The sequence below is a fragment of the Patescibacteria group bacterium genome, assembly GCA_041661505.1.
Taxonomy (GTDB): domain Bacteria; phylum Patescibacteriota; class Patescibacteriia; order Patescibacteriales; family JBAZCA01; genus JBAZCA01.
This window is the reverse complement of the sequence record JBAZUF010000006.1, coordinates 1-57,286: the sequence shown is the minus strand read 5'-3', so window position 1 is coordinate 57,286 and position 57,286 is coordinate 1. Positions and strand designations below refer to the sequence as shown.

Sequence of the window (57,286 nt, the reverse complement as noted above, 5' to 3'; positions counted from 1 at the left end):
CCGCCTCTTTAGCCGTATCATAAGCGATTTGGGACGCTTTCAGGCTTTCTTCAATTGTTAGGTTAGTATTGCCGGTTCCGGTCCTTGCCTGGTCGCGGGCGATTCGGGCCTGGGCCAAATCTTTTTGGGAAGAATTTAGGGTGTTCTGATAATTAGTCCTGGCCATCTCGTAAGAGGCGTAGGCCTGCGAGGCGGAAATTTGGGCTTGCTTGACCTGGGCTGAATTAAAACCCTGGCCCGAAACATTAGCCCCCGGCTCGTCAATCCTTACCAACAGCGCGCCCATCTTAACTTTATCCCCAACCTTGAAATTAACCTCTTTGGCGTTGCCCGAGGTCTTGGCGAAAATTTTCGCTTCCTGGTCGCCCGATACAATGGCTGAATACTCCAGGTTTTCTTTTAGGCTGTCAGATTCTTTTATCGTCTGGGCGGTTACAGCCAGCGGTGCGTTTGCTTCCTTTACGCCCTCGTCGGCAACGGTTTTACCAAAAAAAGATACGGCGGCAAAACCCGCGCCTAAAAGTAAAATCAAGGCGGCTATTTTTATGTATTTGTTGTTTAATTTTTTCATATATGTTTTTTTATTAGTTTAAAAAATTTCGGCAGTTTTTTTGTTTAAGCCCGCAGATCTCTTTTAGTAAATCATCAGAGCGGCAATTTCTTGGGTTTAATTTCAGGTATTCCTTTTCAACGTTATAAATAAGTAAATTGGTTTTAACTAAGTATTCGTAGAAAAGCCGGCATTCGGCTTTGGTAAAACTTTTTTCCAAATCCAGGCTTTTGTCATTCACCAATTCGTAAGCCAAGACAAGTTTTCTTTTTCCTCCGCCAGTAAGTTCAATCATTTTTTTTCTTTTATCATCTGCCGTTTTTTTTCGTGGAGCCTGGCGCTTAATAAATCCGCTCTTTTCTAAGAAATTAAGGCGCTGGGTAACGTTGGACTTTGTCCCGCCGATTAACTTGAGAATATCGGTCGGGGTAAGGGGGCCGCGGTAATACAAAATCCCCATGATTTTAATCGCCGTGGTAGTAAGGCCCATCGGTTTTAATACATAAGTATTGGCGAATTGTTCCAGCCGGGTAGCGGTAAATACCACCAGCTTAGCTATTGATTTGTCTTTTAAGGGGTGCATAAAGGGAGATTTCTTCATACCTAGCCGGGCTTTTTGTAAATGACCCGAGTTCGCAGTTTTTTATAAAGATTAAAATAGTTTATCAATTAACTAATCCGCGTGTCAAGCCCGTTAGTCGTCCCTGCTTTCGTCCTCATTTGCATTAAAATAATTAAATAGATAAGATATATCCATGACTTTCTAGAACATGCTATCAATTATTTTATGGACAAAAAATTAAGCCTGGCTTTAGTGAGCGCGTCAGCTTATACCTCCGCGCAAATTATCGCTAATGTTTTATCAACCAAAATTACGGTTTTGCCCCTCGTCCACTTATCGATGGACGCTGGTACTATTATATATCCGATAACTTTTACTTTAAGGGATCTTGTCCATAAAACCTGCGGGAAAAAGAATTCTCGGGTGGTCGTCGTATCCGCCGCCGCCTTCAGCCTTTTGGCCTTCTTGTTTTTTTGGCTGGCAGGGAAGATGGCTCCGGATCCGGCCTGGCTTTATCAAAATGATTACCAAAATATTTTGATGCCGGTTTTCCGTATTTCCATCGCCAGCGTAATCGCCCAGGTATTATCAGAATTGGCCGATACGGAAATTTTTAGCATGGTTTATCGCCGGCTAAACGATATATTAGCAGTGCTCATTTCAAATACGGTTGCGCTGGTAATCGACAGCGCGATCTTCAGCCTAATCGCTTTTTTAGGAGTCTTGCCGATCTCGACTGTTATGGAAATAATGGTTGCCAATATATTAGTGAAAGCCGTTATCAGTTTAGTTTCGTCGCCCGCCATCAAATTCATGCCCAAACAGGTTGAAACAGAAGAAATCTAACGCTCGCGAAGGAGGGGAAAAATGAAAATCCTGGTGATCGAAGACGAAGCCGCAATTCGGGAATTGATTATCGAAATGCTCGAGATTTTCGGGTGGGAGTCTGTTGGATTCAGATCGGCGGAAGATGCTTTGCAAGAATTGAAAAAAGCCATTTTTCAGCTTGCAATTTGCGATTTGAATCTGCCGGGGATGAGGGGAACCGATTTCGTAAGATACTGCGCGGATAGGTATCCCGGTATCAAGCACATACTTACGAGCGGATCTAATTGTGATGAAGTGAAAATCCAATGCCTCGAGGCCGGAGCAGACGGTTTTTTACCCAAGCCGTATGACGTAAATCAGCTCAATGAAATGATATTGAGCATAACAAATGGAGAATCGCAATAAGTTACGTAGTCCGTAATTGAGCGAATGACTCATACAGCTCCATAAAACAAGCACTTTTAAGCCGCCAAACCTACCTGGCGGCTTTTCTTTGATTTTATTGGAATTTTAGAGTATTGGAGTATCGGATTATGGAATCAAGTAGTTGTAAATTCCTCGCAAAATGGTATTATTTTTACTGGGGTGAAATAAGCGGGAAAATATGAACTTGTCATCAGAAGATTTTGAAAAAATAGTAAAAGAAGAGCTGGATAGCCTGCCGGAGGAAGTTATCAGTAAAACGAATAATGTGGCTTTTTTAATTGAGGATTATCCGACTCCGGATCAAGAAAAAAAATTCCGGCTGGGGCGCGGTTATTTTTTGTTCGGCCTTTACGAAGGCTATCATCAATCGAGCCGCCGTAATTTAGGCGCGGTATTGCCCGACCGGATTACGCTTTTTAAATACGCGATACTGCATGAATCCAAAAACGAAAAAGAATTAAGAATGATGATTAGCAATACCATTAAGCATGAAATTGCCCATCACTTCGGCTCGGACGAAGCCGGAGCGCGCAAAGCCAGCCGATAAGGGCTGGTTTTTTAGTAAGTTAATTCTAAATTAATGAAACCGTTATAATGTTAAACTCGCCAGATGCCAATAATATTTATCAATATGAACCAATTTTTATCATCAGTTTTAGAGCAGGTTAAGGAAGCCGGAAAATTAATTAATATTCCGCCCAAGGTTTTGGAAATATTCGAATCGCCCCAGCGGATTATCGAGTTTTCCATCCCGCTAAAAAAGGATACAGGCGAAGTGGAAATTTTCCAAGGCTTCCGAATCCAGCATAACGACGCCCTCGGTCCTTTTAAGGGCGGCATCCGCTTCCACCCAAAGGTTGATTTGGATGAGGTTAAAGCCCTGTCCATGCTTATGACTTTAAAAAACGCGGCCATGGATCTGCCTTACGGCGGCGCCAAAGGAGGAATTAGAGTCGAGCCGCAAAAATTAAGTTTTGGCGAATTAGAAAAATTATCGCGCGCATATGTCGATGAGATTTACTACTATATCGGCCCGCAAAAAGACGTCCCGGCGCCGGACGTAAATACCAATCCCCAAATCATGGCCTGGATGTATGACCAATACAGTAAGATTAAGGGATTCTCGTCGCTCGCTTCATTTACCGGCAAGCCATTGATACTAGGCGGGAGTTATGGCCGGGAGATATCGACCGCTTTTGGCGGAGTAGTGGTTTTGGAAAAGTTTTTAGAACTTAATCCGATATTCAAGGCAAAGGAAAAAAAGGAGATATCCATCGCCATCCAGGGATTTGGAAATGTCGGAGGTAATATCGCGAAAATTCTTTTTGAGAGCGGATATAAAATTGTCGCGGTTTCGGACGCGAAAAACGCGCTTTATGACGCCAGCGGCCTGGATGTTGAAGAAATAATTAAAACCCGAAAGGAAAAAGGCCGTCTTATGTCAAAATCCTGCTATCCGGCCGAGTTAGGGGAGTTGGAAGTATCGTGCAGTGTTATTAGCAATGAAGAACTATTGAAGCTGCCGGTCGATATTCTTATTCCGGCGGCTATCGAAAATCAGATCCACGAAGATAACGCCGGCGAAGTAAAAGCCAAGATAATTCTAGAAATGGCCAATGGGCCGGTAACCCGCGAGGCGGTAGTAAAATTGAGGCCGAAAGATATTATTATTATTCCTGATATTCTCGCCAATGCCGGAGGGGTAATCGGTAGTTATTATGAATGGGTTCAAAATCTTACGGGGTTGAGATGGGAAGAGGAGGAGGTATTGGAGAAAGTCAAGAAAAAAATGGAAACGGCCTTTTACGATGTATACAAAATATCGCAGGAGTATAAAGTTGATTTGCGATGCGCCGCTTATATTAAAGTTTTAAAGAAGCTCGAAGAAGCTTTGCGTCTCCTTGGCCGGATATAAAAAGCGGCGGAAATCCAAATAGACTTCGCCGCGATTTTATATAGGACTTTAATAAGTGTTAGATATCCAAATTCTCCACCTTCTTCGCGTGGGTCTGGATAAAGTGTTTCCGGGGCGCGACGTCGCCGCCCATCAGCATATCAAAAGTTTCGTCGGCGCGCACCGCGTCTTCGATATTTACCTGGCGCATTACACGGCTTTTGGGATCCATAGTAGTTTCCCAAAGCTGGTTCGGGTTCATTTCTCCTAGACCTTTATAGCGCTGGATATTGATTTTTGCCGGGGCTTTGGCCTTTGCGGCAGCCGCTTCTGCCACCTCTTCTTCGGATACCCCGGTTTCATCCTGCGAGATTTCTTCCGCCCCTTGTTCGATTTCAGCGACTTCGCCTCCGCCCATTTCTTTTATAATTTTCATTTTTTCATCATCGGAAAAAGCGTACTTGGCGGTTGTGCCTTTTTTAATCTGGTATAAGGGCGGCTGGGCGATAAAGATATGGCCGCGGGTGACCAAATCCGGGAAGTGGCGGTAGAACAACGTGAGAAGCAAAGTGCGGATATGGGCGCCGTCAACGTCGGCGTCAGTCATAATAATAATCCGGCCGTAGCGGAGTTTTTCTATATCAAACTGTTCCTGGATATTGGTGCCCATGGCGATTACCAGGTTCTTGATTTCATTATTAGCGAGCATCTTATCTAATCTCGCGCGTTCGACATTCAAAATTTTTCCTCGCAGAGGAAGGATAGCCTGGAATTTTCGGTCGCGGCCTTGTTTAGCCGAGCCGCCGGCCGAATCGCCCTCGACTATGAATAATTCTGTTTCTTCGGCTTTTCTCGACGCGCAGTCAGCCAGTTTTCCGGGCAGGGTAATTCCTTCCAAAGCGCCCTTTCTTAAAATACTGGCGCGGGCCGTTCGGGCGGCAATCCGGGCCTGGGCCGACAGGATGCATTTGCCGACAATCGCTTCGGCTTCGCGCGGATGCTCTTCTAAGAATGAGGCAAAGGCTTCGCTAAAGACTGTTTCCACGTAGCCTTTCATTTCCGCGTTGCCTAGTTTTCCTTTAGTCTGGCCTTCAAACTGGGGATCAGTAAGCTTTACGCTGATAATCGCCGTTAAGCCTTCACGGACATCCTCGCCGGTAAGGTTTTCATCTTTTTCCTTTAACATGTTCTGGGTTCGGGCGTAATTATTCAGGGTGCGGGTTAAGGCCGCCCGGAATCCGGCCATATGCGTTCCGCCTTCGGGATTGTAGATGTTATTGGCAAAAGCCAAAACCGTTTCATTGTATTCGTCGTTATATTGCAAAGCGATTTCCACGAGCGAAGAATTAATCGGCTTTTCCACGTAAAAAATCGTTTCGTTTTTGACATTTTTCGAGCGGTTTAAAGAGTTAATATAAGCTTTGATGCCGCCTTCAAAATAGTAAACATAGGCTTTGGGACGGTGATTTTTTCTCTTGTCAAAAATTTTAATAGTTACGCCGCGATTTAAGTAGGCCTGCTGGCGAAAATGGTCGATCACCGTGCCCCAGCTGAATTCAGTCGTTTCGGTAAATATTTCCGCGTCCGGCTTAAAAGTAATCTGGGTGCCGGTTTTTTTTGTAGTTCCCGAGGGTTTTACTTTTTTTAAGGGTTTGCCTCTTTTATATTCCTGCATCCAAATTTTTCCGTTTTGGAAAACTTCAGCTTTTAAGTATTCGCTCAAAGCGTTAACGACCGAGACGCCGACGCCGTGCAGGCCGCCGGAAACTTTATAGCCGCCGCCGCCGAATTTTCCTCCGGCGTGTAATTTGGTAAGGACGGTTTCCAAGGCCGATACGCCCGTAACTTTATGGATGCCAACCGGGATGCCGCGCCCGTTATCGTAAACCGAAACCATGCCGTCAGCCGTTAAGGTAACGACAATTTCATTGGCATGGCCGGCCATAGCTTCGTCGATTCCGTTATCCACCACTTCCCAAATCAGATGGTGCAGGCCGGTCGTACCGGTTGATCCGATATACATTCCCGGCCGTTTTCTTACCGGCTCCAGTCCTTCTAAAACGGTAATGGAACTGGCGTCATAAACATTAGCTTTTGTTTTGTCTTTAGCCATAATAAACCTTTATATTAGAAGTATTTTTAATTAAAAACAACCCGAAATCAGGGTAATTATTCTACTTGCATTTTATCAAATTTAAGCCCCAAACGCAAGTCTTACAGGCCGTGTATTTTACCAGGGCAATATCTGCACATTCATCAATATTCAGTCTAGTTGATAGGTAAAAAATTGCCACTAACTCCTTAATTATGCTAAAATATGGTTATGGCAAGATATATAAAAAAGGAAAAAGTTGAGGTGGTAAAACCAGTGGCAGCCAAACCTCCGGTCTTCGAAGATTCTACGGGTTTGACAGAAAAAAAGCTTAATTTCGGGTTTTGGTATATCGAACATCTAAAACAGCTAAAAAAACTTTTTATTGCTTTTTTGGTGTTAATTTCCGTTATCGGCTGGGGGATTTTCTTTTATGGGTTTTTGCATTACATTTTCGTCGGCATGATTGAGGATCAGAAACTTGTCGATGATTTGACAAGGATTAATGTCGCCAGCCACGATTATTTTAAAAACACCCAGCCTTTGGAGTTAAAAATGGGCAATGTACAGGTTATAAATAACGGCACGGCCGGAAGCTATGATTTTATCGCCGTGGCCGAGAATCCTAATCCCCGGCACTGGGCCGAACTGGAGTTCGCTTTCGCGGGAAGCGGAGTGGAGACGCCGGTTGAAAAAAGCTTCATTTATCCGAGTGAAAAGAAAATTTTAATCTCAATGTCGCAGGAATTCGGCTCCTTTCCGGCTGACGCGGCGATCCGGATTAAAACGCTTAATTGGCATCCGATCAAATCTAAAGAAATCCCTGATTGGAATAAATTTTCGGAAGAGCACCTCAATTTTAAAATAACAGGCATTAAATTGAATTCCGAAGGGAAGACTGTTTTGTCAGATAAAGAGAGCTTAAATAAGGTTGACTTTGAAGTCTTGAACAGTTCGGCGTATAATTATTGGCGGGCCGACTTCCTGGTCCTTTTGTATCAAGGGGGGCAGGCAGTGAGCGCCTCTAAATACGGCTTGGAAAATTTTATGTCCGGAAAAAGCTACAATATCAGCCTAAGCTGGCCCAGCTCGGTATCGTATGCCTCGGAAGTCAAAGTTATCCCGGAAGTGAATATAATGGACAAGAAAAACTACATGGATTTTGTAGGGACAACGGGAGCCGGCGGGCAAAAGGATGAAATCAATACCAGGAACGGGAACTATTAACTTGATGAGGAAAGTTTTATTATATTTAAAAAATTTCGACTGGATTTTATTTAGTTCAGTTTTTTTATTGGTCATATACGGCCTGGTAGAGATTTACAGCGTATCCCTTTCCCAAGGCGACCAGAGCTTGGCCAACTTTAAAAAACAGCTCTTGTTCGCCGGAATCGGACTGGTTTTGCTTTTTGTTTTTGCTTTTCTTGATTTTAACGACCTTCGCGAAACCAGCGTTTACTTTTATGTTTTAGGAGTTATTCTTTTGGTGGCGGTCTTATTTTTCGGTTCAACTATCAGGGGAACCAAAGGCTGGTTTAATATTTTCGGTTTTAGCTTTCAGCCGGTCGAGCTTATTAAAATCATATTAATACTCTTTTTCTCTTATTATTATTCCCGGGCCAATTTCCGCTTCAATACCCTAAAGCACTTTTTACTGCCCTTGTTTTTTTTAGCAATTTTGGCCGGCCTGGTAATGGCCCAGCCGGATTTTGGTTCGGCGATGGTTTTGGTCCTTTTATGGCTCGCCATCATCGTTATGGCCGGTTTCAGCAAAAAATATTTAGCTATCTTGATCCTGGCCGGACTGCTTTTGGGCGGGGCGGGCTGGCTTTTTTACCTAAAGCCCTACCAGAAAGAAAGGATTATGACTTTTGCCAACCCTAAGTCAAGCCCGCTTGATCAAGGGTATAATGTTACCCAGGCCATGATCGCGGTCGGGTCAGGCCAGCTTATCGGCCGGGGCATTGGTTTTGGTTCGCAGTCGCAATTAAGGTTCTTGCCGGAAAGCCAAAATGACTTCATCTTCGCGGTAATTGCTGAAGAATTGGGCTTTTTAGGGGTTATTTTGGTATTGGCCTTTTTTATGGTATTTTTCCACCGGGCTATAAAAAGCCTCCGCCGCGTTAAAGAGGATTTTAGCACCTTTTTCATTTTAGGGGCCATAAGCTTGATTTTTATTGAAATGTTTATTAATATAGGTATGAACGTCGGGCTATTGCCGGTAGTCGGCATTTCATTGCCTTTGGTAAGCTACGGCGGCAGTGCGCTTGTTTCCACTCTAATATTAGTAGGAATAATGGAAAGCATAATAATCCGCAGTAAGATTAATTACTAAAAGGTATTTCAAAATATCTTTTTTTAAATCTTATCCAATATTTACTAAAAAAGGATTCAGTTTGCCGTTTAGGCGCAAATTTTATTCGGTAAAACCAATAAAAATATGGAAAAAGTCAATTTAAAAGCTTACACGAGAGAAGAAAACAACGGGAAGGCTAAACTGCTCCGGGCCAAAGGCTACTTGCCGGCCGTCCTTTATGGGAGCAATATTACCGGTTTAAGCCTCAAAGTAAAAAAAGGGGAATTCGAAAAAGTATATGAAAAAGCCGGAGAAAGCACGCTGGTCGAACTTCAAGTAGACGAGAAGACGCCGGTGAAGGTTCTTATTTACGATGTGCAAAAAGAGCCGATACACGACCGGATTAACCATATCGATTTCTTCCAGGTGGATATGAAAAAGAAAGTAACTACCGAAATTCCGCTGGAATTCATCGGCGAATCCAAAGCGATAAGAGAGCTGGGCGCCGCTCTGATTAAGCACGCGGACAACATTGAAGTCGAATGCTTGCCGGAAGATTTAGTGAGTGAAATAAAAGTTGACATCAGCCCGCTTTCCAATTTTGATGATTCCTTGAAAGTAAAAGACTTGGTACTGCCTAAAGGCGTTACGGCTTTGGCTGACGGGGAAAACATCATCGTTTCAGTTGTCGAGCCTAAAGCCGAAGAAGAGCCGGTAGCGGCAGTTAAGCCGGAAGATGTTGAAGTAATCGGAAAAGGCAAAGAAGAAAAGGAAGGGGCAGAAGGCGCGGCGGAAAAGGAAAAAACCGAAAAATAATTTAAGATTAATGGAGGAATTAAAAAATAAAGTTAAAGCGGTATTAGGCGGCCGAAGAATATTTATTTTTTTGGGAGTTATTATATTCTGCCTTATTCCCTGGCTGGGATATTATCTTCACGGCTATATTGACGGCTCGGAAAAAAGCCGGGAAGGCAGCGCGGCGATTGCCGGGAGCGGAGAAAAAAACGAGCCGAAAGTTGAAATGGCCCGGCGCTGGATCGACGGGGTGATGGTCGAAAAAGGAAAGGAGAATTTATTTCCAGCGGCAATAATGATTGAAAACCATGTTGACGCCCGGCCCCAGTCCGGATTGACAAAAGCCAATTTGGTTTATGAAGCCGAAGCCGAGGGCGGAATTACGAGATTTTTGGCAATTTACGCGTCTGGCGATGAAATAAAGAAAATCGGGCCGATAAGGAGCGCCCGGCCGTATTACATTGACTGGAGCGCCGATTTACATGCCCTCTATATTCATTGCGGCGGCAGTCCGGACGCGCTAGCTAAAATTGCCCGTGAAAATATTTTTGACTTGAATGAATTTTATAACACCGCCGCCTTTTGGAGGGAAAAATCCCGTCCGGCGCCGCATAACGTATATAGTTCAAGCGGGCTTATAAGCGCCTATCTTGATAAAAGTGAAGCCGACATAAGCCAAAAGAACGAAAGCGCCGTTTCCTGGAAATATAAAGATGATCTGGAACCTTTGGCTCGGCCGGAAGATTCGGCAATTACGGTATTTTACCGGGGAAATGATTTTACAGTCCAGTGGAAGTATGATAAAATAACGAACGATTACAGTAGATTTGAAGGCGGGCTGGCCCATGTTATGGAAGACGGAACGCCGATTAAGGCCAAAAATATCATAATCCAATCGGTCCAGTCGCGGGTGATTGATGAAGAAGGGCGGAGGCAGATTGAAACTATCGGGAGCGGAAAAGCCAAAATCTGCTTGGATGGTTCATGTGGCGACGGGTCATGGAAGAAAAAAAATAAGAGCGGGCGGACCTTTTATTATAACGCCGCCGGCGAAGAAATCGAGTTTAACGCTGGTACTACTTGGGTCGAAGTAATACCGAATGGCTATAAAGTTAACGCTGAATAATTTACCAGTAATACATACTGCCCGGACGGGCGAAACAATATGTCACAAGATAATCTTATAAAACTTGAATGCTCATCCTGCAAGCAAGTCAATTACTTTTCCCACAAAAATAAAAAAATTCTGAAAGAAAGGCTCCAAATAAAAAAACACTGCAAGCATTGCGGCAAACACACGCCTCACAAAGAAACTAAGTAGTTTTAGGGTTAGCTAATTAGGGGTTGGTTTATAGAAGCGGCTAAATTAAATTATAGGCCTCGCCCCTAAAAACATATGGACAAGTCCATGATCCCCAGGGCTTTCTTGCTTTTAATGCTCGCCGGCATATTGTATTTATGCTATCTGGTGTTTAGCCCTTTTCTAGCTGATATTATTGTGGCCGGCGTGCTGGCAACCATACTGCATCCTTTGTATATTAAACTCTCGGTTTTATTGAAAGGGAGAAAAAAAACCGCCGCGCTAATTATCTGCCTCGCGGTTATCCTTATCGCGGTAGCGATTATTTCCAACCTGATTATATATTCTGCCCAGAAGCTCATAGAAACCTACGGAAATATATCCAATTTTATCAGCCACGACGGCCTAGATCCGCTTCTTAACAACCGATATCTCCACCAGCTGGGAGTCAATCTAGACAACAACCTGCGCACCTATTTATTTGACGCTTTAGGCAAGGTCAATCAGTGGCTGATTACGGGCGCTACGTCTCTCATCGCCGGCACGACGAACTTCATATTCTCCCTGGCTTTGATAATCCTAAGCATGTTCTTTTTCCTGATCGACGGGGAAAATATGCTAAAAAGGATAATGCGCTGGACGCCGCTTCCCAATAAATACGACCAAAAGATTTTCCGCAAATTTAAAGATGTAAGCCAATCAGCCGTTTTATCCACGATTCTAAACGCGGCGGCGCAAGGCTTTTTTGCCGGCCTGGGATTTTGGGTAGTCGGCTTGCCGGCTTTCTTAGGCGGCATCTTAACCAGCGTTTTTTCGTTAGTGCCGTACGTCGGCGCCGGATTAGTCTGGTTTCCGGCCGCGGTTTATCTCCTCTTAGCCGGTAAAATCTGGCAGGGCATATTTATGATCGCCTGGGGAACCGGCGGCATTAGCATCATTGACAATGTAATCAGAGCCTATATTATAAAGGAAAAAGCCCAGGTTCACCCTTTGTTCATAATTTTTTCAATCCTGGGAGGCGTGGCTTTTTTCGGATTTTGGGGCATAATTTTCGGACCTTTGATAATTTCCCTGGCGGTAACAATTTTGCATATCTACGAGATTGAATACGAGAGCATACTCGAAAAATAAGGCTTTCGCTCGTTAAAACGGATAATCGCCAATATTTAGGCTGGGCTTATCGCTATTCTAAACGATCAGTATGCGGGTGTCGGTTAATGGTAAACCACAGCTCTCCAAAAGCTGAACTGGGGGTTCGATTCCCTCCACCCGTGCCAAATTCAATTTGACAGTTTCCGGCAAAAAGTTGTAAAACCCTTGTTAATATTCACATTTATTCGATTATAGTGTATAATGATAGTAGTTTAGCGTATTGTTCCTGGCTAAAAATTAAATATTAATATTAAATGGCTAAGCCAGCCAAACTTCTTTAAGCATATTTTTACCCAGGAATGCCTAAAGAATCTGCTGCGAAGCCATTAGACCATTATGGCAAAGATGACTAAGTCTCAAATTCTGGAGGCTTTGGCAAACCAAACTGGAATGTCAAAAAAGGATGTCGGCAATTTTTTGGACAAGCTGACTGAATTAGCCTACGGCGAAGTAAAAAAAAGCGGTGAATTCGTCGTTCCGGGCATCGGAAAGCTGGTAAAAGTTAAAAGAGCCGCCCGGGTTGGCAGAAACCCAGCCACCGGCGAATCAATTAACATTCCGGCTAAAACCGTAGTTAAATTCAGAGTCGCCAAAGCCGCCAAAGAAGCAGTTTTATAACTTCCATAAAAATTCCTCCCGCTAATCTTCGCGGGGGGAATTTTTTTCCCAGCTGTTTCGGTGCGAAGCGGCCGGCAGTAAGCCAACTTCATGATAAGCGTAATAATTCCTTTATATAACCAGGCGAAGAACCTTCCATCCTGCCTGGAAAGCATCTTAATCCAAACCATTCCGGAGCTGGAGGTAATTATCGTTGACGACGGCTCCAGCGACCAGTCGCGGGCCGTTGCCGAGAGCTACAAAAAAAAATTCGGCGAAAAAGACATTAGTTTTCGCTTGTTAAACCACGATATGAATAAAGGAGCGCCGGCGGCAAGAAATACCGGCTTTCGCTCTTCAAAAGGGGAATACCTGTTCTTCTGCGACGCAGACGTTGTTTTAAGCCAGGAAGCCTTGTCATCCATGCTAAACGCCTTAAATTCGAATCCAAAGGCCAGCTTTGCTTATTCATCCTTTTGGTGGGGAAGAAAGTTATTTAAGCTTTTTCCTTTTGACAGGGAGAAGCTGGAAGAATTTCCTTATATCAATATGATGAGTTTGATGCGCCGCGAATGTTTTCCCGGCTTTGACGAGTCTTTAAAAAAATTTCAGGACTGGGATTTATGGCTTACTATAACCAAAGGCGGAAAAATCGGCGTTTGGATTGGACGGCCGCTTTACCGGGTCCGCCCCGGCGGCACTATGAGCGACTGGCTTCCCGGCTTTGCTTACCGCCTCTTTCCGTTTTTGCCCGCGGTCAAGAAATACAAAAAAGCCATGATAATCATTAAGAATAAGCATGGCCTTGCCTGATTAATCTTTTACTTCTCCCGCCGACTCCGGTAAAGCCTGCGTTTTTTTATCCCGCGCGCATTTTTGCCCCTTATCATGAAGACTGGAAATTACTTCGTTAAAGTCGTTTAAGTTTATCGGTTCAATGGCCACCATGCTCCGCAGGATTAATATTTGGTCGGAATTATATATAGTTTGGTAGATATTGTTATGAATAAAGAAGCAAAGCTGGGCAAAAACCGCGAGCGCGGTTAAAACCAGCGCGGAGTAGAAAATATACAAAATTTTTCTTGGGCTTTTTAAGAATTGCATATTATTTAGCGCCAGTACGTAAGCGCCTTTAGGTTTAAGCTGAATTCTTCATTTTCGCCTTTGGTTATTTGCAGGTCTTCTATATTAATATAGTAATCCAGCGCTTCAATATCCTCTAGGTATTTTACCAGGTTCTCGTAACTCCCTTGACAGCGGGCAAACAGATAGACTGCCCGGAAGCCGCCGGTCTCCATAACGGCACTCTTATTTAGATTAATTTCCTGGATAACCGAATCGCTTTGGGCAATTTGCTCCAGCCGGGTGATGAATTCCAATTCCCGGTATTCGCTTATAAAAACTTTATCCAGCCGCAAAACTTCATTTTCAATTTTTCCCAGGCTTAAGGCCATTTTTTTTATCCGCTGGCTCTTGGCGTACTTTTTTTCGAGGTCAAGCCGCTGGAACTCAATTTCATCCTTCATTTTATTAATATTTTTTACGGCTGGCAGATCCACCCAAACGATAACAGCCGCCAAAACAAGAACCAAAAACCCCGATATGATAGTAATCTTTTTAGTATAATCAAGTTTTTTAAAATTAAATTTAAGCATTTATTTGAAATTTTCGAGATTAGTTTTGGCCGTGATTTCGAAATCAATATCGGTTTTGGTAAAAAGGTTTTCAAGCGGCAGATCCACTTCGGTAAAATACCCTGAAGAACCCAGCTTATCCTTAAAATAGAGAAGCGCTTGCCTTTCTTTAGCTTTACCGGATAATATTACTACCCCTTTTTCACGATTAAACATGATTTGTTCAATCAATAAAGACGGGCCGGATAATTTGTCCAATTCTTTTATAAAACAGGAAAGCTGGATGAAATTATTCTGCACTCCTTTAATAAAATCCACTTTTGAATTTATTTCTTTGACTCTTGAATTATAGCTTTGGGTATTTTTCGAAATTAGCGTAGTCTGCTCGACAATTTCTTCGAATTTTATCGACACCAGAAGGCGGGCAAAAACCAGGACAATCGAATAAACCACGATAATAAAAATAAAATAGCAGGAAATCCTTTTTAAGATAACGTAAATCCTTCTTAGGCTTATTTCTCTTTTTAGCTCTTCGGAGACCAGGTTGATATTCAGCATATTTATTTTCCGAAAATTACATCTCGTCAATAAAAACCTCCCTTAGGCCAAGGCCGATAGCCGTCGTATAGGTAAGTTCTTTTCCCTGCATAAGGGATTTACTCCGGACCGGTTCTTTTCCCTTGGTTTTTTTCGCGTCAATATTAAATTTTTCTAAAAAAGCGCCTCCGTATTTTTCCTTATCCCCTCCGATATTAACGAAAGGATCGCCGACAATAGCATCAATTTTTAATTCCTCTGACAAATAGGCGGGCAAATCTCTTATATTGCCGCCGCCGCCGCACAGGATGATTTTATCGATTGGGCCGTATTCGGCATAATGCATCAAGTAAAAATCGAGCGATTCTTTTATTCTCGATAAAAGCTTTCCCATGTGTTCCGCTAATATGGCTTTTACGGCGCCTTCGGCCTTTTCTTTGTCCAAACCGCAGATAATCTTGGCCTTTTCGGCCTGTTCGCGGTTAAGTTTTATTTTTTTCTCGATGGTATCGGTTATTTCCTCGCCGGAGATAGGGAGGCTCATGGAAAAAAGTATGGAATTTTTTGAATAGACGGTAAGGCTGGCCCTTTTTGCTCCAATGTCCAAAAGGCAGTAGTTTTTTTCATGTTTGCCTTTGTTTTTCCGCCCCTCTTCCAATAATAGCGCCCGGCATATGCTTATCGGCTCAATTTCCAGGGCAATGACTGAAAGGTTGATTTTATCCAAAAGGGAAGTGAATTTATCAACGACTTTCTTCGGCGCCGCGCCGATTAATACCGAGGCTTCAGTTATTTTTTCTTCGATAACCTGATAGTCAAAATACAGCTCTTCTATAGGAATAGGAATGTGCTTCTCTATTTCCTCTTTAATCGGCTCATCAAGATTTTTCTTTTTTTCTACGTCAATTAGCTTGATGAAAGTCTGGGTTTCCGGCAGGCAAGCGATAACTTCGTCTGATTCAACTTTCCCGTACTGGGGCGAAGCTAAAAGCTTTAAAATTTCCTTTTCCAATATGTCTTCTTTTATAATTTCCCCTTTCTCGATAATTCCCGGCTGGAGCCTGGCGCAGCCTACGGCGCTAATTTTTATTTTATCCCGGATTTTTGTCAGCTGAATCAATTTTATAGAAAGATCGGATATGTCTAATCCGATCGGATAAATTACTTTTGGGGCAAAAAACATAAATATAAAAATATGAAAATTTTAGCGTTTTCCATTTAATATTATACCATACTAATATTCTTCTTCCCAATGTTCGACCGTTATAACTGGTGAAAACAAGCCTCCGCCTAAAGCTTCAGTAACGTATTCATTGTTAAAAGTAATGTTAATATCCTGCCAGCAGCTAAAAATCGAAAGCTTCCTCCCGACCGCGGCTCCGGTAATATTAAAAGATGTCCCGCCGAAAAGAGGGACGCTCGAAATGTCAAAAGAGTCGTTAGCATAGACAAGTCCGTTAATATTCACGCTGTCGGTAAAACTTTGAAAATTAATTTTTCTCTTGGCTAAAATTCCTGAAGCTGTCCCCTCCGCGTGATTAACCGTAACGGAACTGTTTCCGCACCTAAAACCCAAGCACCAGTATTGGCCGATAACGAAATCCCTTTCTACAACCAGCAAGCCGTTAATAGTAAGGTTTTCATCGCCGCGGACATTCACATTTCCGGACACATAAGTAATCGGCCCCGGTAAATTTAAATCCCTGTTGTTTTTAATTAAATTAGCAAACTGGGTTTCAGTATAGACGACTGTTGCCTTATTTTTATAGGAATTGGAATCAGCCGAATCAAAATCTATGGCCGGCATTGGAATCGGCGCGGCGGCCGGAGGGTAATTCGCGGCGTGGGTGGCGCCTGCCACGTTTACCGTCGAAAACCATACTTTGTTAAAATTACCTACAGCTTCCAAGTCAGCATCAATATCTACCGTACTGGCGCCGTTTACGATAAAATTTCCGTTTGAATGGGCGCTGCCATTATGAAAATCCACCAGACTGCCGTTAATGTCGATATTCCCGTCAGCGTACCCGGGGTTGGAGCCGATTCCGGATGTGCCCATAGCTTTATAAACCTGGGTTTTAATGATCCGCTGGCTAATTTTTCCGCCGCCAGCATCAAAAATCCCGGTAGAAGTGATTTCTCCCCGCGCCAGATTGGAATTGGCAATGCTTACGGTGTATGAACCGGTGCCGCTGCCAAAGGGGTTAGTCCGGGTAAAATTTTCCGACCAGGCGGGATTGGTTTCGAAGCTGGTTTTATAGCTTTCGTCATTTTTCAATTTCCAAATCATGTCGGCAATTCCTGCTTCGGCCAGATAATATGTTTTGACTCCGTAAATCTGGCTTTTCGAAATTTTGTTTTCGGTAAGGGTAAAGCTTAAGTAATAAATGGCCAGAAATAAAATAATAATGGTCGTCAAGACCGTTAAAAGCAGCGCTACTCCCCGGTTGTCATTAGCTAGCTTTTCTCTAAGCATATATCGGTTATTTTATTTCTAGTTATTCGCACTGAATCACTCATTGCGGCTGTAAATGCTGGTATCGATTTTTATGGTTTTTTGGTTTTTGGTTAGGGAAAGAGATAAAAAAATATGCCCGTCCGTCCCCCAAAACTTCATATCCTCGGCGTATTCCCCGATAATATCATCAGAAAGGGATATTTCGCTGGGCGGGTTGCCATAAGCGTCGGTGCTGTTATGAGTTACGTAAACCGCCGGGTCATCATCAAAATAAAAAGCATAATGCTTGCGCTTTATATTCGAGCCGTCGATATAATAGCGAAGATAGGTAATTTGCGAGATGTTGTGGCCGTCCTGGAAGATAATTTCGTTAGAAGGCGGGTTTTCCGGGTCGGTAGCAACCGCCGGAAGGAGGGTTATAATCTGCACCGATTGGCGGACTTCCCGGGTAATCCGGTCAAGGCAGACGCGGATATTTTGAGTCAGCTCATTTTCCGTAGCTCCTTTATTATAGGCTTTTTGGGCTATTATAAAGCTTGAGCCGACCAGGATAATTACGAAAGTAAAAAGAAACATTGAGACCGTAATTTCCAGAATTGTAAATCCTTTTTCCGGGATGCGCATAATTATTTCTTTGAGATTAGGGAAGTGATAAAATAGCTCTTCTCTTTTTTGAAAATCGCGTCCTGGTAGAAGACCGTGACTATCGCTTTTTTTAGCCCGACGTCAGCCGCCGAAGAATTCAAATCCCCGTCAACTAAAGAAACGACTGTCTGGCGCTGATAGCCGGATAAATAATCATTAGGATCGGAAGACAGGCTATGCTTAGCCTCTATGGTTCCGGCGGCAATATCGTCATAATCAGCTGAAAAAAGCTCTTCCAATTTAGTCTGGGCTAAAAAAGCGGCTAAAGTCGCGTTCTCCGATTCGCGGTTAATCGACAAGCCTAAAGGGAAGGCCTGCATCAAGCCGGCAAAAGCTATCGAAATAATTAAAATCGATACCATTATTTCGATTAAAGAAATTCCTTTTTGGCCTTTAATTAGAGAGTTCGACATAACCGGACGGCTTGATATTGATTAATTGGTTTTTACTGTTCGTGTTGGTTAGGAATATCTGACCGACCGAGCCGGAAACTACTCCTCCGTATGAATTGAACCGGACCTGGGAAACCGTCGTGCTGGCCGCGTTAAAGCTTACGCTTAGCGGCAAGTCGACGCTTTTCACCGTAGTGGTGGCGGCATCAACTCTTAACAGGCTGTAGGAGCCGCTGGCAATGTCTAAGCTCACTAGATGGAGTACCTGCTCGGTAATAGTTAATTGCTGGGCATAGCGCAGATCGGCGGTTAAGCCCCTTGCCGCCGCGTTTAATTTTAGATTTGGCTGGAACTTATTTATATAAGGTATCGTAATCGCCGACAAAAGAACAATAATGCCGATAACAATTAAAATTTCATAAACAGTAAACGCGCGCCGGCGACTTGAAAAAAAATTACCATATTTCATACGGCGGAAGTCAAACTATACATCGGCGCGATTATAGCAACGGCCATAGCGCCGATTCCGCAACCGAGGACCAAAATTAAAATCGGTTCGATTAAAGAGGGGAGAGTCTCCATAATTTGGAACACTTCTTCTTCGTAGAATTGGGCCAGTTCTTCCAAAATACTGTCCAGTTCTCCGGTTTCTTCGCCGACCGCGACCATCTGCGTAACGAGCGGCGGGAACAAAGCGCCATAGCTGGACAAAGTGTCGCTTATTTTTCCGCCTTTTCTGATTTTCTCGCTTATTTGGTTTAAGGCGTCGCGGTAATACAGGTTGCCGGTTACGCTGGCGGCGATTTGGAAGGATTTAATTATCATTATGTCAGTTTTTAAAAGCGAGCTTAAAGTTCTTGAAAAATTGGCCAGATTTACTTTTTTTACGATTGGGGCTACCGTCGGCAGGCGCAGAATCAGATACTGGAATAAATATTTTCCCCGCCTGGTTCTTAACCCCAGCACCAATCCCGCTACTACGGCCACGAAAATTATGGCGCTTAATACGCCGTTCTTAACGATGCCGTTTGAAACAGCGATTAATATTCTTGTCGGCAGGGGAAGCTCGGCGTTAAAACTGGAAAACATATCAGTAATTTTCGGGACTATGAAAATAATCATGAATGATCCAATCCCGCCCATAGCGATTAAAACTATTACCGGATAAGCCAGGGCGCTTCTAACTTTTGACTTTAGCTCATAACTCCTTTTCGATTGGATATAAATTTGCCCCAAAACTTCTTCCAGTTTTCCCGATACTTCTCCGGCTTCAATCATGTTAATAAAAAGCTCGCCGAAAATATTTTTATAAGGCTCGAGGCTTTCATGGAAGCTTAAGCCTTTTTCCACTTTTAAGGAAACCTCGGTTAAAATATTTTTAAATTTTTTGTTAGTCGTCTGGGCGGATAAAGTTTTTAGGGCCGAAGAGAGGGGAATACCGGCCTTCAGCATCACGCCCAGGTTGCGGAGAAAAAATAATTTTTCCTTTCCCGGAACCGAGGAGATTTTTAAAAGGAAATTGTTGACCTTCTGGCCGGCGCTTTCTTTTGGCGGATTTTCCGGCTCGGTCTTAACGTTTTTTAGTGTAACTGCCATAGAATTTTTTTCGGTTTTATAGGCCTGTTTTTATTATTCGCGGGTTACCCGCAAAATTTCTTCGATAGTCGTAATGCCGTTTTTAGCTTTTATAAAGCCGTCTTCAACCATATAAAGCATGCCTTGCTTTGCCGCCTCTTCCTGAATTTGCGTTAGATCGGCTTTTTTCAAAAGCAGGTTGGAAACCGCGTCGTTAACCTCCAGCGTTTCATAAATCCCGATCCGGCCTTTGTACCCCGAATTCTTGCATTTAACGCAGCCTTTGCCGCGATAAAAGAGCATGGACTCAAGCCCTTTTTTAGCGTCAGCGATTACTTTTTCCTTTTCCAGTATCTGCAGAATATTATTTATGTTCAGCTGTTTTTTTATGTCATCAATCACTTCCGCGGTAAGGTTATAGCTTTGGATGCAGTTCGGGCAAATCTTTCGGACGAGGCGCTGGGCGATAATCAGATTTACGGTCGAAGCAACCAGGAAATTCGGCACTCCCATTTCTGAAAGCCGGGGCAGGGTAGTGATAGCATCATTGGTATGCAGGGTGGATAAGACTAAGTGGCCGGTCATAGCGGCATGGACCGCGATTTCGGCGGTTTCAGAATCGCGGATTTCGCCGACCATAATAATATTGGGATCCTGGCGCAAAAACGCGCGCAAACCCATGGCAAAAGTAAATCCGATTTTAGGGTTGACCTGCGATTGGTTAATGTGCGGCATCCGGTATTCAATCGGGTCTTCAATCGTGGAAATATTCACTTCCGGCTTGTTTAACATGTTTAGGACGGTGTACAGGGTAGTGGTTTTTCCCGAGCCGGTCGGCCCGGTTACTAAAAACATGCCCTGGGGCTTTCCCAGATTGGCTTTTACCATCTCCAGACAGCGGGTCTGCAATCCAAGCTGTTCTAAAGATAAGACCTGCGATTTTTCGTTTAACAGCCGCAAAACGATTTTTTCCCCGTCAAAAGTCGGGATAATGGAAACGCGGAAAGAAATTTTGTAATCGGCGTTTGAGATTTTAAAGCGGCCGTCCTGGGGCAGGCGGTGCTCATCTACTTTAAGATTGGAAAGCACCTTGATTCTCGCGTTAATTCCGGCCTGCAATTCTTTAGGTAGGGTCATTACCGTATTTAAGATTCCGTCGATCCGGTAGCGGACAATCAAATCCTTTTCTTCCGGTTCGATATGGATATCGGACGCTTCTTCGTAAATCGCGTATTCCAAAAGGGTATCAACCACCCGGACAATCGGCAAATCGGCCGCCATCTTTTTTAGATCGCCTTCGTTTTCTAAAAACTTCCCGTCATGAATATCGCCGAATTCGGCTTTCAGGCTTTTGTGGTAAGCCTTTAGAACATCCTCTATGCATTCCGGCAGGGTGAGATGAATCTTCGGCTCCAGTCCGGTTTTCTTTTTAATAAATTCGAACGTCTGGATATCGCTCGGATCAAGGCAGGCAATCATAATCTCTTTATCATTGGCGTCAAAGGAAACAACCCGGTGGGCGGAAGCGAGCGGCTCGGGCAATAAAGTTAAAATATCTTTTCTAACCGCCCGGTCTTTTAAATTGATAAAAGGGACTTTATAATATTTAGCGGCGCAGTCATAAAGCGAATTAACGTTTAGGATTTTTTTTTCAAAGAGGTAGTTTTCGATTTTTTTGTCTTTTTTGCGGGATTCATTTTCCACCTCGGCAAATTCTTTTTCCGATAAAATTTTATTGAACAGGAGAATTTTTTTTAGCTGGGGGTCTGTAAACATACCGAAAATTTTTTACGGCCTCATTCAAAACCCCATGCCGGAGAAACCCTTTGCCGGGGTGTTAGGCTTAATGAAATTATACCATAACTTCACCCGCCCTTCAATTTTTCGTAAATTTATGGTAGATTGTTTTTAGCGCCGTAAACTTAAATTATGCCGCCAAACAGATGAAAGACATCTTCCATTCGGTAAAATTGCCTGACTTCTATCTCCTTCGGCAGGCAGCGAAGGAAAATTTTCAGGATTGGCTGAATCTCCCTTATATAAAACCCCTTTCCGGGCTGGTTTTGTTATTTATCATTCTTAGCCTGGTTTTTTCATTCGCCATTATTAAAAGCTCCAGCCAAGACCTCTTAATCCTCCATTATAACGTAAATTCGGGAATCGATTTGATCGGCGGCTTAAACAAGCTTTATGTTATTCCGGTGCTCGGGCTGGTAATTTTAACGGCAAACGCAGTAGTTTCAATGATAGTTAAAAAGGATAGAAAATATTTTTCCTACCTCCTTATCTTTGCCAGCCTGGCCGCGAACGCCTATCTTTTGCTTTCATTAGGCCTTATTTACATTATCAATTTCAGATAATTTTTATTATGTCTGACTTCCAAATTATCCGGGCGCTTTTTTTCAGTTCATTCGCTTTTATTTTTACTATCGCCTGGACCCCGCTCTTTACTCATTTTGTCTACAAATACCGGCTGGGGAAGCAAATCCGGAACGACGGCTCGACGCCGATTTTTTCCCGGCTCCATGCCCATAAATCCGGCACTCCGACTATGGGCGGGATTTTAGTCTGGGTAACGACGCTCCTATTCGGCTTAGGCTTTTTTTATTTGGCCAAGCTATGGCCGCAAAATTTATTCGCCAGACTGAATTTCCTTTCCCGGTCGGAAACCTGGCTGCCTTTAGGCTGTCTTGTTTCTTCCGCGGCGGTCGGCTTATTCGATGACTATCTTGATGTGCGGCGGCGGGGCTATAAAAACCGGGGAATTAAATTCAGCCACAAACTGGCGATCTACGCGGTTATCGCCTTGGTCGGCGCGCTTTGGTTTTACTTTAAGCTAAGCTGGGACATCGTCCATGTTCCGTTTTTAGGAACTTATGCCTTAGGCGGATTTTACATTATTTTTTTCATCGCCGTTGTAGTCGGGACCGCTTTTGCCGTTAACCAAACCGACGGGCTAGACGGGCTGGCCGGCGGCATATTATTAAGCTCTTTTACCACTTACTCAATTATCGCGTTTATCATGGGCAAATACGACTTGGCGGTTTTTTGCGCCGTAATCGTCGGCGCGCTCTTGGCCTTTTTATGGTTTAACATCAACCCGGCCCGCTTTATTATGGGCGATACCGGATCAATTTCCTTGGGTATTACTTTAGCTTTGGTGGCCATATATACCAACACGGTTTTCATCCTGCCGTTTGTGGGGCTGGTTTTTGTCATCGAAGCCGCCTCAACTATAATCCAAATTCTTTCCAAAAAATTAAGGGGCGGAAAAAAAGTATTTATATCCTCTCCGTTCCACCACCACCTTGAAGCCCTGGGGTGGAGCGAGCCGAAAATCGTCATGCGCTTTTGGGTGATTGGCTGGGTTTCAGCCGCCATCGGCCTGATAATTTTTGTTCTGGACAAGCAATTTTAGGCAACAGAGGGCCAGTCTGCCAGCGAATGGAGCGGATAATAATTTGCCCGGTCTTGGATTAAAAACAACCATGCCAATATTTCGAAATAAAAACGACTTCGCAAAGCCGGACGGCCGCTTTCAGGGCGACAAAGTTTTTTTAATTTTGGTTGGCATTCTTACGCTATTCGGCCTGGTTTCTTTAATGAGCGCGTCTTCCGCCTCGTCTTATTTAAAATACGGAGACAGCTATTATATTGTCAAACATCAGTTAGAGGGGATTTTTTTGGGCGTTGTTGTTTTTTTAATTGCCGCCAAGGTGAGCTACGGCTACTGGAAAAAGAATGCGCACTTAATGCTGATTTTTTCCATCCTTCTCCTCCTGCTCGTTTTTGTCCCCGGGCTCTCGGCCCGCTGGGGCTCGGCCCGGAGCTGGATTAATGTTTTTGGTTTTTCGCTCCAGCCCTCCGAATTCGTAAAAATTTCATTCTTATTATATCTGGCCGCCTGGCTGGAAAAAAGACAGGGCAAGCTAAAAAATATCCAGGAAGGAATTTTGCCTTTTCTTATCGTCATGGGGGTTATCGCGTTTTTGATGATCCTTCAGCCGGACATCGGAACCCTCTCCATAATCGGCGCGAGCTCTCTTATAGTCTATTTTGTCGCGGGCGGGCGAACCCGGCACATCGCGACTATAATGCTTGTGGCGGCGGTTTGCTTGTTTGGCTTATTGCAGGTAAAAGAGTATCAAAGGAATCGCTTCCGCTGCCTTTTAAATCCCCAATACGATACCCAGAACGTCTGCTACCAAACTAACCAGGCGCTGATTGCCGTCGGTTCCGGCGGATTCTTCGGCCGGGGTCTCGGCGCTTCCAGGCAAAAATTTTCCTATTTACCCGAGCCGACCGGCGATTCAATCTTTGCCATTATTAGCGAAGAGACCGGATTTATTTTTAGCGTTTCGCTGGTTTTGATGTATTTGGCAATATTTTACCGCGGTTTTAAAATCTCGATTAACGCGCCGGACGGGTACGGAAAAATTTTGGGCCTGGGTTTAACAAGCTGGCTAATCATCCAGGCTTTTGTTAATATCGGAGGAATTATTAATTTAATTCCCATGACCGGCGTCCCTTTGCCGTTTGTAAGCTACGGCGGGTCATCGATTATGGCGGCCATGGGCGCCGCTGGCATAATTTATAACATCAGCAAATACTCAAGGCCGGCTTAAAATTAATAACTAACGATTTCTAATTCCGCCCGGCGGAATAATTAAACAAACCAGGATGAAGATCGCTATAGTACACGACCATCTGGGTTTTCGCGGCGGCGGAGAAAGAACAGTCTTGCTTCTCGCTCTGCGCCTTAACGCGGACTTTATTACGGCCTACGCCCATCCGGATACTTTTTCCGAATATCAAAAAAAATTGGGCCCGCGCCTTGCCCCGCTCTCAAATAAAATTATCGGGGTGCGGGTTGTCCGCTTTTTTTGGCTGCGTTATTTATTTTGGAATAACAGGGAATTGTTTAAAAAATACGATTTATTGATTGCTTCAGGCCAAACCGCTACGGAAGCGGTAGCCAATTACGCGAAAAAAACCGCGGTAAAAATCGTCTACACTCATTCGACTCCGCGCCGCGTTTTTGATCAATACGAATTATCCCGGAACATGTATCCCATGTATCTCCGTCCGGCTTACGCGGCCTTTGCCCGCTTTTGGAAATGGCTTTATTTAAGGGCCGTAAAAAAATTCGACATCAACATCGCCAATTCGGAAAATGTGCGGAAAAGAATAATCGCCCATACCGGAGGCGATGCCAGCTGTGTCATTTGGCCGCCGATTCTAACCGCTGAATTTAAGTGGCGGGGGCAAGGGGATTACTTTTTATCCTGGGGAAGGGTGGATGAGGCGAAAAGAGTAGAGTTGATAGTCAAAGCTTTTAAGAAGATGCCGGAACAAAAATTAATAGTCGCATCCGGCGGGCCGCGTTTAGAAATTGTCAAAAAAATTGCCGAAGGCGCGCCGAATATCACCGTCCTTGGCTGGATAGACGACGAAAAGCTCAAAGAACTGGCCGGCCGCTGCCGGGCGGCGGTTTACATTCCGATAGACGAGGACGCGGGGATTACGCATCTGGAAGCTAATGCGGCCGGGAAACCTTATTTAGGAGTCCGCGAAGGCGGCCTGGTCGAATCGACTGTTGACGGCGAGACGGGAATTTTAATTAAGGCCGATCCGGGCGAAGAGGATGTAATTAAGGCGGTCAAAACCATGACGAGCGAATGGTGCCAGTCCCGCCGCAAGATATGCGAAGACCACGCGAAAAAATACGACGCCGAAGTCTTTATGCGAAGATTGGAAAAAGTTGTTTCCGACAATAACCCCGAGCGGCCGGTTTTAGGAGTTGACGCCTCGCGTTCGGAAAATCCTAAATATCCCGGGGAGGGGAGGCGTACCGGAGTTGAAGTATATTCGAAAAATTTAATCGACTGCCTGATTCCGGCGGCAAAAAAAGCCGGAATCCGCCTGCGCCTATACGCACCGTATACGTTGAAGAATTTACCGTCAGAAATCCAAAAAGTCATTCCGGCTAAAAGAAATTGGACCAGGCGCGCGCTGGCCGGCGAACTAAAATATTCTCCGCCGGATTATTTTTTTACTCCAGCCTATTATATCCCGAAAAACGCTCCGAAAAACAGCTTTGCCGCGATTCATGACGTAATTTTTAAATCCAATCCGAAAAAATACTCATTTTTCGAAAGGCTCGCCCAAAGCTACGCGCTGAACCGGAATTTAAAAAGGGCGAAAAAAATAATCTCTATTTCCGAGTATTCAAAAAGCGAAATTATTAAGTGGTGCTCTGTGCCGCTGGACAGGATTGCCGTCATTCCTATGGCCTACACCCCAAAAAAAAATTTAAGCCGGAATAAAAAAAGAAAAAATCAGATAATTTTTATAGGGCGCCTTGAAAAAAAGAAATCCATCGACATCTTAATTAAGGCCTTTTATGAATTTAAAAAAGGCCATGCCGGCTGGAATTTAGTTTTAGCCGGCAAACCGGGTTATGGATATGATGGCCTTTTAGCGCTTATATCCCGGCTTAACCTGCAAAATCAAATAACTTTAACCGGTTACTTAGAGGAAGAAAAAAAGTGGCGGCTATTGGCCGAATCGGCCATACTCGTCCATCCTAGCGCCGATGAAGGATCTTCAATTACGCTTTTTGAAGCTTGGGACGCAAGAACGCCGGCCATTGTTGCCGATATTCCCGTAATGCGCGAGAACGGAAAAGACGCGGCTTTGTTTTTCGCGCCGGGTAATAAAAATGACTTAGCCGATAAGATGTCTAGTTTATGCGGTAATGACAACATGCGCTCCAGCCTGATAGAAAAGGGAACAGCCAGCCTTTATGATTTATCGTGGACGAAGGCAGCCGAAGATATCCTTGGAATTATTTTAAAATGACAATTTTGTCGGTTGTAGTAGCACACATGCCAAAAAAGATAAACTGGGTGAATCCCGGTTTTTTGTTTAATTTAAGCCAAATCCAAATGGCAGAAAAAGGCTTGATCATTTAAAACCTCTTAAGCTAATACATGTCCAGGATTCTACACGCGTTTGTTAGGGTCCTTTTTTATTGTCTAAATTAACGCTAAAAACCCTTTTGCATTAGTTATACTTATGTTATAATTAAGAAAATGCGCTCAAAGGTGATTGGGATTTTTTGTAATTGAAAATTTTCCTAAATTTTTTGGAAATAATGGCAAAAAATTATAAAAATTGGGAAGCGTTCAAACCGGCCGATAAACCGTCGAAGTTTGTTATTGACTTAAAACCGCGGGAAGAAGTAAAAAGCCCGGGACTATTAAATAATATTAAGGGCAAATTCGTAAGAAGCGGCACCGGGTATAAATTACCGAATTGGAAATTTACATTGAACACGGACTGGGTGAAAAAGATACAATCTTCGAAACTGCGCCGGCTGGCAGTGTTCAGCTTTATCATCTTTTTTTTCCGGTTGCTTGCGGCTGGCTTGCGGCTGGTTTTCTTTTTGTCATATGCCGCCGGATGGCTGATGGTATTTTTCATCAAACTTTCTTATAACCTGGTTTACTATTTAATCAGCCCGGCAGTAAGCTTGTCTAGCTGGAGTTTTGAAAAATTCGCCCGCGGGACGCTTTTTACCTTTAGGAATTTACCAAAAATCGCCAAGCATGGAATTTTATTTCCCTTCGGGCTCTTAAGATATCTGGCTGGCCCGATCAGGCGTTTACCGACATATCTTTTTAAGGAAGTTAAAGGCAGGAAGCTGTCTTCCGAAAAACTAGCTTGCCATAACGAGTTGCCATCAAGAAATGAAAAAATCCGTGATGAAAGCACCTGCCAGATAAAATCATATGCGCCTGCCCAAAAAAAAGAAAAATTCCAGTGGAAATTATTAATGCCTAAGTTTAAAAGAAGCTCCTTTCGACCGGCTTTTTCTTTTTTGGCTTTAATAATAATTTTAATTCTGCCGGTAAAGGCCTTTACTTTTTACCAATCAATGAACTTGCCGGCCGCCAAGGCAAAAGTTCTCGGCGTTTCGATTGACGCTTTCGGCAATATGGTATCGGCGGGAAAAGCTCTCGGCGGATTTAAGTTTAACGAAGCCGAAGATAATTTTTCAAAGGCCAGCGAAAATTTCCTGGCCGCCGAAGCTCAAATTAAAGGCATTAACGACGGATTTTTGGTGCTAGCCGGGTTAATTCCGGACGAAAATATAAAGCTAGCTTCTGAATCAAAAAATATTTTAGCGGCCGGACAGATCGCGAGCGCCTTGGGGGGCAGTTTGTCAGGGGCGATGGACATTCTTTTTTCAGCGGCGGGGAATAATGAAAGAAAACCGATAATCGATATACTGCGCGAATTTACCCCGAAAATTTCCGAGGCCCGGGATTTGGCCGTTCAGCTGGATCAGGTAGCCGGCAAAATAAATCTGAATAATATCCCGGATAATCAAAAAGACAATTTTGTAAAAATGAGCAAAGCGGGGAAAGAAACCGCCGGGATGCTCCAGGATGTAGTAGAATTATCGGGGACGATGACTAAGCTATTGGGCGGCGAAGAAAAAAAGCGCTATTTGCTCATTTTCGAAAACAATGCCGAGATGCGCGGATCCGGCGGGTTCCTGGGCAGTTTCGCGATTTTGGACCTGGATAAAGGAAAAATAAAAAAACTTGAGGTGCCGCAAGGCGGCGGATATGATACCAAGGGGGCGCTCTCAAAGCTCGTCCGGGCGCCGGAAGCGATGCATATTTTGGGGCCAAGGTGGTACTTTTGGGACGCCAACTGGTGGCCGGACTGGCCGGCTAGCGCTAAAAAGCTTGAATGGTTTTACGAAAATAGCGACGGGTCAACGGTTGACGGCGTAATCGCCCTTACGCCGACAGTTTTGGAAAAGCTTTTAAAAATTACCGGCCCGATCGACTTAAAGAGCGAATACGGCGTTATAATAGAATCGGACAATTTCTGGACAGCAACCCAATCGATTACCGAAGATCCGGAACAAAGGGCGACTGGCAAGCCGAAAAAAATAATCGGGGATTTGATGTATAAGATGATGGATGAACTGCCGAAAAAAATATCCAAGGATAATTTTATCGAACTGGCGCAGGCGCTTGAATCCAGTTTGAATGAAAAGCAAATTCTAACTTTTTTTAACGACAGCCAGTTGCAGGAGGAAGTTAAAAGATACGGCTGGGACGCCGGAATATCCGCTACTGCCGGCGATTATTTAATGGTAGCTAACGCCAATATCGGCGGGCAAAAAACCGATAAAGCCATAAAAGAAACTATAAGCCACAAAGCCGAAATCGACAAAGAGGGGAATATTATCGACACCTTAAAAATTATTCGGGCGCATTCGGGCGCGCCTGGCGAAGCTTTCACCGGTTCGCGGAACGTTGACTGGATGCGGATTTACGTGCCTCTTGGTTCAGAGCTTTTGGAAGCTTACGGCTTTGACCCGGTTGACCAAAGCCTTTATAAAGAAAGCTATGTTAGCCTTACCGATGACGCGGATGTTTTAAAAGGCGAGGGTTCGGGACGGACTGATCCCAATTCAAAAACTAAAATTTACAATGAGTTCGGAAAGACGGTTTTTGCCAACTGGTCGCAAGTCGATCCCGGCGAAACGATTGAGATAAATATAAAATACCGCCTGCCTTTCCGGATAGCCGAAAAGGAAAATGAAAAAAATTGGAAGGAAATCGTCCTGGCTTTCTTTAACCCCGGCCAAACGTCCCTTTACCCATACAGTTTAATGGTTGAAAAACAGCCGGGAAGCGTTAATACTTATTTTAATTCAATTTTGAGCCTGGACCCCGGTTTTAATGTTAAATGGAAATACCCCGAGAACCAGCCGGCAGAAAACACCGGCTGGAGCGTTGGCGCAAAGCTTGATTCAGACAAATACTGGGGAGCAATCCTGGAAAAAAAATAATTTCTAAAAATATTTACTAAACAGAAATTTTTTTCAAATTTACCATTAAATTTAAAAATATGTGGAAGAAAAAAAATCTTGACTCTAAAAATTCAGCCGCCCCGGTACCGGCGGAAAGCGCGGAAGCCAAAAATGAAGAAATAAATGAAAGCCTGGTTGAAATTTATGAAGGCGATAATGGCGAAATGGTCGACGTAAAAAAATTCGACATAAAAAAAGGCCATGGCGCGGTTTTTTGGTCAGTTGTTCTTATCTCGGCCCTGGCTATTTCGTCGCTTGCGGGCTGGCTTTATTACGATTATGTCAAAAAGGCTCCGGCTAATGAGCATTTTAATTTGGTAATAACCCCCAGTAAAGACATGGTAATGGCCGGCGAAGAAGTAGAAATAGTTCTTTCTTACAAGAATCTGGAAAAAGTGGATATAAAAGCTTTGGGAATCCGGGCGGTTTTTCCGGAAAATTTTGTAGTTTTGTCCTCCAATCCGGAAGCGGTTTCCGCGTCCAGCACGAAAAATTACTTGTGGAAAACTGAAAGCCTTGGCCCCAACGGATCAGGCGAAATAAGGGTGAGGGGAAAAATATTCTCGAAGGCCGGCGATAAAAGCTCAATCTACGCGGAAGCGGCGTATGTTCCGGATAATTTTTCTTCCGAATTCAAAAAAACCGCGGTTTTTGAAATCGCGGTAGCCGGAATTGGAATTGATTTTAACTTCGACAATTTTTCCAGTGCCCTAATCGGCGAAGAAAACACGATTAATGTTAATTTTAAAAAACAGGATGAAAACTACCTGGACAATTTTACTATGGCCCTGAATTCCCAAAACGGCAATTTAGAAATTGTCTCCGGCCCTTCTCTATTAAGCTGGATCAAGGTTTCATCAACCTCGCCCAATGAGTGGAGGGTAGGGGAATTATCCAGTGAAGAAAGGCAATTCCCGGTTAAGTTTAAGATAACCCAAAAGAAAGCGGATACCGACCAGCTTACCGCTGTCATTTCGACTGAATACGGCGGAATAAAATATCCTATATTCGAAAAACAGTTTAGCTTTGATGTTATCAAGGGCGATTTGTCCTTAAATCTAATCATCAACGGTTCAAAAAATGACCAGGGAGTGAACCTCGGAGATGATCTAAACTACCTTTTGAGCTTTTCTAACAAGGGCGAAACCACCTTAAAAGACGTCGTTATTATGGCCGTTATTGACGGCGGCGCGATTGACTGGGCCGGGCTATCTGATCAAAACAAGGGAAAAGTGAGCGGCAATACTATAAGCTGGTCGAAAAACGAAATTCCCCAGCTTGAATCCGTCGCGCCGGGGAGTGAAGGGAGCATTGAATTTAAATTAAAGGTTAAAGACCGGATAGGCGCAAGCTCTTCAGCTGAAATTAAAAATTACGCCCGCTATAATGTTTCCGGCAGCCAGGGAGAAAAAGATAATGTGAGCAATACCATAATAAACAAGGTAAACAGCCAATTGAATTTTACCGAAAAAATCCAGTACTTTAATGACGACAACCTGCCGGTCGGAACCGGACCGACGCCGCCCAAAGCCGGAGAAGCAACGACTTATAAAACTACCTGGGCTATCGGCGGAAACATCCATGAATTATCCGGCACTAAAGTCGAGATGGCATTGCCGGATGGGGTAAGTTACGCGGGAAAGAGCTACTCGAATGTCGGACAGATTGAGTATAATGACGCGGAAAGAAAGATTACCTGGAACGTCGGCCGTCTTCCGGTTTTAAGCCAGGACTTAACGGCTGAATTTTCTATCGGCGTTTCACCGGTTGAAAGCGACAAAAACAAAATCATGGTTTTATCGGCCGGATCGGTTGCGAGCGGACTGGATTCGGAAACTAATTCTTCGGTTTCAGGCACTTCTAAAGCCAAAACTACAAAATTAGAAGATGACGAAATCGGCGCGTCAGACGGGGTAGTTAGATAACCGTAAAATAACCTTAAACAATGTTTCAATTAACTAATACTGACAGCCAGGGAATAAGGCATGGACGCGTACATACGCCGCATGGTACTTTAGAAACGCCGGTCTTTCTGCCGGACGCAACCCGCGGATACGTAAAAACTCTGGACAACCGCGACTTAACGGAAGCCGGAGTAGAGGCTATGGTGGTAAACACTTACCATCTATTTTTACAGCCTGGAACGGATATTATTAAAAAAGCGGGGGGAATACATGAATTTATGGGCTGGACGAGGCCGCTTGTTTCCGATTCGGGCGGCTACCAGGTTTTTTCTTTAGTGCAGAACCTGGCCCGGAGGAAAAACGGCAAAAAGCCCCTGGGAAAAATTTCCGACGAAGGAGTATATTTCCAGTCTCCGGTTGACGGCAAAGAGCATTTGCTAACGCCGGAAAAATCCATAGAAATCCAATTTGATTTAGGGACTGATATAATTGTCTCTTTTGACGACTGTCCGCCGAACGAAGCGGAAAAAAAACAAATTGAAAAATCAGTTGAGAGGACTATTGCCTGGGGTGCGCGCTGCCGCGAGGAATATTTGAAGCAAATTAAAAAAAGAAAAATTCCCGCCGCCCGCCGCCCGCTTGCGATTGCCGTAATCCAGGGCGGGGAGTATAAAGACTTAAGAAAAATTTGTTTTGACGGGCTTTGCGCGGCCGGCTGGGACGGCTACGGCTTTGGGGCAAGGCACGTTAACAGCCAGGGGAAATTTTTAAAAGGGATGCTAAAATATACGGCCGAACTGATTCCGGAAAATAAAATCCGCTTTGCCCTCGGCATCGGTACGCCGAATGACATCCTCCAATGCGCCCGGCTGGGATATGATATGTTTGACTGCGTCATCCCGACCCGGGAAGGGCGCCACGGCCGCCTTTTCCAGGCTAAAGAAGGGGAGTTGCTAAGAAGGGGTAAAATTTACTATAATGGTATTAACATAACCAACAGCCGGTACAAAAAAGATTTTTCTTCGGCCGGACGGCACAAAAAGGCTTATCTTTATTACCTTTTAAAAAATAATGAAAGCCTGGGGCAAAGAATCGCCAGCATAAACAACCTTTCGTTTTACGCCGGCTTGCTTGAATCCTTAAGAAGGAAGTATAATTAATTAAAATATTTTAATAATAATTCAGATTCTTTTTACGCGAATTCAGGCGGAAAAGAATTAACACTATGGCCAACATATTCAAGAGCGGAGGGAAAAGTTTAAGCGCCGCGTCCGATGGAATGGATGCAAAAGCCAAGGCAATCGACTACATTATTTTTTCGTGCCTGGCGGGAATATTTCTTCTTTGCCCGCTGTTTTTCACTGGGCTGGTTTCCCAGGGAGTAGGCTTTGAGAAGATGATGCTTTTTTACTTTTTAGTTTTAATCGGCGTTGTCGCCTGGGTTACTAAAGGGGTGATTGTGGGTGAATTAAAAATCAAGCGGACTCCGCTTGACTGGCCGATTTTAGCCGCACTGGCCATATTTTTGGCTTCTACTTTCTTTTCCATATCGAAAAAAGATTCGCTTATCGGAACTTACGGCAATCCGGCCAAGAGTTTTTTAGCCGTTGTCGCTTTTGTTCTTTTCTATTATCTTCTGGTAAATAACATTACCCGCGCGCGGATAAAGAAACTGTTTTCGATATTACTGGCATCTTCGGGTCTGATTATTATTTATTCGCTCTTACAGCTTTTTAAGATTTATATTTTGCCTATAGGCATGACCAGAACCAACAGCTTTAATCCAGTTGGCTCACTAACCGGCTTGACTATGTTTCTTGTAATAATCATGCCCCTATTAGTTGTTGCCATCGCCCAAGCGTCAAAAATATTCCCGAAATTGAAAGCCGGCGCTCAAATCGCCTTAAAAATCGGATTAGGTTTGATACTTCTGGCTGACATTATTTCGCTTTTCCTCTTAAACGGTTTTACTTACTGGCCAGTAGCGATTGTATCTATTGTGGTGGTGTTAATGTTTTTCCTCTCAAAAATCGTCCCAATTACCAACAACTCACTCATTATTCCGGTCGGAGTCTTTCTCTTATTAATCGTTTTTCTGGTTTTGGGGAATTTTAACTTGGTTAACCTTAATTTGCCGGCCGAAGTGAGCCTTTCGCGCAGCGCTTCCTTTGATATCGCCAAATCCAGCCTGAAAAAATTCGTTTTCTTAGGCTCTGGTCCGGGCACATTTTATTATAGCTTTTCCAAGTTCAAAGGCGGGGAATTCAACCTCTCGCCTTTATGGAACGTCCGGTTTGATTCCGGCTCTGGCGCGCTTTTTGAATTAGCGGCTTCAGTCGGGGCGCTGGGGACGCTCGCGGTAGTCGCTATCGGCCTAATCGTAATTTCCATGATATTCATGGCCTTATTGAAAGCGGAAAAAAATGAGGAGTCGCATATCCTGCTTGCCGCGTCCGCCTCTTTTATCGCGGCCCTGATATACGCGCTCTTATTCTCTTTAAACAATTCCTTGATAGTATCTCTCATGATCGTTTCCACTTTTACGATTGTAACCGCTATCCATATTTACCCGGAAAAGTTTAAGAGCCTCAATTTGTCCTTCCGCACCTCGCCGAAATTCGCTTTGGCCCTGGCGGCCGTATTTTTAGGGGTAACCGCCGGAGTGGCCGTCCTCTTTACGATGGGCGCGAAAATTTATATTGCCGACGTATACGCGCAAAAGGCCCTGGCCGCCCCGAACGCGGACCAAAAAATCGAACGCTTGAATAAAGCCGTCGCCCTTTCGCCTTATCAGGATATTTACTACCTAAATCTGGCCAACAATTACATGGCCTTAGCCAACCAGGAAGCTTTAAACGCCAAAGATCAAAATAAAATCCAGGGCTATTTAAGCTCGGCGGTCAATTCCGGAAAGCAGGCAATTGAGATAAACCCCAACCAGGCCGGCAACAACGAAGCTTTGGCTCTAATTTACGAGAACGCTAGCTTTTATACCCGCGGCGCCCTGGAATGGGCGGAAAACCTGTATAGCAAGGTGGCTGAATTAGAACCGGATAATCCGGTCCCGTATCTGCGCATGGCTTTAATCAACATGGCCCGAGCGAACGCCCAGACTGAAAAGTCCGAAAAAGAATTTAATATCAATGAAGCCATTAAAAAATACGATGAAGCGATTGCCAAGAAAAATGATTTTGCCGCCGCTTTCTACGGCAAAGGAATTGCTTACGAAACGCTCGGCAAGAACGATGAGGCGATTGAACAATTAAAAAGCGCGGTAATTTTCGGCAACAATAACGCCGACTACCAGTTTGAATTAGGCCGGCTTTACTTTAATCGCGGCATCTCCAATCCGAATATTTCCCAAAACGCCTCAAAAGATATTGCCACCGCCGATGTAAATAATACCCCGGCTGATGAACAAAATTTAAGCGTTGACGCTGGTTCGTCCGCCAACGGCGCGGTAAAGAAGAATGAAGATTTAACTAACTCCGAAAATCTCTTCTTAGCCATCCTCCAGCAAAACCCGAGCCACGCGAACGCCTTATACAGCGTAGCCTTGCTTTATAAAAAAATCGGGGAAACCGATAACGCCAAGCTGGCGGTCGGAAAGCTTCTGACAATCGTAACCGATGAAGCGACCAAAGAAGCGGTTAAAAAAGAATTCCCGGGGATGTATTAATATCTACTCTTATGGAATCACCAAAACAAGAAAAGCCCCCAGCACCAACTCTAAAAAATGACAAGGAAAAACGTGATTTTCATAATGTCCCATCCCTTTATTTATATCATAGCTGTCTTGCGTTGCTTAATGATTCATTTGGAGAACCCCTTAGAAAGAATATCCAGGTGGCTGAAGACGTATTAAAAGAATTAGATGGCAGGGAAGTAAAGAATGAAAATATTATACAACTTCTGCGGGAAGCTATTGAATACGCGAAAAAACGATCGGAATCGGAAAACGAATAACATGATTAATATTAACAGGGTATTTTAGAAATAAAATACCCTGTTTTATAATTTGTAAAAATTGACTTATTTAGGTAGAATTACTATATGAAACTCCAATTATATAACACCCTAACCCGCAAAAAAGAGGAATTTACACCCATACAGGACAAAAAGGCCGGGCTTTATACCTGCGGGCCGACGGTTTATAATTACGCCCATATCGGGAACTTAAGGACTTTTTTATTTGAAGATGTTTTAAAACGGGTTCTCGTCTATAACGGCTACAAGGTAAAGCATGTTATGAACATTACCGATGTCGGGCATTTGACCGGCGATCGGGATATGGGCGAGGACAAAATCGAGACTGGCGCGAAAAGGGAAGGAAAAACCGCCTGGGAAATCGCCGAATTTTATACTGAAGCGTTTTTAAAAGATTTGAAGGCCTTAAACATCCTTCTGCCGGATATAATGCCTAAGGCTACGGATCATATTAAAGAGCAGATTGAGATGATCAGCGCCTTGGAAAAAAAGGGGTACACATATATTACCTCGGACGGCGTCTATTATAATACTTCCAAGTTTAAAGGCTACAACCAGCTTTCCCATAAAAATTTAAGCACTTTAAAGGAAGGCGCCCGGGTGGAAAAAAATGACGAGAAGAAAAATCCGACTGATTTTGCTTTGTGGAAATTTACACCCAAAGAGGTAAAACGGCAGATGGAATGGGATTCGCCGTGGGGAAAAGGCTTTCCGGGCTGGCATATCGAATGTTCGGCTATGAGCGTTAAGTATTTGGGCAAGCAATTTGATATCCATTGCGGCGGGGTAGATCATATCGATATTCACCATACTAACGAAATCGCCCAAACCGAAGCCGCTACCGGAGTTGCGCCCTGGGTTAAGACTTGGATGCATGGCGCTTTTTTAATAATCGGCGGCGGAAAAAAAATGGCTAAAAGCGAAGGGAATTTCCTTACTTTAGAAAACGCCATTATAAAAAAAGGTTTAAATCCGCTGGCCTTTAGATTCGCCGCCCTTCAAACCCACTACCGGAAACCCATGGAATATTCCGAAGAATCCATGCTTTCCGCTCAAAAAGGCCTTCTTCATTTATATAACCAAGTTAGAGAATTTTCACGCTTCAAAACTAAAAAATCAATTAACGCAGAATACAAAGAAAAATTTTTACGGGCTATAAACGATGATCTTAACATGCCCCGGGCTATGGCGGTCGTCCAGGACCTTTTAAAATCCAAAATTACCGGGGAAGAAAAAATGGCAACTGTTATGGATTTTGACAAAGTATTAGGCCTTAATTTAAGCCGCGCGCTTTCGGAAGAAGAATCCTTGCCGGATGACATCCAGGCTTTAGCAGATCAGCGGAAAAAAGCCAGGGAAGAAAAAGACTGGAAAAAATCCGATGACTTACGAGATAAGCTTAATTCCCTTGGATACTCCGTCGAGGATGCGAGCGCGGAAACGAGAGTTAGAAAAATTTAATTATTTAATCATATTGTATGCCTCTTCTTAAAAAAGTATATCTGGCAATCGGCATAATCGCGGTGATGTTTATCGCCGGGATTGCGATTATCCAGCTGTCCGGTAAAAATTCTTCGAACGTCCTCAATTTCACCAAAAATAAAATTTCCTTAAAAGCCGCTTTCGCGAGCGTCGGGAGGAACGCTTTTGATTTAAAAAGCGTTCAAGCCAATAATTTAGCATTAAGCACGGGCGGTGCCGCTGGCATTACAAGCTCTAATAGCGCGGAAACGCAGACTAAAGCGCTTTCTTCAATAACTCCGACGCCTTTAATTAGCCAAAGCGGGTCAGGCGCTGTTAGTTCGGCTCCGGCGGCGGATAAATCTATGGTATGCATGCCTGATGAAAAAGGCGGGTGCGTCTTGCCGCCCCAGCTTAACTACGAATATGTATACAAAGGGGAGGACATAAAAATAACTGCGGCTGAAATGCCGGTCTATAAGCGAGTTAAAGGCTTTGGCCAGTCAATCAGCGCGGGCGATATTTTTTCAAATTTTAATTTTGACGGAGTGAACCTCCAAAAATTCCAATCCGCTAGCGTCGACAACGTGAACCTAATAGAAAACCGGGATTACGGCTTTAGCGTTTACATAAATTTTACCGAAGGCAATTTTTCCTTTAACCAAAATTGGCTAAAATGGCCGCAGCCGGGTGATAAGTGCCGGGACAAGGCCTGCTGGAATTCGATTAGAGTTAAAGAGTCTGACTTGCCGTCGAATGATGAGGCGATAAAAATTGCCGATAATTTCTTAAAGGAATACGAAATTAAGCTGGACGGATTCGGGCCGGGCGAAGTGCAGGATGACTGGAAAATTTATTACGCCAACACTGCCAATAAAGCTGATTATTACTTCCCGGAAACGATTAGCGTTATTTATCCGCAGATGGTCAACAGCCAGCCGGTATTTGACGAATGGGGCAATAAGCAGGGCGTGAATATATCAATAAGCGTCCGCGATAAGCGGGTCAGCGGGGTTTGGAATTTAGCTTCGCAAAATTACCAGACTTCCTTATACGCGGTGGAAACTGACCAGGCGAAAATACTGGAACTGATGAAAAATTCCAATAGTAGCGGCGGAATTATACCAATGCTCTACGGAGGGCGGGAAGATGACAGCCGCCCAGTTTCTAAAACCAGGCAAATTGAAGTCGGCACACCGGCTTTAGGCTTAGCCCGTATGTGGATATATAAGAACAATATAAGCGACGAATTATTGGTTCCGGCCCTGATTTTCCCGATAACGAAAAACGAAATTCAATACTTTAACCAAAAATACATTGTCGTTCCTTTGGTTAAAGAAATAATTGACCAGCGGAAGGAACAAGACGGCGGCGGGCCGGTAAGGATTATGGAGGGCACGTCGTCTTCCGGGCCGACCGGAAGTCCGGACGTTCAAGTTCAATCATCGCCGTCCGCGGCTACCGCGCCAGTTGAATCCGAATAATCCGGCCTGCTGGGAAAATCCAGAAACTAACGGGCAAAATAAGACTTGAATATATCCGAAGGGCGGAGTATAATTATTATTACTTAACAACTCTATATAAGTAAGGGGGTATGACAACAATATTAACAGAAGATTTAACGCCAGAACAAGAGAACGAGCCTGTTACCAAAGGTTTTTTTAAACGGGAGCTAAAACAAGTACTAAAGAGCGAATTTGAAGATTTTAGCCAAAAGATGTTTAGGACTTTTGCAACCAAGGATGATATAAAGGATTTGGCCACTAAGGATGATTTAAAACAGTTTAAGAATGAGATACTTGAAGCGGTTGACGGCATTACCAAGGATTATAAGAACCATAAAGAAGAACATGACATGAACAAGGCCGCTCACGATAGATTTGAAGAAAGAATTACCGCGGTTGAAGTAAAGACCGGAATCAAGCCGGCCACAGCGTAGAACCAATAAATAATAAGAGAAAAGCCCGCCGGGTAGTTTGGCGGGCTTTTTGTTTGAGGTTCCAAGCGCATTCGGCTCATAGTGCATATCTCCATTTTATTGGCGATTCCACTTTGGCCCGGCTGGCCACAAGGCAAAGATCTTTGTGGATGCATCCAGCCTGGTCGCAGAAATAGGCCGGAGGAGTCCTCTTGCCGTAGCAATCAGGATTGCCCTCCTTTTGCTGCACTATCCTTCGAACTCTTTGCCTTATCACAGCGGAGCACTCATCACAGTGCCCATGGCTGATAAAAATGCCTAAATATTTAAGGCATTCCGTCGGCAGGTGCAGCCTACTTATCTCTCTGGCGCAAATTTCCTGCGGTGTTGTGCCACCGTTGGGGGCTGAAGGCCAGGCCCGGTAGCAGTGCTCACACTGGGTAATCAGCTCGCTGTACTTATTGCAGAGCGTTCTAAATTCATCGAGAGGGAAGCTTAGCTCTTCCTTCACCTCTTCTTGAATAATCACTATTACAGCTTCCTTCTCTTCCGGTTCAAGCACATCCATATTCATGGTTTATCCTCCTTAAGATCGAAAGATCGTTGATTATATTAATGTTCAAAGTGGTAAGAATGAACTTTTTCAGCTACAAGTACAAGAATAGTAAGTACTTAGATAAGGAAAATTAACTGTATATTAAAGCATATTTTTGTAAAATATGCAAGAGTTTCAAAAAATGAGTTAAAGCCATTTTTTCTTTTCAAAAAATAAAAGCATGCCTATAGAGCCGAAAAGCATCAGGGCGATAATAATCCAAAAGCCCTGGGGGTGGGAAGCCAGCGGCATGCCGTTTAAATTCATGCTAAAAACCGTCGCGAACAAAGTTAACGGGAAAATGATTACCGAAAAAATTGTAAGGGTTTTCATAATATCCGAAAGCCGGTAATTCATAAGCGACTCGTAAGTCGTATCGTAAATCATAATCATCTCTTTTTGGTTTTCCAGTATTTCCCAAATTCTTACTGAACCGTCAATCAGTTTTTTATAATAACCGCGGATCTGATTGGCCGGAACCAGGCTGGATTCCATCTCCATAAGCTTGCGCAGTATGTGCTTATGGTTTTGCATAATTTTCCGAAAGTTTAAAATGTTCCGGCGCAGTTCTAAAAGTTTAAAAATTGACTCTTTTTCCACTTTTTCAAAAATTATTTCCTCGAGATTAGAAATATCGTCCGCGGTTTTGTCCAAAAGCGGAAAACAGGAATTTAAGAGCCGCTCTAATAGTTCGTAAAGCAAAACTGCTGACGATTCATACTGGTAAGTAAGGGTTGAAGCGCCGTCTTTCTTGCATAAATTGTAAAAATCGTTCAAGACGCCGACATTATTATTGTGGATAGTAATAAGGAAGCCGTGTCCGACAAAAAATTCTATTTCCCCGGGGTAAATCGTGTTATAGAGGACGGTGGGGAAGTGAAGGATTATAAAGAGATAATCGGCGCCTTTTTCAACGACGGGCCGGTTGGTGGTTTTATGGGCTAAAGAGGAGCGCAGGTGGGCTAGATCAAACTTGTATTTTTTCCTTAAATATTCTATCTCATCTTTCCCGGCATTGCAAACATTAACCCAGCGGACCTTGTTATTTTTGGTCTTGGGATTATCGATTTCAATCTGGCTGATTTTAGGAGTAAGTTGCCGGAAGCGCATTGATTAACACCTTATGTGGATAACTATTGTTATTATAACACCCATTAAGTCGGATGAGAAGGATTTATAATAGCCGCCGGCAAGGGGCGCATTAATTATTTCAGCCGGGTATGGTATAATACCGGCATGAGCAAGAATATCCTGGAACAAATAGCTGAAGCGCCTTCAATCGCCTTGGAAAGAGGCCTGGAAAAAACCGAAGAGCTGGAAAAAGAATTGATTTCCAAAAAGCCGGTCCGAGCGGCCGAAGCCTATTGGCGCAAACTGGGGCCGGGTTTGACAACCGGCGCGGCCGACGACGACCCGTCCGGCATAGCCACCTATTCCCAAACCGGAGCCAAATACGGCTTCCAGCTTTTATGGCTGGCGCCCCTAACCTTTCCTTTGATGGCGGTTATCCAGGAAATGTGCGCCCGAATCGGCATGGTTACCGGCCGCGGGCTGGCGAGAAACATTAAGCTTTATTACCCCCGCTGGGCCATCATGTCCGTCGCCTCTATCTTGTTTTTTGCCAATACTTTTAATTTAGGAGCTGATCTTGGAATTATGGCCAAGGCCGCCCAATTATTCATCCCTAAAGTAAGCTTTTTCTTACTGGTAGCCTTCTTCACCCTGGCTTCGCTTCTTCTCCAAATCTTTACCGCTTACGCCCGCTATGCCCGCTACTTGAAATATTTAGCTTTGGTTTTATTTTCTTATGTCATATCCGCGCTCTGCATCAGCCTGGACTGGAGGGAAGTATTAGGGCACACGGTTATGCCTTCGCTCACTTTTTCCAAAGACCAGATTTTTCTAATTTGCGGAATTTTAGGAACGACTATTTCGCCCTATCTATTTTTTTGGCAGTCATCGCAAGAAGTTGAAGAAGAAATTTTAAGAGGCAATAAGACCGTCAAAGAGCGGCGCCGAAATACTACGCGAGAAGAAATAAAAAGAATGCGGGTGGATGTCTGGTCCGGCATGTTCGTTTCCAACCTGGCTATGTTTTTCATTATTGTCGCCTGCGCCGGCGCCCTGTATAAAAACGGCATAACCGATATTGTTTCTGCCGATCAGGCGGCTTTGGCGCTTAGGCCTTTTGCCGGCGATTTAGCCTACTATCTGTTTGCTTTGGGCATACTGGGGGTCGGTTTGCTTTCGGTTCCGGTTCTGGCCGGCTCTGCTTCGTACGCGCTGGCGGAAAGCTTTGGCTGGAAGACCGGTTTGTACCGGAAATTAAAAGACGCGCGGGCTTTCTACGGCGTGATTATTATTTCCATGATTTTAGGTTTTTTATCCAATTTTATCGGCATTGACCCCATTAAATTCCTTATCTACGCCGCGGTTTTTAACGGAATCACCGCCGGTCCGCTTCTCTTTTTCATTGTCCGCTTGAGTTCTAAAAAAGAGGTTATGGGCAAATTCAAAAGCTCCCGCCTTGCGACCGCGATCGGCTGGCTTACGGTAATAATTATGCTGATCGCCGGCGGCGCGACTGTAATAAGCATGCTTATTTAATTTTGTCATATTCATACTTGGCTTTATAAAAATTATGTCCGAATCAAATAAATTAAACAATGCCAGCCGAAAATTGGAAAAGCCTTCAATAAAAGAAACAAAAATTCAAAAAATATTAGAGTCCAGGGAAAAAACCTTTTTGCCGGAATTGCCGCGGGAAAAACCGAAAGAAATAAACCCTACCGAAACCGGGCCGGTAAAATCCCGCCCAAAAATCGCGCCCGGCAACGGTTTGGCGGACATTTCCAATCTGCAAAAAGCTAAAAAGGCCAAGCAAAAAGAAATCGAAAAAATCATGGAAGAAAACGTCGAAGAAATTTATATGAGCCTTCCGCCGGATAAGCAGATCCGATTCAGGGCCGAGGGAGAAAAAGCCGCCCATGAAATTAATGATTTAATTGATCGGGGAAGGGCGACCTTAAAAAAAGTAATTGAATTAATAAAAAAGTGGCTTTCCGCCGTTCCCGGCGTCAATCGGTATTTTTTGGAGCAGGAGGCTAAGATTAAAGCCGACAAAATAATGGAAATGAAAGACAATTAATCGCGCGGACACTCTGCCATCAAAAAATCCACCTGTAAAGGTGGATTTTTGTTTTTAGCCAAATCTTTCAAAAGCGATTATTTCTGGGGCAGGACATTAACGATTGTAGAAATTTTCAGCTGATTGTTGAATTTTTTCAGCTTCTTTTTGGCGAATTTAACAAATCCGGCCGCTGTGGCGAAAAGCGTATCATCTCCGCCCTGCTTAACGTTTTTTCCGGCATGGAATTTTGTTCCCCGCTGGCGGATTATAATCGCTCCGGCTTTGGCATATTCACCGTCGTATAATTTTACTCCCAATCTTTTACTATGCGAATCGCGGCCTAACGCGGTTGATCCGCCGGCTTTTTTATGGGCCATATAAAAGCAATTATCAATTAACAATTAACAATTGTCAATTGATCTTTTATTTTTTTAAATTTTCAATTATCAATGCTAATTAAATTGTTAATTGAACATTGATAATTTAAAATTTACTATTGTAGCCCCACGGGGAATCGAACCCCGGTTTAATGGCTGAGAACCATTCGTCCTAACCACTAGACGATAGGGCCGTAAATATTATTCAAATTTTTTTCCGGTTACCCATCGGTGTCCGTTTACAAATTCTTCCGCGGCCATTTCTTTTTTTCCTTCCGGCTGAATCTTACTAATAACCAGCGCTCCTTGCCCGCATTTAACCCCCAGCCTTCCATTTATTAAAAATATTTCTCCCGGTATCATTAAATTCTTCGGCTCTAAAATCCCAATCTCCGCCGCGCTGATTTTAAATTTTTTTCCGTCAGCCTTAGTGAATGCTCCTGGCCAAGGGCTATAAGCCCGCACCATCCTCTCGATATCTACGGCCGATTTTTTCCAATCGATCTGTCCGTCGGATTTTTTCAGCGTCCGGACATAACTCGCCCGGCGGTCATCCTGCGCCTCTGGCATAATTTCTCCCCTCACATATTTTTCCAAAATCGGGACAAATACATCCAGACCGGCGGAAACCAGCTTACTAAAAAGCGTGCCGGTTGTTTCGGCCGCTTCAATACTTACTATATTTTGCCCTAAAATCGGCCCAGTGTCAAGCCCGGCGCCCATTTTCATTATAGTTATTCCCGTTTCAGAATCCCCGTTTAAAATCGCCGCCTGGATAGGCGATGCGCCGCGGTATTTTGGCAAGAGGGAAGCATGGACGTTAACGCATCCGTATTTTGGCAACAAAAGCAGTTCCTTGGGAATTATTTGCCCGTAAGCCGCGACGACTAATAGATCAATGCCGCGGATGAGATGGCTCGCGCCGGAAATTTTTTCCGGCTGGTATACCGGCAAACCGAGTTCTTCGGCCAATATTTTTACCGGCGGCTTTTTTAATTCGCGCCTTCTTCCGGCCGGTTTATCCGGCTGGGTAATTACCGCCGCAACTTCAAAATTATCAGCCTGAAATAAAGCTTTTAAAAAAGGGGCGGCAAAATCGGGCGTGCCGGCAAATACGGTTTTTATTAGTCCTCTTGCCATATTTATGTTATTATTATATTATCTCTGGCCGGAGTATGCCGCTCCTGCGCTGGTTTTAACTTTTATGGAAATAATCAATTTAATCATTTCAAGCCTTGTTTCTATAGCGCAAAATTTCAGCTACGGCGGAATTGTTTTTTTAATGACGGTAGAAAGCACTTTCTTTCCTTTGCCTTCGGAAATTGTAATCCCGCCTTATGCTTACTTGGCCGCCCAAGGGCAATTAAACTTATTCGGCGTAATCTTATCAGGGACGCTCGGCAGTGTAATCGGCGCTTCCATTAATTATTTCATATCCAGGGTAATCGGCCGGGCCATCGTCTACCGGATGGCTGACCATCGCTACGCCCGGTATGTTTTTATTAACCGGAAAAAAATGGAGGACGCGGAAAAGTTTTTTTTAAAAAGCGCCAACATGAGTACTTTTGCCGGCCGGCTTATACCCGGCGTCCGGCATTTAATCTCGATTCCGGCCGGAATTTTCGGCATGAAATTTTCCAATTTTATTTTTTACACTTCTCTAGGCTCGATTATCTGGGTCAGCCTGTTATCAGCCCTGGGTTATTTTTTCGGGCAAAACCAGGATTTGCTTCTAGCCTACTATAAAGAGCTGTCAATCGGAATCTTTACCTTGCTGGCTCTTGGGCTAATTATTCTTTTCTTCTATAAAAAAAATTCCCAGGCCAAAAAATCCTAACTTGATTTTTTATCTCTTCGCCTGATCGATTTTTTTAATGTTTCTGGCTTTGGCGATAAATAAGATGCCGTTTAGATGGTCAAGCTCGTGCTGTATTACCCGGGCTAAAAGGCCCTCGGCCTTAATTTTTTTCTTTTCGCCCTGGGCGTTAAAATACTCGCAAGTTACTTTTTTATAGCGCTTTACTTCGCCGAAATAACCGGGAACCGAGAGGCAGCCTTCTTCACCCCACTCGCGGGTTAAGGATTTTTTGGTAATCTTCGGGTTAACCAGCGCCAAAACCCCTTCTTTAGTGTTAATAACCGCGAGCTGGAGGCTCTTGCCGATCTGCGGGGCAGCCAAACCGGCGCCGTCGGACTTAAGCATCATCTCGGCCATATCCAAAACCAGCTGGCGGAAAACAGGCGTTTTTATAACTTCCTGGCTGATGGTTTTTGCCTTAGCGCTTAATATTTTATTGGGGTGTTTAACTATTTTCATTATATTTTAGCTCAATCTAGACTATTTATTTATAACATGTTAACAGCCGGATTTCAAGGTTGACAGCGGTTGAATATTGTTATATTGTTATTACATTGCCAGATTGTTTTATTGATAAATTGCGGCTACCGCCATTTATCCGTTGAATAATTTAGCAATTTTATTTTTAAAATCTTTCATGCCCTGGCTCATTTCCTTTGTCCGCCGATGAGGCGGATAATTCAGGGCAGAAGATCAAAAGGAAATCTATGGTTAAAATTCCTTCAATTGAAGAGATGTTAAAGGCCGGCATGCACTTTGGGCACCGGACTTCGAGGTGGCACCCGAAAATGGCGCCTTTCATTTTTACGTCGCGAAACGGCGTACATATTATCGACCTGGAAAAAAGCCAAAAGAAGCTGGAAGCGGCTTTAGAATACATAAAAAATCAGGTCGCCCAGGGAAAAAACATCCTATTCGTCGGAACCAAACAGCAGGTAAAAGACCAGATGAAAAAAATGGCCGTTGAAACCGGATCGCTTTATTCGACTGAAAGCTGGCTGGGCGGGCTCTTAACTAACTTTACGGTCGTCCGAAAGTCAATCAAAAAATATAATGATCTGGTCGAAAAACGGCAGACTGGAAAATTGGAAAAATACACCAAAAAAGAACGTCTGGAAATTGACCGCGAAATTGCCCGACTGGAATCAAAAGTCGGAGGCCTCGCCAGCTTAGACCGCGTTCCGGACATTATTTTCATCTGGGATCCGAAAAACGACCAAACCGCTTTAAAAGAAGCTAATAAAAGAGGCTTGCCGGTAGTCGCCGTCTGCGACACCAATACAAATCCGGTAGGGGTGGAATATATTATTCCTGCCAATGATGACGCGACAAAAACCGTTAAATTACTTCTCGCCGGAGTAAAGGAAGCTATTTTAGAGGGAAAAGAAAACAAAAAAATCGAAGACGCGAAAAAGAACGAGAATAAAGTTCTGCAAGCCAGATAACTTCGAACTAAAAACGCGTAAGCTTTACAATTAATATTAATCTATTTTTATGACGGATAAAATAAAAAGCCTGCGGGAAAAAACCGGCGCCGGCATGGTCGATTGTAAAAAAGCTTTGGATGAATCCGCCGGCGATTTAGAAAAAGCCGTCGAGATTTTAAGGAAGAAAGGGATTGCCAAAGCCTCAAAGCGGGAAGACCGCGAAGCGAATGAAGGCGTAGTTAAAGTCGATATCGATAAAGAGAAAAACAAGGCGTATATTTTGGAAATAAACTCCGAGACTGATTTTGTTTCAAGAAGCGGAAAATTCAAGGATTTTACCGAGGAAGTCTTTTCCTTAATCAAATCCGGCGAGCCGAAGAATTTGGACGAACTCATGGAGATAAAAATGTCCGACGGCAATTCCGTTAAGGACAATCTTAACAATTTAAGCGGCGTAATCGGAGAAAAACTGGGAGTTAAAAGGTTTAATATTATCGCATCGGCTGGTACTGTTGCCGCTTATTCTCATTCCGGTGGGCGGATTGGGGCGATTGTTTCTCTTGATAAGCGCGAGATGGACGATCTGGCTTATGAAATGGCAATGCAAATTGCCGCCGCCAATCCTAAATATATAAACCGCGAGCAAGTGCCGGAAGCTGATTTAGCCAAAGAAAAGGAAATTTACCGCGAACAGCTTATTAAAGAAGGGAAGCCGGAGCAGATGATTGAAAAAATTCTGCCGGGAAAAATGAATAAATACTTCGAGGAGATTTGCCTCGTTGACCAGGAATTCATTAAAGACGACAAAAAAAAGATTCGGGACGTTTTAGGTGATGCCGGTATTGAATCGCTTGTCCGCTACAGCCTTTAATCCTTAAACTTCTCTGCCGCAAGGCAGGCTGCCAGCCGTTATGCGCGTTGCCATAATCCAATTTTCACCCTGGGACAAGACTTACCATTTCGATCCTCGCGATCTGGCGGTTAAAACTGGCGATAAAGTAATCGTTAAGACCGATTTAGGGCAGGAGCTGGGCGAGGTGGTTAGCTTTGAAGAGATTGATATTGAAAAAATCCCAAGCGGCCAAGACGCCCCAAGGGAAATAAAGCCAATAACCCGCAAAGCTAATGAAGGCGACATTGAGCAGGTTTATAGCGCAAAAAAACGCGATGAAGCCATGGAAGTCTGTAAAGAGCTCATAAAAAAATACAATTTGCCGATGAAGCTGGTGGACGTCCGTTTTTCCTACGAAGGCTCGCGGATTACTTTCGCTTTTATCGCTGATTCGCGGGTTGACTTCCGCGAACTGGTTAAAGATTTAACCCGGCGCTTTAATTACGTAATCCGATTACAGCAAATCGGCATCCGGGACGAAGCAAAGATGATGGGCGATTATGGCCATTGCGGACAAAAGCTTTGCTGCGGAAATTTCCTGCATAACCTGGAGTCGATTACTTCTGACATGGCCGACCTGCAAGGCTGTAATAGCCGCGGCTCAGAGCGCATCTCGGGCATCTGCGGGCGCTTAATGTGCTGCCTTGCTTACGAAGCCCCGGGCTATAAGGAAATGGCGGCTAAACTTCCCCCAATCGGGACGGAGATGAAAGTCGGAGGCAAAAAGGGTATAATTATCTCTCACTGCATTATGAAAAGTTCGGTCAACGTAAAAGTGCCGGGCGATAAAGGCGAAGGAAACTCGATAGTCGAAGTAAAAATATAAATTTCTCGTAAAAACGTCCCGCCTCCTCGGGGCGTTTTTAAAAGTTAGCTTATAATAAATATTTTCCATGAAAGGCAAATCTTATCATATCATCACTATCGGCTGTCAGATGAATAAATCAGATTCAGAAAGAATCGCCGCTTACCTGGAAAATCTGGGTTTTAAATATTCCAAAGACCAATTTAAGGCCAGCTTAGTTGTTTTAACCACCTGCGCCGTCCGCCAGTCAGCCGAAGACCGAATCTACGGGCTTATCCCAAGGATTAAAGAGCATAACCCCAAGGCAAAAATTATCTTGACCGGCTGCTTAGCTTTGCGCCAGGACGTAATAAAACGCTTAAAGAAAAAGGTAGATTTATTTATCCCGGTAAGTAAAATCTATAATCTGGAGAAATGGCTTAAAGGTAAAAAAATCCTCCCCGCTACCAAAGACCAGCTCGATTGCGCTTACCTGAAAATTAAGCCCAAATACAGTTCTAGGGTTTGCGCCTTTATTCCAATCGGGAACGGCTGTAATAACTTCTGCTCTTACTGCGTTGTGCCTTACGCGCGCGGACGGGAAGTTTACCGGCCGGCAAAAGACATTATTAAAGAAGTTAAGAGCCTTATAAACAAAGGCTATAAAGAAATCAATTTAATCGCCCAAAACGTAAATAGCTACCGAGATCCAAAAAATCCATCCCATACTTTTCCAGCATTACTGCGTGCTATTAATAATATTCCTGGTGATTTTTGGATTCGTTTTTCTACCTCGCACCCAAAAGACATATCAGATGAGCTCGTAAACACGATTGCCCGTGGCAAGAAAATCTGTAAACACATCCACCTTCCGGTCCAGTCCGGCGATAATGAAATACTAAAAGCTATGAACCGGCGCTATTCGATCGCGCGCTACAGAAAACTAATTAATAAAGCCATGAAGGCCTGCCAAACGCCGGACAGTTTGCCAGCCTCGTTATCGACTGACATAATCGTCGGCTTTCCCGGCGAAACTAAAAAACAATTTCAAAACACGTCTAAACTGTTTAAAGATTTGAAATTCGATTTAGCCTATATCTCCCAATACAGCCCCCGCCCGGGAACAATAGCGGCAAAGAGGGAAGATAATGTGCCGAAGAGCGAAAAGAAAAGAAGGGAAGAGGAGCTCATGAAAATATTACGCCACACCGCTCTCGCCAATAATAAAAAATACGTCGGCCGCGTGGTTAAAGTGCTCGTCGAAGGTAAAACTAAAAAAGGCCAATTTTACGGCAAAACCGAGACGTATAAAGTAGTAAAATTCAGCCCTACCAGAGATAAGGATTTAACCGGCCATTTCGTCCCGGTTAAAATAACCAAAGCGCGTGATTTCGGGTTAGACGGAAAGATAGTCTAGCCAATAATTGCTAATCTAAGCCAAAGCGTGATATTATTAATGTAGCTTCAATGGATTCATGGATGATAAATTACTCATTGCAGATTGCCAGATACGAAGCACAATCAAAAACCACCTCCGCTTGAGATGGATTATGAAGTGGAGCCAAGGGGTATCGAACCCCTCTATCCGAATGTTAAGTACGGAATCCTCGCCATGAGGTGGCCCCTTAACTCCACGGAAAAATTATACCAGATTTTTCGACAAAACAAAAAGCCCGATTCCCGTTAGGGTTTCGGACTTTGGAAGTTCTGATAGATTCCGTACTTAACATTATTAGTATAACAAATATATATCCCTTGTCAATACCCTAAAAAATGTCTAATATTAGAGAAGTAGAAAAATTACAAATGTATTATATTTTTAACGCTTTCTCATCCACAAATGACTGAAAAAAATAAAAAAATAATCGTCATCCTCGGCCCGACGTCTTCGGGGAAAACCGGCTTAGCGGTTAAATTGGCGCGCAAATTCAACGGGGAGATTATTTCGGCTGATTCTAGGCAAGTATATAAAGGCATGGATATTGGCACCGGAAAGGATTTAGCGGAATATGAATATAAAGAGAAAGGGAAAACAGTTAAAGCACCGTATCACTTAATCGATATAGTTGACCCGAAAAAAGATTTTGACTTGTCTAAATACCAGGAGTTGGCTTCGGAAGCTATCGCCCGTGTCCTTAGCCGGGGAAAAACGCCAATTGTAGCCGGCGGTACGGGCCTTTATTTGCAAGCCATTGTTGACGGCTACAATTTGCCGCGGGTTAAACCGGACAAGAAACTGCGAAGCGAACTGGAGAAAAAAAACTTTGACCAGCTTTATTTTATGCTAAGCGAATTGAATCCTAAGTTTGCCGCTAAAATCCATGATAGCGATAAAAAAAATAAGCGGCGCCTGATCCGCTATATTGAAATTTACGGGGCCAAGGAAAAAATCAGCCGGCCGGAACCTAAAAAAAGCAATTACGAATTTTTAATTATCGGCTTAGAAGTCCCGAGAGAGGTGCTATTTAAGAGGATTTATAAAAGGCTAATCCATAGGCTTGAAGAGGAAGATATGATTAGGGAAGTCGAAAAATTGAATAACGCGGGCGTCAGCTGGAAGCGTTTGGAAAGTTTTGGGCTTGAGTATAAGCACATTGCTTTGTACCTGCAGGAAAAAATGGAGTATGAAGAAATGCTGGAGCGTCTATTTATAGCTATAAAGCAGTACGCGAAAAAGCAAATGAGCTGGTACCACCGCTGGGAGAGGCAGGGAAGAAAGATTAATTGGATAACCAAAATAAGCGAGGCCGAAAAGCTGGCAGGTAAATTTTTGAAATAAATGCTTCGAATTTACTGTATCAAAAGAGCCCTGGTTCGCAGGGCTCTTTTATTTTTAAAATTCTTAGGCGGCTTCGCTAAATTCCCGTCTGGTAAGCGCGTCCTTAATTTTTCACGCTAACCTTTCCGTGTCATTCTCTTTAGCGGCCATAGCCATGATGTTTGGCGCCAAAGCTTCGTCCAGCTTTGTATAAGGGTCTATCATGCCTTCGCCAGCCAGCCAGGTGAAAGCGTCATTTAATCTTTCCGCGATTTCTTCATCATGTCCAGTTTCCTTTACCGCTTCCTTTACCTGCTCCTGCAGCCCGCCAATCGCTTCCATCCCGGCTTCTGTTTGTCTAATAATTTTGTCTGGAGTTCCTTGTCCAATCATATTTTTTAAAATTATGAGTTAATTAATTTTTTCATAATTTCCTGCACCTTCTTAGGATTAGCCTTGCCTTTGGTGGCGGCCATCACCTGGCCGACTAAAAACTGGAGGACGCCTTCTTTCCCGGCCTTGTACTCGCTAACCTGCTTAGAATTTTTCGCTAAAACATCCTTAATCGCTTTTTCCAGTTCGGCCGTATCATCCATCTGCTCAAGCCCGAGTTCCGCCATTATATCCGTCGGGTCGCCTCCTTTTTTGTACATCACCTGAAGAATTTGCTGGGCGGCTGAACTGTTTATTTTGTCTTCATAAACCAGGCTCAACAGTTCGGCAAAATTTTCCGGAGTGATTTTTATATCTTTTATCGATAAGCTGTCTTCTTTTAGATGTTTAAATAATTCACTAATCAGCCAATTTGATGTAATTTTAGCTAATTTTTTCTTTTGCCTTTCCCAATTGTCGCCAAGGGCAATTATCCAGGCCCGAAGTTCCGAAATCACCTCTTCGGCATAACCGGCCAAAGCTTTTTCGCTCACCAATATGTCGGCGTCGTAATCGGACAAATCATATTCAGCCATAAACCGTTTTTTCTTTTCCATCGGCAGTTCAATTAGCCGGGATTTAATTTCTCCTATCCATTTGGCGTCGATTTTAATCGGCGGAATGTCCGGCTCGGGAAAATAGCGGTAGTCAGCCGAGGTTTCTTTTACGCGCTGGGAAAAAGTTGCCTGCTTGTTTTCATCCCACCCGAGGGTTTCTTGCAGGAGCTTCTCTCCCTCTTTAATCGCCTTAGTCTGCCGCCCGACTTCATAATCAATAGCCCTTTCCATGGCGCGGAAAGAATTGATATTTTTCAGTTCCACTTTCGGATTTAATTTATATTCGCCTTTGGCGCGGATGCCCCCCTGGCCGTCGCGCTCCCATTTTCCTTTTTCTTGGATGCTTACGTTCGCCTCGCAGCGCATCTCTCCTTTTTCCATGTCGGCATTCGAAATATCAAGGTAGCGCAAGACCTGCTGGTAAACCGTACTGAATTTTTTCGCCGTTTCCGCCGAATGGATTACCGGTTCGGTAACCATCTCGATTAAAGGGGTGCCGGCCCGGTTAAAATCAACCAAAGTGCCTTTGCCCGCCGGATGCAAAAGCTTTCCGGTATCCTCCTCAAGATGGATCCGCGTAATTTCAATTTTGTCGCCGTTTAAATCAAGATGGGCGCTGTGCACGAACGGTAAATCGTATTGCGATATTTGATAGCCTTTGGGAAGATCGGGATAAAAATAATTTTTGCGGTCGAATTTGGAAAGCTCATTTATTTTTCCGTTTAACGCGAGACCCAAAAGCAAAGTCCATTCGATAGCTTCCCGGTTCGGAACCGGCAGAGTTCCCGGATGAGCCATGCAGATCGGGCATACGGCCGTATTCGGCTCTTTGCCCTGCGAATCATTATCACAGGAACAAAACATTTTTGACTTGGTTTTCAGTTCGGCGTGGATTTCCAGGCCGATGACTATATCGTATTCCATAATTTTATCATTCAAATTTTCACTAAAACCTTTAAATTTTATCCTTCACTATTTTCCAAATTTGCTCATGCACCGCGTCAACGCTTTGGTTGGCCTCAATCTTAATCCAACCATATTCTTTAGCTAATTGCAAATGCGCCTCCCGCGCTCTTTTAATAAGCTCCTCATTTTCTTCATGCTTATGGCCGGCTTCTTTCGCTTCCTTAAACCTTTCGCCGTCTAAGAGTATGGCCGCATCCTCCGGCAGAATAAATTTTTTAAGGTATTTTAGCAAACTCTCGTCAACGCCGGCGGCTATCCCCCAGGCGATGGAAGTCCCGAAATAATCTTCGGCTACTACGTTAATTCCTCTCCGGAGCGACTCATATAAAACCGGCTGGTTTATTAGGCGGTCGATGTAGTTTAATAATTGCAATTCCCGCGGCGAAAATTTGTACGGGTTGCCGGAACGAAAATATTCGTTTAATAATTTTCCGGCCGGCTCAACTTCATACCGGGGATACTTGATGGCGGCGGATTTCTTTCCCTCGCCGTTAATCCTGTCCGCGAGCATCTTCGCCTGGGTCGTTTTTCCCAGGTTATTTACGCCGTAAATTACAATGAATGTTCCTTTCATATTCGGACCGCGTATCCCGGCCGCAATACGCCCGGATCGCGCGTTATTTGGAAATCCTAGCCGATTTTCTCTTTTTTTACAATCTGATAAATCTTCTTATTTAATTCTTCCTTACTGCCTTCATTTACAATCATATAATCGGCAATAGCAATCGGTCCGCCTTTTTCAATATTTTCGATCTCGGTCCAGTCGCGGGTTTTAAAAGTCTTTTGGTCCTTTATCGGCCGCCAGTTTTTTCTCTTGGCCAGGCGCCGAAACCTTGCGTCGGGCGACGCGTGGACTGATATGACTTTAAACATGTCCTTATATTTTTCTTTGATTATTTTATATTCGGACCAGCTGTATAAACTCTCGATTAAAACTACCGGACTTTTTGATAAAGCCTTGCTTATTTTCGGCAAGGACATTTTAGCGTAAACGCCCATGCCGCCTTTTTTTCTTAACGCTTCCCGGATAATCCTTTCATTCTTATAATCCCACTTTATTCCTCTCCGCTTAATCTCGTCAAAAGTAATTTCCCCGAAATAAACCTTTGGCCAGCCGTATTTTTTCTGTAAATAATTTATTACTTCGGATTTTCCCGAACCGGCCATCCCGACTATCGCGTAAATTTTTTTCTTTTTCATAAATAAATATTAGGGAAGAGTGCTCTTGCATAAAGTGATAAAATCACTTTATTGACGCAAGAGCGCTCTTCGGTCAATAGCTCCTCCTGTATTTGGGAGCGTGCTCTGCCTCACAAGAGGCGCAAGTGTCTTTTCCCTTTGCCTGCCGAGACTTACTTAATCCATTTCGGCAAAACCGGCAATGGCGTCCGTATGCGCTCCGCGGTTGTTTCACTCCTTTCTTAACTCTCTCCTGAGCCATTCTCTCACCTCCCTTCGATTTTAGAATGTGCAAACAAATTTAGATTACTCTTTAACTCTGTCGTATTGCAATATAACTATTAGTCAAATTCAGTAATTGATTCATTAGCTGGATAAAACTTTGTATTTCAATGAAACTGTATTATTATTTATTTTCTCCATACTCATTAATTCCAGGTTCACGTTAAAATCTCCGTTAAACAAACCCAGTCCGGCGCCAAAAATCTTCGGTTCGACATTAATATATATTTCGTCAATCAAATCATTTTCTAAAAACATGGTATTGACTCCGGTTCCGCCGCCGACTAAAACTTTCTCATATCCCATTCCTTCGAGCTCTTCTAAAACTTTTTTCGGATCGCCCGAAACCCATTTAACGCCTTCTTGCGGCTTTGGATTGTCTTCTAAAGTAAATACGACGTTCAAGCGCCCCGGAAGAGGCGAGGGAAGGGTGAAAAAAGTTTTATCGCCCATGATTATGACCCCGCATTCTTTCGAAACTTGGCGAAACATTTTCTTGTCCTCCTTACTCGACCAATCCGGAAAATGGTCGCTTGATTTCGCGATTTTTCCATCGGCCGTAATTACCATCATTAATATTACTTTCATTTTTAAAAAATTATTAATGAATTATTCTCTTTAAAGTGTCGTATATAAATGATTACTGATGCATTACTATTGTAGAAATTTTTCCAATAATATTTTTTTGGCTTTTTCCAAAGCTTTTCCCCGGTGGTCAATCGCGCTTTTTTCATCAATCGTCAATTCGGCGACAGTTTTCCCCAGTTCCGGCAGATACATGATCGGGTCATAGCCAAAACCAAAATCTCCTTTGGGCTCTTGGGCAATTAACCCGGTAAGTTCGTCCTGGCAGGTGTGGATTATTTCCGCGGCTGGATCATAAATCGCAATCGCGCCGATAAACCTCGCGTTCCTTTTTCCGTCAGGAACATTTTCCATTTCATCAAGAATATTTAGGTATTTATGTTCGGAACTAGACCCTTGGTACCGTGAGGTGTGGATACCCGGACGTCCGCCCAAAGCGTCGATTGCCAAGCCCGAATCATCACCCAGCGTAAGGCATCCAAACCGATTTCCAAAAATCATAGCCTTAATAATCGCATTGCCTTCAAAGCTCATCGCGTTTTCTTCAACCTCCTTCACCGGCTCCCCTGAAATTTCATCCAGCGCCAATAATTCAAAAGGTAAATCCTTCAGCTTATATTTTATTTCTTCAACTTTCCCTTTATTTTTTGAGGCTATCAGCAATTTCCTCTTTGGCATAGATTTAATATCCTCCGATATTTGCAATTTCGGCCTTTATAGCCGAATGCGGGTTATAATTTTCCACTTTAATATCCTCGTATTTAAAATCGTCAATGTTCTTTATTTCTTTGTTTAGCTTTAAAACGGGAAAAGGCTGGGGAAGCCTGGTTAATTGCATCCTGGCTTGTTCAAAATGGTTGGAGTATAAATGCACGTCGCCGAAAAAATGTACAAATTCGCCAGGTTCAATTCCGGTAACTTGCGCGACCATTAGGAGCAGAAGGGCATAGCTCGCTATATTAAAAGGCACTCCCAAAAATAAATCGGCGCTTCTCTGGTATAGCCCTAAATTCAATTTTCCGCCTACCACGGCGAACTGGTAGGTGGTGTGGCAGAACGGGGGGACTTCGCTTTTGTTGCCGGCTGACGCCATGGCGTAGATAAAATCCGGGTTCCAGGCGGATACTACGTATGATTTGCGGTAAGGCTTATCTTTTAATCCTTGGATAGCGGCGCCTAACTGGTCAATTTCGCGCCCGTCAGAAGCCGGCCAGCGCCGCCACATCCGCCCGTAAATTGTTATTAAATCACCCCATTTTTTTACAAATTCGTTTTCCGGCGGCAAAGATTTTAGTTTTAGAATAAAATCAGCTTGCGCCATATCTTCATCCGGGCAATTTTCCAAACAATGCTTATGGTATGACTTCCAAGCCCACTCGTCCCATATATGGACATCGCGGTCAACCAAATATTTTATATTGGAGCTTCCGCTTATGAACCAAATAAGCTCTTCGATAATGCCCCGAGCGAATACTTTTTTCGTAGTCAGAAGCGGAAAGTTTTGGTTAAGATCGTAGCGGCACATCCTTCCGAAAACCGAACGGATAAAAGGCGGCTCCTCCCCCTTTTTTTTATATTCGGCCAAAACTTCAGGCGTAAAAAAAAGCTTTTTGTCGCTCCCGTTCTCCAGGATATCTTTTAACAAATCCAAATATTGGTATTCCGGATGGCGCATATGATTAATTATCAATTTTTAATTGCCAATTGATAATTGTTAATTGAAGATTGAATTTAAACTTGCGTTTCTTTGCCGTCGGTAGCGACGCGCCCGCCCTGCCATTGCCCGCGGTATTGGTTTCCTTCGCCTAAAACTTCATGGAAAGTAATATGCACTACCCGCGCGCCGAATGACACTTTAATATTGGATTTTCCCTGATTAGAGATGCCGAAAGTTAGTTCGCCCTTGTAGCCCGGCTGGACAATGCCGTTAAAAAGGCCTAAACCCGACCTAAAAAGAGTGGTACGGGGGAAAATAATTCCGGACAAGTTAACAGGCAAATTAACCTTCTCCATGGTTTTTATCAGATAATATTCGCCTGGTTCAAATACGAAAAAATTTTCGCTCTCCGGTTTATCATCCTCATGTTTGGCGACCAGATTTATTTTTGGCGTATCGCGTTCTTCTACGCCTAAAAATCCAGCCGCCTGGCCACGCTCGCTTGTTGGCAAAAGTTCATAAACCTCGCCCATGCGCAGGTCAAATCCAGCGCCTTCGGGATTATCCATCTCCCGCTCGCATAAATTTTCCACTAGATTTATTTCTCTTACCAGCTTATGCAATTCTTTAATTCCTAAAATCATAAATTATTTTTTACCTTTATCTTTTACCCACTAGCTTCGCTTTACTTCGTCAAGATAAAATCCCAGCTCTGTCTTAAATTCATTTAAGAATGAATCTGAAAATCCGGCAATGTCATAATCGTTGAAATTTTTTACATGGAATGCACCCCAAAATTCGGACACCTATTTCCACATAAAGCGGCAATGGTTTAAAATAGAATCAATAAGGATTTAAATTAATCATTGCCAACAATATGGCTAAACGAATTAGCCAGGAGGTAAA

58 protein-coding genes and 2 tRNA genes (1 of these 60 cut by a window edge) are annotated in these 57,286 nt (G+C 43.7%); 33 read left to right on the top strand and 27 right to left on the bottom strand.

What is annotated here, in order from left to right; translation table 11 throughout:
- Positions 1–571 carry the start of an HlyD family efflux transporter periplasmic adaptor subunit gene (locus tag WC715_05610; GenBank protein MFA6171893.1) on the bottom strand. Its footprint begins 1,388 nt before the window's first position, so 571 of the gene's 1,959 nt are visible here — the first part of the coding sequence; the start codon lies at positions 569–571; its stop codon lies off the left edge, out of view.
- A 13-nt stretch (positions 572–584) separates the two neighbouring features.
- Positions 585–1,151 carry a MarR family transcriptional regulator gene (locus tag WC715_05605; GenBank protein ID MFA6171892.1) on the bottom strand — a complete coding sequence of 189 codons (567 nt, stop codon included), beginning with the start codon at positions 1,149–1,151 and terminating at the stop codon, positions 585–587.
- Positions 1,152–1,337: 186 nt separating this feature from the next.
- On the opposite strand from WC715_05605, the gene WC715_05600 reads away from it, so the two are divergent.
- The 4 genes from WC715_05600 to WC715_05585 all read left to right on the top strand — a co-directional run bounded on the left by WC715_05600 (position 1,338) and on the right by WC715_05585 (position 4,281).
- On the top strand, positions 1,338–1,958 hold the full coding sequence (locus WC715_05600) for a queuosine precursor transporter (GenBank protein MFA6171891.1): 621 nt from the start codon (positions 1,338–1,340) through the stop codon (positions 1,956–1,958).
- Between the two features lie 21 nt (positions 1,959–1,979).
- The gene (locus WC715_05595) at positions 1,980–2,345 is read left to right on the top strand and encodes a response regulator (protein ID MFA6171890.1); all 366 of its coding nucleotides are present in this window, start codon (positions 1,980–1,982) and stop codon (positions 2,343–2,345) included.
- Between the two features lie 199 nt (positions 2,346–2,544).
- The gene (locus tag WC715_05590; GenBank protein MFA6171889.1) at positions 2,545–2,913 is read left to right on the top strand and encodes a metallopeptidase family protein; all 369 of its coding nucleotides are present in this window, start codon (positions 2,545–2,547) and stop codon (positions 2,911–2,913) included.
- A gap of 84 nt (positions 2,914–2,997) precedes the next feature.
- Entirely contained in the window at positions 2,998–4,281 is a 1,284-nt protein-coding gene (locus tag WC715_05585; protein ID MFA6171888.1) for a Glu/Leu/Phe/Val dehydrogenase, read from the top strand.
- Between the two features lie 58 nt (positions 4,282–4,339).
- On the opposite strand, the gene gyrB is transcribed toward WC715_05585, so the two are convergent.
- Positions 4,340–6,373, bottom strand: coding sequence for a DNA topoisomerase (ATP-hydrolyzing) subunit B (gyrB, locus tag WC715_05580; GenBank protein ID MFA6171887.1), 2,034 nt, complete (start codon positions 6,371–6,373; stop codon positions 4,340–4,342).
- 210 nt (positions 6,374–6,583) lie between these two features.
- Between gyrB and WC715_05575 the strand changes: the two genes are divergently transcribed.
- The 9 genes from WC715_05575 (at position 6,584) to WC715_05535 (ending at position 13,305) form a co-directional block, all read left to right on the top strand.
- Entirely contained in the window at positions 6,584–7,579 is a 996-nt protein-coding gene (locus WC715_05575) for a hypothetical protein (protein MFA6171886.1), read from the top strand.
- On the top strand, positions 7,548–8,687 hold the full coding sequence (rodA, locus tag WC715_05570; protein ID MFA6171885.1) for a rod shape-determining protein RodA: 1,140 nt from the start codon (positions 7,548–7,550) through the stop codon (positions 8,685–8,687). The genes WC715_05575 and rodA overlap by 32 nt, the downstream gene beginning before the upstream one ends.
- Before the next feature lie 105 nt (positions 8,688–8,792).
- Positions 8,793–9,464 carry a 50S ribosomal protein L25 gene (locus tag WC715_05565; GenBank protein ID MFA6171884.1) on the top strand — a complete coding sequence of 224 codons (672 nt, stop codon included), beginning with the start codon at positions 8,793–8,795 and terminating at the stop codon, positions 9,462–9,464.
- Between the two features lie 10 nt (positions 9,465–9,474).
- A complete protein-coding gene (locus tag WC715_05560) occupies positions 9,475–10,569 on the top strand; it encodes a DUF3048 domain-containing protein (GenBank protein MFA6171883.1) in 1,095 nt (364 codons plus the stop codon).
- A 39-nt stretch (positions 10,570–10,608) separates the two neighbouring features.
- Entirely contained in the window at positions 10,609–10,764 is a 156-nt protein-coding gene (gene rpmG, locus WC715_05555) for a 50S ribosomal protein L33 (GenBank protein MFA6171882.1), read from the top strand.
- Positions 10,765–10,839: 75 nt separating this feature from the next.
- Positions 10,840–11,874 (top strand): AI-2E family transporter, encoded by a 1,035-nt coding sequence (locus WC715_05550; GenBank protein ID MFA6171881.1) that lies wholly within the window; start codon positions 10,840–10,842, stop codon positions 11,872–11,874.
- 72 nt (positions 11,875–11,946) lie between these two features.
- Positions 11,947–12,020, top strand: a tRNA-Trp gene (locus WC715_05545).
- A gap of 211 nt (positions 12,021–12,231) precedes the next feature.
- Positions 12,232–12,513, top strand: coding sequence for an HU family DNA-binding protein (locus WC715_05540; protein ID MFA6171880.1), 282 nt, complete (start codon positions 12,232–12,234; stop codon positions 12,511–12,513).
- A gap of 90 nt (positions 12,514–12,603) precedes the next feature.
- Positions 12,604–13,305 (top strand): glycosyltransferase family A protein, encoded by a 702-nt coding sequence (locus WC715_05535; GenBank protein ID MFA6171879.1) that lies wholly within the window; start codon positions 12,604–12,606, stop codon positions 13,303–13,305.
- On the opposite strand, the gene WC715_05530 is transcribed toward WC715_05535, so the two are convergent.
- Genes WC715_05530 through WC715_05485 form a run of 10 tightly spaced genes read right to left on the bottom strand, consistent with a single transcriptional unit; the run spans position 13,306 to position 21,509 of the window.
- Complete coding sequence (locus tag WC715_05530) at positions 13,306–13,596, bottom strand: hypothetical protein (GenBank protein MFA6171878.1); 291 nt, start codon at positions 13,594–13,596, stop codon at positions 13,306–13,308.
- 5 nt (positions 13,597–13,601) lie between these two features.
- Complete coding sequence (pilO, locus tag WC715_05525; GenBank protein MFA6171877.1) at positions 13,602–14,147, bottom strand: type 4a pilus biogenesis protein PilO; 546 nt, start codon at positions 14,145–14,147, stop codon at positions 13,602–13,604.
- On the bottom strand, positions 14,148–14,684 hold the full coding sequence (locus tag WC715_05520) for a hypothetical protein (GenBank protein MFA6171876.1): 537 nt from the start codon (positions 14,682–14,684) through the stop codon (positions 14,148–14,150).
- A gap of 16 nt (positions 14,685–14,700) precedes the next feature.
- The gene (gene pilM, locus WC715_05515) at positions 14,701–15,846 is read right to left on the bottom strand and encodes a type IV pilus assembly protein PilM (GenBank protein MFA6171875.1); all 1,146 of its coding nucleotides are present in this window, start codon (positions 15,844–15,846) and stop codon (positions 14,701–14,703) included.
- Between the two features lie 51 nt (positions 15,847–15,897).
- Complete coding sequence (locus WC715_05510; GenBank protein ID MFA6171874.1) at positions 15,898–17,139, bottom strand: hypothetical protein; 1,242 nt, start codon at positions 17,137–17,139, stop codon at positions 15,898–15,900.
- A 36-nt stretch (positions 17,140–17,175) separates the two neighbouring features.
- Positions 17,176–17,745 carry a type II secretion system protein gene (locus WC715_05505; protein MFA6171873.1) on the bottom strand — a complete coding sequence of 190 codons (570 nt, stop codon included), beginning with the start codon at positions 17,743–17,745 and terminating at the stop codon, positions 17,176–17,178.
- Between the two features lie 2 nt (positions 17,746–17,747).
- A complete protein-coding gene (locus WC715_05500; protein MFA6171872.1) occupies positions 17,748–18,179 on the bottom strand; it encodes a type II secretion system protein in 432 nt (143 codons plus the stop codon).
- Complete coding sequence (locus tag WC715_05495) at positions 18,160–18,627, bottom strand: GspH/FimT family pseudopilin (GenBank protein MFA6171871.1); 468 nt, start codon at positions 18,625–18,627, stop codon at positions 18,160–18,162. Before WC715_05495 ends, WC715_05500 begins: the two co-directional genes overlap by 20 nt.
- Positions 18,624–19,754 carry a type II secretion system F family protein gene (locus WC715_05490; protein MFA6171870.1) on the bottom strand — a complete coding sequence of 377 codons (1,131 nt, stop codon included), beginning with the start codon at positions 19,752–19,754 and terminating at the stop codon, positions 18,624–18,626. The genes WC715_05495 and WC715_05490 overlap by 4 nt, the downstream gene beginning before the upstream one ends.
- Positions 19,755–19,787: 33 nt before the next feature.
- Positions 19,788–21,509 carry a GspE/PulE family protein gene (locus WC715_05485; GenBank protein MFA6171869.1) on the bottom strand — a complete coding sequence of 574 codons (1,722 nt, stop codon included), beginning with the start codon at positions 21,507–21,509 and terminating at the stop codon, positions 19,788–19,790.
- A 167-nt stretch (positions 21,510–21,676) separates the two neighbouring features.
- Between WC715_05485 and WC715_05480 the strand changes: the two genes are divergently transcribed.
- From WC715_05480 to WC715_05425, 12 genes are all read left to right on the top strand, one after another.
- Complete coding sequence (locus tag WC715_05480; protein MFA6171868.1) at positions 21,677–22,093, top strand: hypothetical protein; 417 nt, start codon at positions 21,677–21,679, stop codon at positions 22,091–22,093.
- 8 nt (positions 22,094–22,101) lie between these two features.
- Positions 22,102–23,151: a phospho-N-acetylmuramoyl-pentapeptide-transferase gene (gene mraY, locus WC715_05475; GenBank protein ID MFA6171867.1), complete on the top strand. Its 1,050-nt coding sequence runs from the start codon at positions 22,102–22,104 to the stop codon at positions 23,149–23,151.
- A 70-nt stretch (positions 23,152–23,221) separates the two neighbouring features.
- Positions 23,222–24,358: a putative lipid II flippase FtsW gene (gene ftsW, locus WC715_05470; protein ID MFA6171866.1), complete on the top strand. Its 1,137-nt coding sequence runs from the start codon at positions 23,222–23,224 to the stop codon at positions 24,356–24,358.
- A 55-nt stretch (positions 24,359–24,413) separates the two neighbouring features.
- Entirely contained in the window at positions 24,414–26,594 is a 2,181-nt protein-coding gene (locus WC715_05465; protein ID MFA6171865.1) for a glycosyltransferase, read from the top strand.
- A gap of 295 nt (positions 26,595–26,889) precedes the next feature.
- Positions 26,890–29,610, top strand: a complete 2,721-nt coding sequence (locus tag WC715_05460) for a DUF4012 domain-containing protein (GenBank protein ID MFA6171864.1) — start codon at positions 26,890–26,892, stop codon at positions 29,608–29,610.
- A gap of 59 nt (positions 29,611–29,669) precedes the next feature.
- Positions 29,670–31,556, top strand: coding sequence for a hypothetical protein (locus tag WC715_05455; GenBank protein MFA6171863.1), 1,887 nt, complete (start codon positions 29,670–29,672; stop codon positions 31,554–31,556).
- 20 nt (positions 31,557–31,576) lie between these two features.
- Complete coding sequence (gene tgt / locus WC715_05450) at positions 31,577–32,695, top strand: tRNA guanosine(34) transglycosylase Tgt (protein MFA6171862.1); 1,119 nt, start codon at positions 31,577–31,579, stop codon at positions 32,693–32,695.
- Between the two features lie 65 nt (positions 32,696–32,760).
- Positions 32,761–35,214 carry a tetratricopeptide repeat protein gene (locus WC715_05445; GenBank protein ID MFA6171861.1) on the top strand — a complete coding sequence of 818 codons (2,454 nt, stop codon included), beginning with the start codon at positions 32,761–32,763 and terminating at the stop codon, positions 35,212–35,214.
- Between the two features lie 11 nt (positions 35,215–35,225).
- Positions 35,226–35,501 carry a hypothetical protein gene (locus tag WC715_05440; GenBank protein MFA6171860.1) on the top strand — a complete coding sequence of 92 codons (276 nt, stop codon included), beginning with the start codon at positions 35,226–35,228 and terminating at the stop codon, positions 35,499–35,501.
- 87 nt (positions 35,502–35,588) lie between these two features.
- On the top strand, positions 35,589–36,983 hold the full coding sequence (gene cysS, locus WC715_05435) for a cysteine--tRNA ligase (GenBank protein MFA6171859.1): 1,395 nt from the start codon (positions 35,589–35,591) through the stop codon (positions 36,981–36,983).
- Positions 36,984–37,000: 17 nt separating this feature from the next.
- Positions 37,001–38,467 carry a hypothetical protein gene (locus WC715_05430; protein MFA6171858.1) on the top strand — a complete coding sequence of 489 codons (1,467 nt, stop codon included), beginning with the start codon at positions 37,001–37,003 and terminating at the stop codon, positions 38,465–38,467.
- A gap of 110 nt (positions 38,468–38,577) precedes the next feature.
- Positions 38,578–38,922 carry a hypothetical protein gene (locus WC715_05425; GenBank protein ID MFA6171857.1) on the top strand — a complete coding sequence of 115 codons (345 nt, stop codon included), beginning with the start codon at positions 38,578–38,580 and terminating at the stop codon, positions 38,920–38,922.
- Between the two features lie 76 nt (positions 38,923–38,998).
- On the opposite strand, the gene WC715_05420 is transcribed toward WC715_05425, so the two are convergent.
- Positions 38,999–39,469 (bottom strand): hypothetical protein, encoded by a 471-nt coding sequence (locus tag WC715_05420; protein MFA6171856.1) that lies wholly within the window; start codon positions 39,467–39,469, stop codon positions 38,999–39,001.
- A 174-nt stretch (positions 39,470–39,643) separates the two neighbouring features.
- Positions 39,644–40,606 carry a magnesium transporter CorA family protein gene (locus WC715_05415; GenBank protein ID MFA6171855.1) on the bottom strand — a complete coding sequence of 321 codons (963 nt, stop codon included), beginning with the start codon at positions 40,604–40,606 and terminating at the stop codon, positions 39,644–39,646.
- A gap of 126 nt (positions 40,607–40,732) precedes the next feature.
- On the opposite strand from WC715_05415, the gene WC715_05410 reads away from it, so the two are divergent.
- Both WC715_05410 and WC715_05405 read left to right on the top strand, forming a co-directional pair.
- Positions 40,733–42,103: a divalent metal cation transporter gene (locus tag WC715_05410; protein ID MFA6171854.1), complete on the top strand. Its 1,371-nt coding sequence runs from the start codon at positions 40,733–40,735 to the stop codon at positions 42,101–42,103.
- 34 nt (positions 42,104–42,137) lie between these two features.
- On the top strand, positions 42,138–42,644 hold the full coding sequence (locus tag WC715_05405; GenBank protein ID MFA6171853.1) for a hypothetical protein: 507 nt from the start codon (positions 42,138–42,140) through the stop codon (positions 42,642–42,644).
- A gap of 77 nt (positions 42,645–42,721) precedes the next feature.
- On the opposite strand, the gene rpmA is transcribed toward WC715_05405, so the two are convergent.
- The 3 genes from rpmA to fmt form a co-directional block, all read right to left on the bottom strand.
- Complete coding sequence (rpmA, locus tag WC715_05400; GenBank protein MFA6171852.1) at positions 42,722–43,003, bottom strand: 50S ribosomal protein L27; 282 nt, start codon at positions 43,001–43,003, stop codon at positions 42,722–42,724.
- A 122-nt stretch (positions 43,004–43,125) separates the two neighbouring features.
- Positions 43,126–43,197, bottom strand: a tRNA-Glu gene (locus WC715_05395).
- 7 nt (positions 43,198–43,204) lie between these two features.
- On the bottom strand, positions 43,205–44,143 hold the full coding sequence (gene fmt, locus WC715_05390; GenBank protein MFA6171851.1) for a methionyl-tRNA formyltransferase: 939 nt from the start codon (positions 44,141–44,143) through the stop codon (positions 43,205–43,207).
- 4 nt (positions 44,144–44,147) lie between these two features.
- On the opposite strand from fmt, the gene WC715_05385 reads away from it, so the two are divergent.
- Positions 44,148–44,840: a DedA family protein gene (locus tag WC715_05385; GenBank protein ID MFA6171850.1), complete on the top strand. Its 693-nt coding sequence runs from the start codon at positions 44,148–44,150 to the stop codon at positions 44,838–44,840.
- Between the two features lie 9 nt (positions 44,841–44,849).
- Here WC715_05385 and def read toward each other — a convergent pair whose 3' ends face one another.
- Complete coding sequence (gene def, locus WC715_05380) at positions 44,850–45,320, bottom strand: peptide deformylase (GenBank protein ID MFA6171849.1); 471 nt, start codon at positions 45,318–45,320, stop codon at positions 44,850–44,852.
- A gap of 248 nt (positions 45,321–45,568) precedes the next feature.
- Here def and rpsB point away from each other — a divergent pair, with 248 nt between their 5' ends.
- The 5 genes from rpsB to miaA all read left to right on the top strand — a co-directional run bounded on the left by rpsB (position 45,569) and on the right by miaA (position 50,743).
- On the top strand, positions 45,569–46,306 hold the full coding sequence (rpsB, locus tag WC715_05375) for a 30S ribosomal protein S2 (GenBank protein ID MFA6171848.1): 738 nt from the start codon (positions 45,569–45,571) through the stop codon (positions 46,304–46,306).
- 49 nt (positions 46,307–46,355) lie between these two features.
- Positions 46,356–47,159, top strand: a complete 804-nt coding sequence (gene tsf, locus WC715_05370) for a translation elongation factor Ts (GenBank protein MFA6171847.1) — start codon at positions 46,356–46,358, stop codon at positions 47,157–47,159.
- A 40-nt stretch (positions 47,160–47,199) separates the two neighbouring features.
- Positions 47,200–48,006: a regulatory iron-sulfur-containing complex subunit RicT gene (gene ricT, locus WC715_05365; protein MFA6171846.1), complete on the top strand. Its 807-nt coding sequence runs from the start codon at positions 47,200–47,202 to the stop codon at positions 48,004–48,006.
- Between the two features lie 67 nt (positions 48,007–48,073).
- Positions 48,074–49,381: a tRNA (N6-isopentenyl adenosine(37)-C2)-methylthiotransferase MiaB gene (miaB, locus tag WC715_05360; protein MFA6171845.1), complete on the top strand. Its 1,308-nt coding sequence runs from the start codon at positions 48,074–48,076 to the stop codon at positions 49,379–49,381.
- A gap of 423 nt (positions 49,382–49,804) precedes the next feature.
- Positions 49,805–50,743, top strand: a complete 939-nt coding sequence (gene miaA / locus WC715_05355; GenBank protein ID MFA6171844.1) for a tRNA (adenosine(37)-N6)-dimethylallyltransferase MiaA — start codon at positions 49,805–49,807, stop codon at positions 50,741–50,743.
- 111 nt (positions 50,744–50,854) lie between these two features.
- On the opposite strand, the gene WC715_05350 is transcribed toward miaA, so the two are convergent.
- From WC715_05350 to WC715_05315, 8 genes are all read right to left on the bottom strand, one after another.
- Positions 50,855–51,115: a hypothetical protein gene (locus WC715_05350; GenBank protein MFA6171843.1), complete on the bottom strand. Its 261-nt coding sequence runs from the start codon at positions 51,113–51,115 to the stop codon at positions 50,855–50,857.
- Positions 51,116–51,126: 11 nt separating this feature from the next.
- Entirely contained in the window at positions 51,127–52,635 is a 1,509-nt protein-coding gene (gene gatB / locus WC715_05345) for an Asp-tRNA(Asn)/Glu-tRNA(Gln) amidotransferase subunit GatB (protein MFA6171842.1), read from the bottom strand.
- A 31-nt stretch (positions 52,636–52,666) separates the two neighbouring features.
- The gene (locus tag WC715_05340; protein ID MFA6171841.1) at positions 52,667–53,251 is read right to left on the bottom strand and encodes a hypothetical protein; all 585 of its coding nucleotides are present in this window, start codon (positions 53,249–53,251) and stop codon (positions 52,667–52,669) included.
- Positions 53,252–53,307: 56 nt separating this feature from the next.
- A complete protein-coding gene (locus WC715_05335) occupies positions 53,308–53,877 on the bottom strand; it encodes an AAA family ATPase (protein ID MFA6171840.1) in 570 nt (189 codons plus the stop codon).
- A gap of 345 nt (positions 53,878–54,222) precedes the next feature.
- Positions 54,223–54,726, bottom strand: coding sequence for a dihydrofolate reductase family protein (locus WC715_05330; protein ID MFA6171839.1), 504 nt, complete (start codon positions 54,724–54,726; stop codon positions 54,223–54,225).
- Between the two features lie 66 nt (positions 54,727–54,792).
- Positions 54,793–55,401 carry an RdgB/HAM1 family non-canonical purine NTP pyrophosphatase gene (gene rdgB / locus WC715_05325; GenBank protein MFA6171838.1) on the bottom strand — a complete coding sequence of 203 codons (609 nt, stop codon included), beginning with the start codon at positions 55,399–55,401 and terminating at the stop codon, positions 54,793–54,795.
- Positions 55,402–55,405: 4 nt separating this feature from the next.
- Entirely contained in the window at positions 55,406–56,398 is a 993-nt protein-coding gene (gene thyA / locus WC715_05320; protein ID MFA6171837.1) for a thymidylate synthase, read from the bottom strand.
- A 56-nt stretch (positions 56,399–56,454) separates the two neighbouring features.
- Complete coding sequence (locus WC715_05315) at positions 56,455–57,024, bottom strand: hypothetical protein (GenBank protein ID MFA6171836.1); 570 nt, start codon at positions 57,022–57,024, stop codon at positions 56,455–56,457.
- Positions 57,025–57,286: the final 262 nt, after the last annotated feature.

Bases quoted from the DNA above. Each gene is read 5' to 3' on its own strand.
- WC715_05605 (MFA6171892.1), bottom strand. From the start codon at position 1,151: ATGAAGAAATCTCCCTTTATGCACCCCTTAAAAGACAAATCAATAGCT.
- WC715_05600 (MFA6171891.1), top strand. From the start codon at position 1,338: ATGGACAAAAAATTAAGCCTGGCTTTAGTGAGCGCGTCAGCTTATACC.
- WC715_05595 (MFA6171890.1), top strand. From the start codon at position 1,980: ATGAAAATCCTGGTGATCGAAGACGAAGCCGCAATTCGGGAATTGATT.
- WC715_05590 (MFA6171889.1), top strand. From the start codon at position 2,545: ATGAACTTGTCATCAGAAGATTTTGAAAAAATAGTAAAAGAAGAGCTG.
- WC715_05585 (MFA6171888.1), top strand. From the start codon at position 2,998: ATGAACCAATTTTTATCATCAGTTTTAGAGCAGGTTAAGGAAGCCGGA.
- gyrB (MFA6171887.1), bottom strand. From the start codon at position 6,373: ATGGCTAAAGACAAAACAAAAGCTAATGTTTATGACGCCAGTTCCATT.
- WC715_05575 (MFA6171886.1), top strand. From the start codon at position 6,584: ATGGCAAGATATATAAAAAAGGAAAAAGTTGAGGTGGTAAAACCAGTG.
- rodA (MFA6171885.1), top strand. From the start codon at position 7,548: ATGAAATCAATACCAGGAACGGGAACTATTAACTTGATGAGGAAAGTT.
- WC715_05565 (MFA6171884.1), top strand. From the start codon at position 8,793: ATGGAAAAAGTCAATTTAAAAGCTTACACGAGAGAAGAAAACAACGGG.
- WC715_05560 (MFA6171883.1), top strand. From the start codon at position 9,475: ATGGAGGAATTAAAAAATAAAGTTAAAGCGGTATTAGGCGGCCGAAGA.
- rpmG (MFA6171882.1), top strand. From the start codon at position 10,609: ATGTCACAAGATAATCTTATAAAACTTGAATGCTCATCCTGCAAGCAA.
- WC715_05550 (MFA6171881.1), top strand. From the start codon at position 10,840: ATGGACAAGTCCATGATCCCCAGGGCTTTCTTGCTTTTAATGCTCGCC.
- WC715_05540 (MFA6171880.1), top strand. From the start codon at position 12,232: ATGGCAAAGATGACTAAGTCTCAAATTCTGGAGGCTTTGGCAAACCAA.
- WC715_05535 (MFA6171879.1), top strand. From the start codon at position 12,604: ATGATAAGCGTAATAATTCCTTTATATAACCAGGCGAAGAACCTTCCA.
- WC715_05530 (MFA6171878.1), bottom strand. From the start codon at position 13,596: ATGCAATTCTTAAAAAGCCCAAGAAAAATTTTGTATATTTTCTACTCC.
- pilO (MFA6171877.1), bottom strand. From the start codon at position 14,147: ATGCTTAAATTTAATTTTAAAAAACTTGATTATACTAAAAAGATTACT.
- WC715_05520 (MFA6171876.1), bottom strand. From the start codon at position 14,684: ATGCTGAATATCAACCTGGTCTCCGAAGAGCTAAAAAGAGAAATAAGC.
- pilM (MFA6171875.1), bottom strand. From the start codon at position 15,846: ATGTTTTTTGCCCCAAAAGTAATTTATCCGATCGGATTAGACATATCC.
- WC715_05510 (MFA6171874.1), bottom strand. From the start codon at position 17,139: ATGCTTAGAGAAAAGCTAGCTAATGACAACCGGGGAGTAGCGCTGCTT.
- WC715_05505 (MFA6171873.1), bottom strand. From the start codon at position 17,745: ATGCGCATCCCGGAAAAAGGATTTACAATTCTGGAAATTACGGTCTCA.
- WC715_05500 (MFA6171872.1), bottom strand. From the start codon at position 18,179: ATGTCGAACTCTCTAATTAAAGGCCAAAAAGGAATTTCTTTAATCGAA.
- WC715_05495 (MFA6171871.1), bottom strand. From the start codon at position 18,627: ATGAAATATGGTAATTTTTTTTCAAGTCGCCGGCGCGCGTTTACTGTT.
- WC715_05490 (MFA6171870.1), bottom strand. From the start codon at position 19,754: ATGGCAGTTACACTAAAAAACGTTAAGACCGAGCCGGAAAATCCGCCA.
- WC715_05485 (MFA6171869.1), bottom strand. From the start codon at position 21,509: ATGTTTACAGACCCCCAGCTAAAAAAAATTCTCCTGTTCAATAAAATT.
- WC715_05480 (MFA6171868.1), top strand. From the start codon at position 21,677: ATGAAAGACATCTTCCATTCGGTAAAATTGCCTGACTTCTATCTCCTT.
- mraY (MFA6171867.1), top strand. From the start codon at position 22,102: ATGTCTGACTTCCAAATTATCCGGGCGCTTTTTTTCAGTTCATTCGCT.
- ftsW (MFA6171866.1), top strand. From the start codon at position 23,222: ATGCCAATATTTCGAAATAAAAACGACTTCGCAAAGCCGGACGGCCGC.
- WC715_05465 (MFA6171865.1), top strand. From the start codon at position 24,414: ATGAAGATCGCTATAGTACACGACCATCTGGGTTTTCGCGGCGGCGGA.
- WC715_05460 (MFA6171864.1), top strand. From the start codon at position 26,890: ATGGCAAAAAATTATAAAAATTGGGAAGCGTTCAAACCGGCCGATAAA.
- WC715_05455 (MFA6171863.1), top strand. From the start codon at position 29,670: ATGTGGAAGAAAAAAAATCTTGACTCTAAAAATTCAGCCGCCCCGGTA.
- tgt (MFA6171862.1), top strand. From the start codon at position 31,577: ATGTTTCAATTAACTAATACTGACAGCCAGGGAATAAGGCATGGACGC.
- WC715_05445 (MFA6171861.1), top strand. From the start codon at position 32,761: ATGGCCAACATATTCAAGAGCGGAGGGAAAAGTTTAAGCGCCGCGTCC.
- WC715_05440 (MFA6171860.1), top strand. From the start codon at position 35,226: ATGGAATCACCAAAACAAGAAAAGCCCCCAGCACCAACTCTAAAAAAT.
- cysS (MFA6171859.1), top strand. From the start codon at position 35,589: ATGAAACTCCAATTATATAACACCCTAACCCGCAAAAAAGAGGAATTT.
- WC715_05430 (MFA6171858.1), top strand. From the start codon at position 37,001: ATGCCTCTTCTTAAAAAAGTATATCTGGCAATCGGCATAATCGCGGTG.
- WC715_05425 (MFA6171857.1), top strand. From the start codon at position 38,578: ATGACAACAATATTAACAGAAGATTTAACGCCAGAACAAGAGAACGAG.
- WC715_05420 (MFA6171856.1), bottom strand. From the start codon at position 39,469: ATGGATGTGCTTGAACCGGAAGAGAAGGAAGCTGTAATAGTGATTATT.
- WC715_05415 (MFA6171855.1), bottom strand. From the start codon at position 40,606: ATGCGCTTCCGGCAACTTACTCCTAAAATCAGCCAGATTGAAATCGAT.
- WC715_05410 (MFA6171854.1), top strand. From the start codon at position 40,733: ATGAGCAAGAATATCCTGGAACAAATAGCTGAAGCGCCTTCAATCGCC.
- WC715_05405 (MFA6171853.1), top strand. From the start codon at position 42,138: ATGTCCGAATCAAATAAATTAAACAATGCCAGCCGAAAATTGGAAAAG.
- rpmA (MFA6171852.1), bottom strand. From the start codon at position 43,003: ATGGCCCATAAAAAAGCCGGCGGATCAACCGCGTTAGGCCGCGATTCG.
- fmt (MFA6171851.1), bottom strand. From the start codon at position 44,143: ATGGCAAGAGGACTAATAAAAACCGTATTTGCCGGCACGCCCGATTTT.
- WC715_05385 (MFA6171850.1), top strand. From the start codon at position 44,148: ATGTTATTATTATATTATCTCTGGCCGGAGTATGCCGCTCCTGCGCTG.
- def (MFA6171849.1), bottom strand. From the start codon at position 45,320: ATGAAAATAGTTAAACACCCCAATAAAATATTAAGCGCTAAGGCAAAA.
- rpsB (MFA6171848.1), top strand. From the start codon at position 45,569: ATGGTTAAAATTCCTTCAATTGAAGAGATGTTAAAGGCCGGCATGCAC.
- tsf (MFA6171847.1), top strand. From the start codon at position 46,356: ATGACGGATAAAATAAAAAGCCTGCGGGAAAAAACCGGCGCCGGCATG.
- ricT (MFA6171846.1), top strand. From the start codon at position 47,200: ATGCGCGTTGCCATAATCCAATTTTCACCCTGGGACAAGACTTACCAT.
- miaB (MFA6171845.1), top strand. From the start codon at position 48,074: ATGAAAGGCAAATCTTATCATATCATCACTATCGGCTGTCAGATGAAT.
- miaA (MFA6171844.1), top strand. From the start codon at position 49,805: ATGACTGAAAAAAATAAAAAAATAATCGTCATCCTCGGCCCGACGTCT.
- WC715_05350 (MFA6171843.1), bottom strand. From the start codon at position 51,115: ATGATTGGACAAGGAACTCCAGACAAAATTATTAGACAAACAGAAGCC.
- gatB (MFA6171842.1), bottom strand. From the start codon at position 52,635: ATGGAATACGATATAGTCATCGGCCTGGAAATCCACGCCGAACTGAAA.
- WC715_05340 (MFA6171841.1), bottom strand. From the start codon at position 53,251: ATGAAAGGAACATTCATTGTAATTTACGGCGTAAATAACCTGGGAAAA.
- WC715_05335 (MFA6171840.1), bottom strand. From the start codon at position 53,877: ATGAAAAAGAAAAAAATTTACGCGATAGTCGGGATGGCCGGTTCGGGA.
- WC715_05330 (MFA6171839.1), bottom strand. From the start codon at position 54,726: ATGAAAGTAATATTAATGATGGTAATTACGGCCGATGGAAAAATCGCG.
- rdgB (MFA6171838.1), bottom strand. From the start codon at position 55,401: ATGCCAAAGAGGAAATTGCTGATAGCCTCAAAAAATAAAGGGAAAGTT.
- thyA (MFA6171837.1), bottom strand. From the start codon at position 56,398: ATGCGCCATCCGGAATACCAATATTTGGATTTGTTAAAAGATATCCTG.
- WC715_05315 (MFA6171836.1), bottom strand. From the start codon at position 57,024: ATGATTTTAGGAATTAAAGAATTGCATAAGCTGGTAAGAGAAATAAAT.